The sequence below is a fragment of the Vibrio sp. UCD-FRSSP16_30 genome, assembly GCF_001676025.1.
Lineage (GTDB): Bacteria > Pseudomonadota > Gammaproteobacteria > Enterobacterales > Vibrionaceae > Vibrio.
The window spans coordinates 173015-230467 of the sequence record NZ_LZFW01000013.1; the positions used below are offsets into that span (position 1 = coordinate 173015).

Annotated in this window: 43 protein-coding genes, 5 tRNA genes, 1 other RNA gene and 1 pseudogene (1 of these 50 running past the window's edge); 27 read left to right on the top strand and 23 right to left on the bottom strand. The window is 41.7% G+C overall.

Annotation, left to right across the window (positions count from 1 at the left end; genetic code table 11):
* From A9260_RS08010 to A9260_RS17025, 3 genes are all read right to left on the bottom strand, one after another.
* Positions 1–885: the 5' portion of an acyltransferase gene (locus A9260_RS08010; protein ID WP_068697847.1), read on the bottom strand. The gene continues 12 nt to the left of window position 1, outside the view; the window shows 885 of its 897 coding nt (coding positions 1–885); the start codon lies at positions 883–885; the stop codon falls past the left edge of the window.
* A gap of 217 nt (positions 886–1102) precedes the next feature.
* A complete protein-coding gene (locus tag A9260_RS08015) occupies positions 1103–1993 on the bottom strand; it encodes a LysR substrate-binding domain-containing protein (RefSeq protein WP_068697849.1) in 891 nt (296 codons plus the stop codon).
* A 168-nt stretch (positions 1994–2161) separates the two neighbouring features.
* On the bottom strand, positions 2162–2314 hold the full coding sequence (locus tag A9260_RS17025; protein WP_197485227.1) for a hypothetical protein: 153 nt from the start codon (positions 2312–2314) through the stop codon (positions 2162–2164).
* Positions 2315–2770: 456 nt separating this feature from the next.
* Here A9260_RS17025 and A9260_RS08020 point away from each other — a divergent pair, with 456 nt between their 5' ends.
* The 3 genes from A9260_RS08020 to A9260_RS08030 are packed head-to-tail and all read left to right on the top strand — an operon-like array spanning position 2771 to position 5316.
* On the top strand, positions 2771–3256 hold the full coding sequence (locus tag A9260_RS08020) for a TadE/TadG family type IV pilus assembly protein (protein WP_231892549.1): 486 nt from the start codon (positions 2771–2773) through the stop codon (positions 3254–3256).
* Positions 3257–3270: 14 nt separating this feature from the next.
* Positions 3271–3885 (top strand): TadE/TadG family type IV pilus assembly protein, encoded by a 615-nt coding sequence (locus A9260_RS08025; RefSeq protein ID WP_082957020.1) that lies wholly within the window; start codon positions 3271–3273, stop codon positions 3883–3885.
* A gap of 9 nt (positions 3886–3894) precedes the next feature.
* Entirely contained in the window at positions 3895–5316 is a 1422-nt protein-coding gene (locus A9260_RS08030; protein ID WP_068697853.1) for a TadE/TadG family type IV pilus assembly protein, read from the top strand.
* Positions 5317–5359: 43 nt separating this feature from the next.
* On the opposite strand, the gene A9260_RS08035 is transcribed toward A9260_RS08030, so the two are convergent.
* Both A9260_RS08035 and A9260_RS08040 read right to left on the bottom strand, forming a co-directional pair.
* Positions 5360–6064 carry a DUF3047 domain-containing protein gene (locus A9260_RS08035; RefSeq protein ID WP_231892550.1) on the bottom strand — a complete coding sequence of 235 codons (705 nt, stop codon included), beginning with the start codon at positions 6062–6064 and terminating at the stop codon, positions 5360–5362.
* An 11-nt stretch (positions 6065–6075) separates the two neighbouring features.
* On the bottom strand, positions 6076–6606 hold the full coding sequence (locus tag A9260_RS08040; protein ID WP_068697855.1) for a YgjV family protein: 531 nt from the start codon (positions 6604–6606) through the stop codon (positions 6076–6078).
* Positions 6607–6811: 205 nt separating this feature from the next.
* Here A9260_RS08040 and kdgR point away from each other — a divergent pair, with 205 nt between their 5' ends.
* Positions 6812–7609 (top strand): DNA-binding transcriptional regulator KdgR, encoded by a 798-nt coding sequence (gene kdgR, locus A9260_RS08045; protein WP_068697857.1) that lies wholly within the window; start codon positions 6812–6814, stop codon positions 7607–7609.
* Positions 7610–7671: 62 nt separating this feature from the next.
* On the opposite strand, the gene fdhF is transcribed toward kdgR, so the two are convergent.
* From fdhF to A9260_RS08060, 3 genes are all read right to left on the bottom strand, one after another.
* The gene (fdhF, locus tag A9260_RS08050; RefSeq protein ID WP_068697859.1) at positions 7672–11931 is read right to left on the bottom strand and encodes a formate dehydrogenase subunit alpha; all 4260 of its coding nucleotides are present in this window, start codon (positions 11929–11931) and stop codon (positions 7672–7674) included.
* 191 nt (positions 11932–12122) lie between these two features.
* On the bottom strand, positions 12123–14405 hold the full coding sequence (gene metE / locus A9260_RS08055; RefSeq protein WP_197485234.1) for a 5-methyltetrahydropteroyltriglutamate--homocysteine S-methyltransferase: 2283 nt from the start codon (positions 14403–14405) through the stop codon (positions 12123–12125).
* A 218-nt stretch (positions 14406–14623) separates the two neighbouring features.
* Positions 14624–15757: a Gfo/Idh/MocA family protein gene (locus A9260_RS08060; RefSeq protein ID WP_068697948.1), complete on the bottom strand. Its 1134-nt coding sequence runs from the start codon at positions 15755–15757 to the stop codon at positions 14624–14626.
* Between the two features lie 194 nt (positions 15758–15951).
* On the opposite strand from A9260_RS08060, the gene A9260_RS08065 reads away from it, so the two are divergent.
* The 3 genes from A9260_RS08065 to yjeH all read left to right on the top strand — a co-directional run bounded on the left by A9260_RS08065 (position 15952) and on the right by yjeH (position 18636).
* Positions 15952–16971 (top strand): LacI family DNA-binding transcriptional regulator, encoded by a 1020-nt coding sequence (locus tag A9260_RS08065; RefSeq protein WP_068697863.1) that lies wholly within the window; start codon positions 15952–15954, stop codon positions 16969–16971.
* A gap of 91 nt (positions 16972–17062) precedes the next feature.
* Complete coding sequence (locus tag A9260_RS08070) at positions 17063–17314, top strand: hypothetical protein (protein ID WP_068697865.1); 252 nt, start codon at positions 17063–17065, stop codon at positions 17312–17314.
* A gap of 71 nt (positions 17315–17385) precedes the next feature.
* The gene (yjeH, locus tag A9260_RS08075; protein ID WP_068697867.1) at positions 17386–18636 is read left to right on the top strand and encodes an L-methionine/branched-chain amino acid transporter; all 1251 of its coding nucleotides are present in this window, start codon (positions 17386–17388) and stop codon (positions 18634–18636) included.
* Between the two features lie 108 nt (positions 18637–18744).
* Here yjeH and A9260_RS08080 read toward each other — a convergent pair whose 3' ends face one another.
* Together A9260_RS08080 and A9260_RS08085 are read right to left on the bottom strand one after the other, a co-directional pair.
* Positions 18745–19434 (bottom strand): LrgB family protein, encoded by a 690-nt coding sequence (locus tag A9260_RS08080; protein ID WP_068697869.1) that lies wholly within the window; start codon positions 19432–19434, stop codon positions 18745–18747.
* On the bottom strand, positions 19434–19835 hold the full coding sequence (locus A9260_RS08085; RefSeq protein WP_068697870.1) for a CidA/LrgA family protein: 402 nt from the start codon (positions 19833–19835) through the stop codon (positions 19434–19436). Before A9260_RS08085 ends, A9260_RS08080 begins: the two co-directional genes overlap by 1 nt.
* Before the next feature lie 105 nt (positions 19836–19940).
* Between A9260_RS08085 and A9260_RS08090 the strand changes: the two genes are divergently transcribed.
* On the top strand, positions 19941–20816 hold the full coding sequence (locus A9260_RS08090; RefSeq protein WP_068697876.1) for a LysR family transcriptional regulator: 876 nt from the start codon (positions 19941–19943) through the stop codon (positions 20814–20816).
* A 72-nt stretch (positions 20817–20888) separates the two neighbouring features.
* Here the strand turns inward: A9260_RS08090 and A9260_RS08095 are convergent, their stop codons facing one another.
* On the bottom strand, positions 20889–21362 hold the full coding sequence (locus A9260_RS08095; RefSeq protein WP_068697877.1) for a Fur family transcriptional regulator: 474 nt from the start codon (positions 21360–21362) through the stop codon (positions 20889–20891).
* A 739-nt stretch (positions 21363–22101) separates the two neighbouring features.
* Between A9260_RS08095 and A9260_RS08100 the strand changes: the two genes are divergently transcribed.
* Both A9260_RS08100 and A9260_RS08105 read left to right on the top strand, forming a co-directional pair.
* A complete protein-coding gene (locus A9260_RS08100; protein WP_082957021.1) occupies positions 22102–25728 on the top strand; it encodes a glycosyl hydrolase family 18 protein in 3627 nt (1208 codons plus the stop codon).
* A 588-nt stretch (positions 25729–26316) separates the two neighbouring features.
* Positions 26317–28575 carry a nitric-oxide reductase large subunit gene (locus A9260_RS08105; protein ID WP_068697881.1) on the top strand — a complete coding sequence of 753 codons (2259 nt, stop codon included), beginning with the start codon at positions 26317–26319 and terminating at the stop codon, positions 28573–28575.
* 350 nt (positions 28576–28925) lie between these two features.
* On the opposite strand, the gene A9260_RS08110 is transcribed toward A9260_RS08105, so the two are convergent.
* On the bottom strand, positions 28926–29903 hold the full coding sequence (locus tag A9260_RS08110) for a transposase (RefSeq protein ID WP_068697883.1): 978 nt from the start codon (positions 29901–29903) through the stop codon (positions 28926–28928).
* 191 nt (positions 29904–30094) lie between these two features.
* Here A9260_RS08110 and A9260_RS08115 point away from each other — a divergent pair, with 191 nt between their 5' ends.
* On the top strand, positions 30095–30793 hold the full coding sequence (locus A9260_RS08115) for a metal-dependent hydrolase (RefSeq protein ID WP_068697885.1): 699 nt from the start codon (positions 30095–30097) through the stop codon (positions 30791–30793).
* Between the two features lie 10 nt (positions 30794–30803).
* Here A9260_RS08115 and A9260_RS16675 read toward each other — a convergent pair whose 3' ends face one another.
* Positions 30804–31736 (bottom strand): metallophosphoesterase family protein, encoded by a 933-nt coding sequence (locus A9260_RS16675; RefSeq protein ID WP_197485228.1) that lies wholly within the window; start codon positions 31734–31736, stop codon positions 30804–30806.
* A 257-nt stretch (positions 31737–31993) separates the two neighbouring features.
* Between A9260_RS16675 and A9260_RS08125 the strand changes: the two genes are divergently transcribed.
* From A9260_RS08125 to A9260_RS08140, 4 genes are all read left to right on the top strand, one after another.
* Positions 31994–33538, top strand: a complete 1545-nt coding sequence (locus tag A9260_RS08125) for a YiiX/YebB-like N1pC/P60 family cysteine hydrolase (RefSeq protein WP_231892551.1) — start codon at positions 31994–31996, stop codon at positions 33536–33538.
* Positions 33539–33679: 141 nt separating this feature from the next.
* Positions 33680–34567 (top strand): PA4780 family RIO1-like protein kinase, encoded by an 888-nt coding sequence (locus A9260_RS08130; RefSeq protein ID WP_197485229.1) that lies wholly within the window; start codon positions 33680–33682, stop codon positions 34565–34567.
* A gap of 321 nt (positions 34568–34888) precedes the next feature.
* Positions 34889–35398: an ankyrin repeat domain-containing protein gene (locus tag A9260_RS08135; protein WP_068697887.1), complete on the top strand. Its 510-nt coding sequence runs from the start codon at positions 34889–34891 to the stop codon at positions 35396–35398.
* 83 nt (positions 35399–35481) lie between these two features.
* Positions 35482–36105 (top strand): SGNH/GDSL hydrolase family protein, encoded by a 624-nt coding sequence (locus A9260_RS08140; protein ID WP_068697889.1) that lies wholly within the window; start codon positions 35482–35484, stop codon positions 36103–36105.
* 272 nt (positions 36106–36377) lie between these two features.
* Here A9260_RS08140 and A9260_RS08145 read toward each other — a convergent pair whose 3' ends face one another.
* The 3 genes from A9260_RS08145 to A9260_RS08155 form a co-directional block, all read right to left on the bottom strand.
* Positions 36378–37145: a hypothetical protein gene (locus tag A9260_RS08145; RefSeq protein ID WP_231892552.1), complete on the bottom strand. Its 768-nt coding sequence runs from the start codon at positions 37143–37145 to the stop codon at positions 36378–36380.
* 524 nt (positions 37146–37669) lie between these two features.
* Positions 37670–37766, bottom strand: an RNA gene (gene ffs / locus A9260_RS08150) — signal recognition particle sRNA small type.
* 111 nt (positions 37767–37877) lie between these two features.
* A complete protein-coding gene (locus A9260_RS08155) occupies positions 37878–38612 on the bottom strand; it encodes a hypothetical protein (protein ID WP_068697893.1) in 735 nt (244 codons plus the stop codon).
* Between the two features lie 58 nt (positions 38613–38670).
* Between A9260_RS08155 and A9260_RS08160 the strand changes: the two genes are divergently transcribed.
* Together A9260_RS08160 and tesB are read left to right on the top strand one after the other, a co-directional pair.
* Positions 38671–38988, top strand: coding sequence for an MGMT family protein (locus A9260_RS08160; RefSeq protein ID WP_068697894.1), 318 nt, complete (start codon positions 38671–38673; stop codon positions 38986–38988).
* 195 nt (positions 38989–39183) lie between these two features.
* Complete coding sequence (gene tesB / locus A9260_RS08165; RefSeq protein ID WP_068697896.1) at positions 39184–40041, top strand: acyl-CoA thioesterase II; 858 nt, start codon at positions 39184–39186, stop codon at positions 40039–40041.
* A 12-nt stretch (positions 40042–40053) separates the two neighbouring features.
* Here the strand turns inward: tesB and A9260_RS08170 are convergent, their stop codons facing one another.
* Entirely contained in the window at positions 40054–41079 is a 1026-nt protein-coding gene (locus A9260_RS08170; RefSeq protein WP_197485230.1) for a YHYH protein, read from the bottom strand.
* 263 nt (positions 41080–41342) lie between these two features.
* On the opposite strand from A9260_RS08170, the gene putP reads away from it, so the two are divergent.
* The gene (gene putP / locus A9260_RS08175; RefSeq protein ID WP_068697899.1) at positions 41343–42779 is read left to right on the top strand and encodes a sodium/proline symporter PutP; all 1437 of its coding nucleotides are present in this window, start codon (positions 41343–41345) and stop codon (positions 42777–42779) included.
* 89 nt (positions 42780–42868) lie between these two features.
* On the opposite strand, the gene A9260_RS08180 is transcribed toward putP, so the two are convergent.
* The gene (locus A9260_RS08180; RefSeq protein ID WP_068697902.1) at positions 42869–43336 is read right to left on the bottom strand and encodes an Lrp/AsnC family transcriptional regulator; all 468 of its coding nucleotides are present in this window, start codon (positions 43334–43336) and stop codon (positions 42869–42871) included.
* A gap of 129 nt (positions 43337–43465) precedes the next feature.
* On the opposite strand from A9260_RS08180, the gene A9260_RS08185 reads away from it, so the two are divergent.
* Both A9260_RS08185 and A9260_RS08190 read left to right on the top strand, forming a co-directional pair.
* Entirely contained in the window at positions 43466–44527 is a 1062-nt protein-coding gene (locus A9260_RS08185; protein WP_068697904.1) for a PLP-dependent cysteine synthase family protein, read from the top strand.
* A gap of 785 nt (positions 44528–45312) precedes the next feature.
* Entirely contained in the window at positions 45313–47991 is a 2679-nt protein-coding gene (locus A9260_RS08190) for a glycosyl hydrolase family 18 protein (protein WP_068697906.1), read from the top strand.
* A 102-nt stretch (positions 47992–48093) separates the two neighbouring features.
* On the opposite strand, the gene A9260_RS08195 is transcribed toward A9260_RS08190, so the two are convergent.
* Positions 48094–48411: a DUF1244 domain-containing protein gene (locus tag A9260_RS08195; protein ID WP_068697908.1), complete on the bottom strand. Its 318-nt coding sequence runs from the start codon at positions 48409–48411 to the stop codon at positions 48094–48096.
* Positions 48412–48577: 166 nt separating this feature from the next.
* On the opposite strand from A9260_RS08195, the gene A9260_RS08200 reads away from it, so the two are divergent.
* Positions 48578–49132: an outer membrane beta-barrel protein gene (locus A9260_RS08200; protein WP_068697910.1), complete on the top strand. Its 555-nt coding sequence runs from the start codon at positions 48578–48580 to the stop codon at positions 49130–49132.
* Positions 49133–49245: 113 nt separating this feature from the next.
* Here the strand turns inward: A9260_RS08200 and A9260_RS08205 are convergent, their stop codons facing one another.
* Positions 49246–52356, bottom strand: a complete 3111-nt coding sequence (locus A9260_RS08205; protein WP_068697912.1) for a multidrug efflux RND transporter permease subunit — start codon at positions 52354–52356, stop codon at positions 49246–49248.
* Positions 52356–53432, bottom strand: coding sequence for an efflux RND transporter periplasmic adaptor subunit (locus tag A9260_RS08210; RefSeq protein WP_068697914.1), 1077 nt, complete (start codon positions 53430–53432; stop codon positions 52356–52358). The genes A9260_RS08205 and A9260_RS08210 overlap by 1 nt, the downstream gene beginning before the upstream one ends.
* Before the next feature lie 312 nt (positions 53433–53744).
* Between A9260_RS08210 and A9260_RS08215 the strand changes: the two genes are divergently transcribed.
* From A9260_RS08215 to A9260_RS08235, 5 genes are all read left to right on the top strand, one after another.
* Positions 53745–53829, top strand: a tRNA-Tyr gene (locus A9260_RS08215).
* Positions 53830–53909: 80 nt separating this feature from the next.
* Positions 53910–53994, top strand: a tRNA-Tyr gene (locus A9260_RS08220).
* Positions 53995–54074: 80 nt separating this feature from the next.
* Positions 54075–54159: transfer RNA gene (locus tag A9260_RS08225), tRNA-Tyr, on the top strand.
* Positions 54160–54239: 80 nt separating this feature from the next.
* Positions 54240–54324, top strand: a tRNA-Tyr gene (locus A9260_RS08230).
* 80 nt (positions 54325–54404) lie between these two features.
* Positions 54405–54489 (top strand) — tRNA-Tyr (locus A9260_RS08235).
* A 60-nt stretch (positions 54490–54549) separates the two neighbouring features.
* Here the strand turns inward: A9260_RS08235 and A9260_RS08240 are convergent.
* Positions 54550–55704 (bottom strand): winged helix-turn-helix domain-containing protein, encoded by a 1155-nt coding sequence (locus A9260_RS08240; protein ID WP_068697916.1) that lies wholly within the window; start codon positions 55702–55704, stop codon positions 54550–54552.
* A gap of 56 nt (positions 55705–55760) precedes the next feature.
* A pseudogene (locus A9260_RS08245) lies at positions 55761–56121 on the bottom strand (MmcQ/YjbR family DNA-binding protein).
* Between the two features lie 287 nt (positions 56122–56408).
* Between A9260_RS08245 and A9260_RS08250 the strand changes: the two are divergent.
* Positions 56409–56648 carry a DUF3622 domain-containing protein gene (locus A9260_RS08250; protein WP_068697918.1) on the top strand — a complete coding sequence of 80 codons (240 nt, stop codon included), beginning with the start codon at positions 56409–56411 and terminating at the stop codon, positions 56646–56648.
* The last annotated feature ends 805 nt before the right edge of the window (positions 56649–57453 follow it).

Consider the following 57453-nt stretch of genomic DNA (forward strand, 5'->3'; position numbering starts at 1 on the left):
CTGATGAGATGAATACAGCTCTTTAAGATATTCATCCTTTTCTTGCCACACTACATTTAACCAGCGATGAAACGCGCGCTTAAAGGTTTTATCATTAAAGTAATCACCATTTAAGTTTTCATCAATCTCATGAACTTTAATGTTCACGACTACTTTGGTTAAGCGCCCTTTTAGTAAGTCACTAAATGGGTCTTCGCGGTTTTCTGGGTAGGCTAAAGTTACATCAACGACACCGTCAAGCAATTCGCTCATCGCATCTAGCGTAAATGCAACACCACCCGTTTTAGGCTTTAACAAGTGCTGATAAGGGGTTTTAGCGGTCGCCATTTTATCTAAACTGGCACGGGTTCCTTCAGCAAAACTGATCATTGTGGTTGGAACGCGTCTAAATTTCTCACAAGCTTTTTTAATGGCATCAAAATCATCATTTCGACGCTCTGGATGACGAACTAAATATTCATGGGAATGACGGCGCATAAACGGCATATCTAGTCCCCAGCACGACAAGCCAACAAACGGGACATACAACAGACTGCGCTTAAGCAAAAACTTACCCATCGGAATTTTGTCTTTCATTACCGAAGATAAAATAACAATGTCAGCCCAGCTTAAATGATTGGAAATCAATAAATACCACTGCTGAGTAGAAAGTCCTTCACCACCCTCTATCTGCCAGTCGATATTATTATTCACATTAAGCAACCACAAATTGAATGTTGCCCACAGCCACATTTGTTTATTTGCCAGTTTACTCATGGCAACTTTGACCCCTGAGAATGGCAATATGAATTTGATGATGGCCAAAATACTGACTACAAATGATGTCAAGGCTGTGTTTAACATGACCAGAAAGACATTCGTGATCATCTGTATGTTTTTAAGCATCTACTGGGTCCCTAGCTTGTGAAGACGTAATCATATATCAGAATCGTAAGTAGATTAATCTCAAAAATGCATTTTCTGTATCGAAAATAACGTATATGCACAGATAACGAACAAACTAACCCTCAAGTCTATCTATAAGGACATATATGGCATAAAGCACTATTGGTGACAGAGAGTATATCCATAGCAACCTGCCCCCTCTTTTAATGCTTTTTTACTACTTTTTACTTACTGCATGTCTGTTTTTGGTCATCTCAACGAATGCTTGAATATGCTCACACTCTTTATCTGTCACTCTTACACAGGCATAAAGGTGTCGACGTATTCCCTTACCTAATGAACGTGTTGTGATCAGCTCTTGATTTTCAAAGGTGCGTACTGCCCACTCAGGAAGAGCCGCCACGCCAAAACCACCCGAGACCATCTGCAATAATGTCGAAGTATTATCGACTTTTTTCCATTTCAGAGGCTCACAGTGGTTGGGTTTTAAAAATAAATTATAAACATCCATGCGCCGCTTATCGACAGGATAAGTCAAGAGTACCGTGGAAGATAAGTCGTTGGCATCAATATGATTTTGTATAGCAAGAGGGTGATCGATACTCATGACTAATTTAAGCTCGTAGCTAAATAACGGCAAAAAGTGTAAGTCACCTCGAGATTCCACATCCGAAGTAATCATCACATCAATTTCACCTGCAAGTAAACGCTCTAAGGGGTGTTGGTGAAAACCCGCTTCAAGATCGACATCCAGAGAAGAAAACGATGCTTGAAACTGTTTAATGGTTGGCAATAACCATTGGAAACAACTATGACAATCAATGGCTAATGTAAAGCGGGAATTAATTTCTGGCTGAGTAAGCTCTTTCTCTGTCGCTGCTATTTGTGGTAGTACGCTATTGGCAAGAGTAATCACCGACTGGCCTTGTGAGGTAAATCGGATTGGCTTAGTTTTTCGATAAAATAACTGCGCACCAATGCGAACTTCTAACTCTTTAAGTTGATGAGAGATAGCAGATTGAGTGATATGTAGGTTCTTTGCACACGCGGCTATAGAGCCAAATTTAGCTAGCCCCTGCATTGTCCTTAAATGTTTTAACTCTAACATCTTGCATCCTTGTTATCTCAACACCGATAACATACCTTTCTCACCTACACATGTAAACGTCTAGATGGCTAAAGTTAGATTTCATAGAAGCTAGATATAGACATAAATTGAACAGGGCTTAACATTTGCATCATGTTAAGCCTTAACATTTATGTCCATCATATTAAATTAATGAGACATTGTTGAATAAACAACAATGGCGCACCAAGCAGAAAAAATGCCATAAAATACTAAAAACTTAGGGATAGTTTTTGCTCTTTCCTGAGCTTGCTTATTACGCTCATCAACACGGTTTACCTTTAAAATCTCTGATAATTGCATACGACTTTTCCTTATCAACAGCAGATTCAAATCAGTATAAATAGAGTACACCACTATGAAACAATGCACATCAAATACCCATTATATTCATGTGAGCATGCTCTAAATTATCGTTATGTATTGGTCGTTATCTCATAAGATGAACAACCCACTAACAACAAACCCCATTTTATTATTAATACTCTAAATTAAATATCCATATCAAAGCCAACGATAACAATATGTTAAGTAACACCCCATAAACCTTGAGCATTAAATCACTACAGATCGTACATTTTTCATACTACGCACCGCAGATCACACTATAATATTACTTGTGTAGGGATAAAAATTAGCAAAAAGACACTGCTATTTAATGATGTAGTGTTCTGTTTTGTATAACACCACAATTTGGTTATCACGCTGTACCGAGGTGCTGGTCTTTATTCATTTTGTGGACTCACATGGAGGATGGCTGTGTTTCATTTTCGAAGAGAGAAAAGGCGATCTAAACAAATCGGCGCTGCATTAATAGAGTTCGCTATTGTGGCAACGCTGCTGTTTGCTTTGCTATTTACTATTGTTGATTTTGCATTGTACGGTTATGTCAAATTAACCATGCAGCACGCCGTTCGCGAAGGTGCCCGTTATGCCATTACTGGCCGAAATGATTTAGACCCTGATGAAGATGAAGACGGTAGCCAAGAACGTGCAAAAGCTATTTTACAAAAGATCAATTTAACGTCAAACGGACTCCTCTCTAAAGTAGCTATTACCGATGGAATCAAAGTCAGCTCAAATGGTAATTATATTACTGATGGTACATTCGGCACATCAGGAGAAGCCATCGTACTTGAAATAGCTTGTGAGTGGCCTACGGTCAGCCCAATTATTTATCCTCTATTAACCGAAGGTAAATACAAGTTCACCGTAAAAACTGCCATGAAAAACGAAGCATTTTGATAAAGGAACTATCAATGAACACTCCAGTTTCTTACCCACAGCACTCTTCTTCAGCTCCCTCTCATTTCGCACCCTCTTATTCAAGAGTTAAAGGTCTTGCCTCTGTTGAGATGACCTTTATCGTGCCGATTTTACTGCTTATTATGATGGGTATTTTCGAGCTTACCCAAGTTATTCAAGCCAACAATATTATTATTAGTATCAGTCGTGAGGGCGCCAACTTAATCTCTCGCAACAGCTCGCAAACCCCTGAACAAGTAATGGATACCATTGCCTCTACCTCAGACCCTCTCAATCTAGATCAAGACGGAATCATCTACATTAACCTCGTCGTTGGCCGAGAAGACGATAGTGGTAACCCTATTGATCCGGTATTAAATCAACAATATCGGTGGGGAGACTTTGGCTACTCAGCACAAAGCTCAACTTGGGATGAATGCACACAATGGGGAGGCTCAGATAATGGCACTTGTGACATAGGTGATACCGACCCTGTATTAACCAACTTCCCACTGCAGTTAGACAGCGGAGAATCAGTGTATGTCGTCGAGGTCATCTATCGTTATTCGCCCATTTCAACTCTAATATTTGATAGTGATTTTACTATCAAAGAATTGACCTATTTATAAGGAGTCATTATGGATAAGACTCAGCAATCTAAAACAGCAAAGCATCAGCGCGGTCTCGCGGTTTTATTAACCGTTGTCGCCATGCCCTTTTTGTTAATCATGGCTGGATTAGCCATAGATTCAGGTAGAGCCTACAGTATGCAGGCTAAGCTATTTGCCGCCGTCGATGCCGCCGGAATTGCCGCCGCGCGCGCCGTTTCAACTGGAGCGAGCAAGACACTGCGTGAAGCCAATGCTACAGCGGCGGCTCAAAAATACTTTGATGTGAATATTTCGGATGCACTAAAAAAAAGTAATCCCTCTTTATCTACCCCTATATTCACCTACGATGATGACGATAATATATTAATTTCTATCAGCGCTACCGCTGATATGCCAACCACCTTTATTCAACTGCTGGGTTTTGATAATTGGCCCATTGGCGTAGAAGCCGAGACCATTCGCAGACCTGTTGATATCTCCCTTGTTGTTGATAATTCTGGATCGCTTAGTGATGTATTTGATGTAGTGCAAATGCGCTCAAAAGAATTTTTAAGCAACTTTAACCCAGACTTTGATAGAGTTTCCGTCACACAGTACGGTATGGGTGCAGAAGCTGTCGTACCATTTAATACAGCACAGCGAAGCTTCAATAGCGGTGATATTGACGACAAAATAGATGCCATGCAATACGAAACCGATGGGGATAACCATTTTACCAATACTGCAGAAGGCTTTTATCAAGGATATGCTGAGTTTGATACTAATGATCCCATTGCGGCTAATTTAAAAGTGATAGTGGTCTTTACCGATGGTGCGCCTAACACCTTTACTTCTAACTTTATCATCGATAACAACGACTCTTACCTTGCATCCATCTCGACAACAAACTCTGAAGCGCGCGGACTGTGGGATCCCACCGTCATAATGCAACGAATTTCTTACACGCTCAGTAATGGTAAAATCGTTAGAGAAAACGGCAGTAATTCTGACAGCTATATTACTGACGGTGATGGTGATGATATTTACAAATACGTCACTATTTCAGCTAATGACAGCTACCAAGGTTTTTCATTAACAGGTGGGCCTCGCGCCGGAAATGACACTTATACCTACTCTGGTAATAGCTCAAATAAAGGCGATTTTAAAACGCTAATAAGAGAGATTTCTCGAGATCTTCCCGAGAAAATGGCCTATCAAGCCAGAGAGGATGGCATTTATGTGTTCACTCTGGGTTTAGGTGATGCTCTGCAAGATAATATGGGACACGGTACGGGTGAGGATATGCTATATCGTATGGCCAATGATCCCGGCATGCTCAATAGAACAAATACAGCGGATGAGTTTGAAGCGGATCAAAAACAAGGTTTGTATTGCTACGCCGAAGATGAAAAGGACTTAGGGCCTTGCTTTGATAAAATGCTTGATGTCATCATCCGATTAACCTTGTAATCAGGGTGAGATCACGAACGTTATTTGAACAAAATCATGTGCATTATCGGGAAGACAATATAATGTCGCCATAATAAGACTCTGCAATACCGCCGCTATTATCGGTATCGGTCATAATCGCGACCATATCAATGTATCGATAACTTTGCAGATTAGCCTTATTACTTCCCTTATCTCCAAAGTATTGTACAAGATCTTGATACACATTTCGTTTCTCAGCATACCAATGCTGAGTATCCGATTTAGCACTTCTCAATGACATCATTTTAACGTTTGAACCCGCAAACGGGCTATCCCATACCTGCCCTTTCGCCTGTGAGCTAGACCATACATAGCTGATGGATTTGGTATTCCAAAACATCATTCCGCCATCAATGACCACATAAACTCGGGCAATAAAGTCATCACCCTGTTTTTCCTGTTCATCAAGATGAGGCAAGGTTTGTTTAGCAAGCCAAGACCAATTCAAATACGGCGTAGCGTGCAGATCAATACGCTTTTTAAGCATTAAACCGGACGCTGAGTTATGGCTCACCGCGTGAATCGCTGGTCTTCCTTGATACTGGGTGACGTGGTAACGCGTGGCGGTTGTAATATCTTTACTTTGCCAGTGCTTGATACCATTGTCGGCAATGTTAGTTAAATTAATCGACGCACTCTCACCATCAAAGCTGACCAATAGCGCAATCAGTAATAGGCATTTTTCTGTCATACACTTTGGCTTAACCTTGATTATTTGAGCTAACATTGCATCCAACCTCATTCATTGATCCTATTGGCAATCACGGGGCTGCGCTCGTCCATTTTCCACATTTTATAAATGGTCACTATATTGGAGCCTATAAGGACAATTTCCAGTAAAGTACCACCAATGGAACCGACAATAATATTGCTAGCAAGCCAGCAAAACGAACCGAGTAGGAATCCTAATCGCATCGGGATGCCTTTTAAAAGAAAAATGCAATATGTGCCAATAGCGCTACCCATAATCGGTAAAACATCATGCCAACTTTCTATCATCGTACAGCCTATGACGACTGATATTAAGATGAATATATAAGCAATCCATTTTGATGAGCTAAATATAGCCGTCGTCGTTCTCAACGCTGACAGTAATGTACTGACGGCTGACATCACAGAGCCTATTAATAAATAATGAAACAGATGGTTGATGTTAAAAATGACCATAATGATCTTTAGCTTTTTATCGTCTTTTTGATAGAAAGCGGCAATACCAATCGCAAAACTGATAAATCCAACTATTTGCCCCCAAAAATGAAGCTCCATCATTATGTTATGCCCACCCAAAACTGATTTATTCACCTATCATATCTGCAAAATGTACGAAACACCTCTGATTTAGAGTCACCTGTGATTGTTTTTGAACTGCTTATCTAGCGTGGTTTTAAAAAACTAAAAAGGGTTTTTAAAACACTGACTCCTTTTTAGTTTGACGGTATACTTTAGCTAAAGTTGAAATCAATAAAGGACGAGAATGGACAAATCGACACAGCCTGAGGCGGTATCATCAGTACTCAAGGTATTTAACATTCTACAAGCACTTGCCAATCAAAAAGAAATCGGGGTATCTGAGCTTTCGCAGCATTTGATGATGTCAAAAGCAACCACCTATCGATTTTTACAAACGATGAAAACACTGGGTTTTGTCTCTCAAGAGGGAGAAACCGATAAATACGCATTAACTTTAAAATTATTCGAATTGGGTGCAAAAGCGTTAGAACACGTTGATCTAATCGATATTTCCGATAAAGAAATGCAAGAAATCTCTCGTCAAACCAACGAAACCGTCCATCTTGGTGCGCTTGACGAAGGGGCGATTATTTATCTACATAAGATTGATTCTAGCTATAACTTACGCATGCATTCACGCGTAGGCAGACGCAACCCGCTATACAGCACTGCCATTGGTAAAGTATTGCTAGCAGGGAAATCTCATCAAGACGCTATCGATATTCTTAAGCCAGTTGAATTTATTCAACACACTGATAAAACACATCAAAACATTGAGCAATTAATGACAGAAGTGGACACAGTGGCAAGCCAGCATTATGGCGAAGATAACGAAGAACAAGAGCCGGGCTTACGCTGTATTGCCGCGCCAATTTATGACCGATTAGGCCATATTATTGCCTCTGTTTCTGTGTCGTTTCCAACTGTGCGCTTTGATATTAATCGCAAACCTTATTATGTCGCGCTTTTACAAAAAGCAGGCAAACGCATTTCAGAACAGCTAGGTTATCACGACTACCCTGTCACCAATCTCGATGATTAATAGCTAAGTTCGAGGGTCTAGGATTGGTATCAGATACCAATCCTAGCAAGCCACTGCTCAGCCTAGTTCGTCATCTCGGTGCATTTCTTCACAACTTTAACTGCCGCGACTTTAAACTCAGGGATCTTAGAGTGTGGATCTTTAGCGGTATTTGTTAAACGGTTAACTGGCGATTCAGCAAAATGGAACGGAATAAACACCACCCCTTTTTGAATGCGCTTAGTGACAAACGCAGCAATCTCTATCTCCCCTCGGCGAGTTGATACTGTCAGCATATCGCTATTTCCAATACCCAACTCTTCCGCATCCGCAACACTGATCATTGCTCTAGGACCGGCTAAGTTGTCCAGCCCCTTCGTTTTTCGCGTCATGGTACCCGTATGGAACTGCTGCAAGATACGGCCAGTGGTGAGAATAAGTGGGTACTCTTCATCAGGCAACTCTGCGGCATATCTAAATGGAATTGCCTCCATCTGCCCTCGCCCGCGAGTAAACTGCTCCTTGTGCATAATGCGCGTGCCTTGAGGATTATTTTTATTACTCGGCCAGTGCTTGCCACTAGCTGGAATCGCATCCCAACCAAGGCCAGCATATTGCGGAGTGACCCGCGTGATTTCGTAAGTAATATCACTCACATCTTGATAGCGCCAACCGCCCCCCATAGCATTCGCAATATCTTGAATGATCACCCAATCTTCTCGCGCCTCACCGGGCGGATTGACCACAGGATTTAATCTTTGAACGCGACGTTCTGTATTGGTGAAATGACCTGATTTCTCAGCAAAGGAGCAAGAAGGAAGTACCACGTCTGCGTATTCAGCGGTTTCGGTTAAGAAAATATCCTGAACCACCAGAAAATCCAGAGCTTCTAGCCCTTCTAATACGTGCCTTTGATCCGGATCGCTTAGCACAGGGTTTTCCCCCATAATATAAAGCCCTCGCACCTCTCGCTTACACGCCGCATCAATAATTTCGGTGAGCGTTAACCCAGCTTCTGTCGGTAAATTTGGCGCATCCCATTCAATAGCAAATTTTTGATGAATCAACGGATTGTAGACTTTTTGATAACCGGGATAATTATTGGGTAATGCCCCCATATCACAAGCGCCCTGCACATTGGATTGACCTCGCAGTGGGTTAATCCCGCCACCTTCAATGCCAATATTTCCGCAAAGCAATTGTAAGTTAGCAATAGAGCGAACATTCTCATGCCCAGTAGTATGCTGAGTAATGCCCATTGCGTAATAAACCGCGGTGCGCTTGGCAGTACCTATGATGCGCGCCATCGCGTACACATCTTCTGCTTTGATACCTGTAACCAACTCCACTTTATCCAGCGCATAGTTAGGTGACATGACCTCTTGTAGCAAGGTATCGAAGCCATCGACACGCTCCTCAATGTATTCCATGTCATACCAACCATTTTTAATGATTTGTTGCATAACACCATTTAGCAGCATCACATCGGTACCCGGTCTTTGCGCCAGATACAGTTCGGCATGATCGGCAAGTTCGATACGTTTCGGGTCAGCAACAATTAATCTTGCGCCGTGATGACGGATTGCTTGCTTAATATGTGAGGCAATAATCGGGTGCGCTGCGGTAGTATCCGAGCCAATCACAAACACCACATCAGAGTGCTTAATGCTTGGAATATCATTGGTCATCGCGCCGCTACCAAGAGAGGCTTCAAGACCTGTCACCGTTGAGGCGTGACAAAGACGCGCGCAGTGATCGACATTATTAGTGCCTAGCTCACGACGCACAAATTTTTGGAAAGCGTAGTTATCTTCGTTGGTCGTTTTAGCCGATGAAAACCCTGCCAGTGCATTGCCACCAAAGGATTGTTTGATGCTGCTAAATTTACTTGCCACCAGCTCAATCGCTTCTTCCCAAGAGGCTGGCTGTAACCAACCGTCTTTACGAATCAGCGGAGTGGTTAAGCGCGCATCGCTCCCGACAAAATCAAATCCAAAACGTCCCTTCACACAAAGCATGCCTTCATTTACTGGCGAGTCACCACCTTTCACATAGCGAATTTCATTGGCCTGTTCGTCCACGTGCATGCTGACTTTACACCCCACACCGCAATAGGTGCAGATTGTATCCACCACTTTAAGTTGTTCGATTCGCCCTTGCGCTTTATCACGGCCGTCCATCATTGCGCCGGTTGGGCACACCTGAATACAAGCTCCGCATTGAACACATGCCGAATCCCCCATCAAGGTCTGATTTTGACCAAAATTAGGACGACATTCAGGGCGAGCTGCGGGACGACCATCTTTATTGGTCATAAAACTGAGTACGCCATGTACTGACTGTTCGCGACATGCTTGCACGCACTGACCACAACTAATGCAGCGGTTGGCATCAAAGATAATGAACTCGGAACTGTCATCTACGGCAAATTTTTGACGAGAATCATTAGCGCGCATAACTTGCCAATCATCATCAGACTTAATATCGACAATACCGCTAAATGACTGTTTTGCATTATATTGCGTAGAATAGTCTCGCAAGTCGCAGTCGGTATTGGCTTGACAGCCACACTCCAAACAACGGGCGGCCTCCGCCATAGCTTGCGCATTATCAAAACCTAATTCAACTTCAGAAAAGCTTTGTTCACGCTGGCTACTGGTTAGCTCAGGCATGATTGAACGAGCCACTTTTTGGATATTTTGAAAGTGCACAGGATCAACCTGCTTTAGGTTTTTACCTTTACGAGAGTTAAACGGGACAACAGGGATATCTTGCATATCACCATCAAAAAAACGGTCAATAGCTTGCGCCACAATACGCCCATCGGCCACCGCTTCTATCGCCGTTGCTGGGCCGCGGCGAAAATCACCAATACTAAAAATATTTCCCGTCCCTGTATGCATGGTATCGGGGTTAACATCGGCTGTATTCCAGCGAGTCAACGGGATCTCAAGTGACTCATCATCCATAAAGCTCAAATCTGGCTTTTGCGATACTGCGGCGATCACCGTATCAAAATCTTCGGTAAAAAACTCACCCGTCGCTTTAGGGCTGCGACGACCTGAAGCATCAGCTAGGCCCAATGCCATTTTTTCTAAACGAATCGCATTAACTCGCCCATCGGCGCCTGCAATATTTTGTGCAGGATTAGTCAGAAAATGAAACTTCACACCTTCATGTTCTGCTTCTTCAATTTCATAATCTTCAGCTGGCATTTCAGCGCGAGTACGGCGATAAATCAAAGTGGTATCAGCGCCATCACGCACCGCCGTTCGTGCGCAATCAATGGCGGTATTGCCACCACCAATCACCGCAACTTTTTTACCCGTTAAGTAGTTCTTATCTGTTACGTAATCTTTTAAGTAATCAACGCCCAAATAACAACCCTCAAGATCGCTACCTGTGTAGTTCATTTCTACGGCCTTGGACGCGCCAACAGCAAGGCATACCGCATCATAATCTTGGCTTAGGGAGGAGAGCGTAAAATCTTGACCCAATTTTTTACCGCATTCGACCGACATGCCATTGCGACACATCAGCTCAATTTCTTTATCTAGGATATCTTTAGGCAAGCGATATTCAGGAATACCGTAACGAAGCCAGCCACCGGCATGGGGCATGGATTCAAATACAGTCACCTCAAAGCCTTCATTAGACAGATAGTAGCCGGCGGTTAATCCACCCGGTCCACCGCCCACAATAGCGATACGTTTATTCTTCGGTTCTTTTTTAGGGGCGATATAGGCTTGTTGCGCCTCAAGATCGGCATCGGCGGCATGACGCTTCAACTGACGAATAGCGATGGAGTCATCCACTAGCCCGCGGCGACATTCTGTTTCACAAAATGCAGGGCAAACTCGGCCAATAGATAGAGGCATAGGTAGGGTGCGTTTAATCACTTCAATGGCTTTTTGATGATCATTTTGTGCGATGTGATAAAGATAAGATTGAATATCAACCCCAGCAGGACACGCCGTTTTACATGGCGCTTCACAATCTGCGTAGTGATCGGTCATGATTCTATCTAACGCTTTTCGGCGATGCTCACTAAGGTCAACAGACTGGGTATTCACGTTCAGACCACTGTAAACCTCAAGCTCACAGGAGCGCTGTATAGCGCTGTGCTCTATTCCCATGCTTTCTATTTCCGGGCTTTCTCTTTCCGCACCGTCTATTGCTGTGTTTTTTACTTCAACAACACACAAATCACAAGGCACTTTCTCGCCACTTTTGTTAGCGCCGCAAAGTGATGGGATCTCGACACCACACACCTTTGCAGCTTCAAGTAGTGTCATTCCTTCTTCGACTACTCGATACTTTCCATCAATGACAATCTGCACCATACCCAACTCCTAGTACTCAGTCCGTTTTACGGATTTTTATTATTAAAATAGGAATAACCACTCATACTGTGTGGCTATACATTAATCTTACTATGAAACTAACGGTATTGGCTAATTGTCATACAAATAATGTAACTGGTTGGAGGATCAAAAAAGGCTAGCAAATGCTAGCCTTTTGTTTTTACTGCCTATTATGCAAGTTTTGCTCGTAGACGTTGGGTGGCTTCAACTAAGTTGTGTAGTGAGGCTTCTGTTTCTTCCCAGTGACGGGTTTTCAATCCACAGTCTGGGTTGACCCACAAACGCTCAACGGGAATACGAGTCGCCGCTTTTTCAATTAGCTGCTCAATCCACTCGACAGAGGGTACGTTAGGTGAATGAATGTCATACACGCCAGGACCAATTTCGTTTGGATAGTTAAACTCTTCAAATGCATTAAGGAGTTCCATGTTAGAGCGCGACGTTTCAATCGTAATGACGTCTGCATCAAGCTCCGCGACCGAATCAATAATTTCGTTAAATTCGCTGTAACACATATGAGTATGAATTTGCGTTTCAGGCGCTGCGCTTGCCGCCGACACTTTAAACGCATTCACCGCCCACTCAAGATAATGAGCATGGTCTTTTGTCTTAAGCGGCAGACCTTCACGTATTGCAGGCTCATCAATTTGAATAATATTGATGCCCGCCGATTGCAGATCCGCAACCTCATCTTGCAGAGCAAACGCCAACTGATTAGTAATGGTTTCGCGAGAAACATCTTCACGAGGGAACGTCCAGCACAAGATAGTCACAGGACCGGTCAACATGCCTTTCATTGGTTTGTCTGTTAATGATTGTGCGTAGCAAGTCCAATCTACGGTCATTGGCTGCTCTCTTTCGATATCTGCAACCACAATAGCAGGCTTAACACAGCGTGAACCGTAGCTTTGTACCCAACCAAATTGAGTGGTTTGAAAGCCTGATAGATTCTCCGCAAAATACTCAACCATATCGTTACGTTCAGCTTCACCGTGCACCAACACATCAAGGCCAATCGCTTCTTGTCGCTCAACCGTATCCTTGATAAACCCTTGAATGGTTTCTACATATTGTTGCTGGTTGATCTCTTGGCGCTTAAATGCGGCGCGAGTTTTTCGTACGTCACTGGTTTGCGGAAACGACCCAATGGTAGTCGTTGGCAACAAAGGCAGTTTTAGTACTTCTTTTTGATGATGAGCACGTTCAGGATAAGCCGCGCTGCGCAGTGCATCTTTCGCTGTTAGATTGGCAATTCGTTTTTGTACCGCCGCTTTATTAACCGATGTAGATTGCTGGCGAGCAATAATCGGTTGGCTGTATTGCTGACAAAAATCAATCGCTTCAGCATCACCATCTAGGGCTTTAGATAGCCAGTTTACTTCGGCTACTTTTTGCTTAGCAAAGGCAAACCACTGTTTCGTTTCTTGTGCTAGTTTTGTCTCTTGCTCCAAATCAACTGGGCTATGCAGCAGCGAACAAGAGGTGGCAACCCATAATCGCTCACCCAACTTTTGTTTCGCTTCTTTTAACAACTCGAGTTTTTCTACAAGATTGGCTCGCCATACATTTCGGCCATTAATGGCACCGGCAGAAAGTACCCAATGGTTGGGTAGCGCATCAACAACAGCCGATAGTTGCTCAGGTGAAGCAGCTAAATCGACGTGCAAGCCATCAACATCAAGCTCGGTAATGGTTGGTAAAACATCTGCAATTGAATCAAAGTAAGTGGTCAGTAGCAGTTTTACATCGCTTTTTATTGCTTGATAAGCAGGTTTGAAGCTCTCTAGCCATTTGCTTTCAAGCTCTAAGCTGAGAATAGGCTCATCAATTTGCACCCACTCCACATTAAGCTGTTGTAATTTGGCGAAAATAGCTTGATATGCGGTGAGAAGTTTAGGCAATAGTGTCAGCCTATCAAAGCTCTCTTCTACTTCTTTACCAAGATATAAATAACTAATTGGACCGAGTAACACAGGCTTAACCTTGTGACCTAACTTTTGAGCTTGCTCGATTTCATCAAACAGCTGTGTCCAAGTCACTTCAAATGTATCGGCAGATGAAAATTCAGGAACAATATAGTGATAGTTAGTGTTAAACCATTTAGTCATATCTGAAGCGGCTTGACCTGAGCAGTCACAGCTAGAATGAGATTGACCACGACCGATACGAAATAGAGTATCAATATCGGTAGTGCCATTTTGATGACGCTTTGGCACATGACCTAGCAGCAAGCTAGTACCTAGCACGTGATCGTACCATGCAAAATCACCGGCAGTAGCAAACGAAAGTTGATTGTCTTGCTGCAGTTGCCAGTTGTTGCTACGAATCTCTGAAGCGACCTCACGTAGCGCACTCACGTCCGTCTTGCCGTTCCAATATTGTTCTAGTGCAAATTTTAATTCACGTTTTGCGCCAACTCGTGGATACCCAAGAATATGTGTTGTTGTCATGATGCTATTCCCTATTAAGATGTCTGGACGTCTAAAATATCTCTTAATCCAAGTAGGGATACAACATCGAATGATTCATATGGATGATGAATAAATTTCAATATAATTAATCACGCTAGTTACGTAGATTAATACGCATAAAAAACGCACAGCTCATCAATGGCTGTGCGTTATCATTTAAACTATTCGCTTAAATATTTATGTTTTTCAGTGCTTTATCATTACAGAAGATGAGTCACATCAACCCAGCGATCATTTTTACGAATAAGATCAATGATTAACTGATAACGACATCCATCTTCAAATGTTTGATAAGGTTCTACCTTAATTCCGCTAACATCTTTCACTAACTGTGTTGCTAAGTGAGTCCAACTACGTTGGGTTTCACACTCTATATTAGGCAGCTCGGCGGTGATCTGCTGTGGCAATGCTTGCTCTTGCCATTGACCCTCTTTCCACAAATACAAAGGTCCACTGCCATAGTGCCCCTTGATGTAAATAGAGCCTTTAGTGCCATGAAAAACAATATGATCGTCATCAAAACGAGGCGTTAGGCCGCCATGTTTAAATAGCACTGAGACTGGATTGGCGGCTGGAATACGGCTTTTAATTTGCGCCAGTACCGTATAAGACCACTCAACATCACAATCACGCCACTGTAAGTTTGGATCGTCAATATCTTTAGGAATGAAGTTGCGACGCTCGGTAAAATTATGCACCCCTTCCACAACTGGCGCTTTTGGCATGTCATTGCGCACTTCACCACTAATGGACAAAATATCCTCGCCTACAACTGAGGTCACAATCGACAATAGGTGAGTAAAGTTATTGTTGAGTCGTCCCCCACCAGCTTCTGCTTTATGTGACCAACCAAAAGGAATGTTACGGTCTAAATTAAAGTGAGAAATACACTCAACTTCTGTTGGCTCACCGATGAGGCCTTCCGCGACCAATTGTTTGGCATGCATAATTTCTGGCATATAACGAAAGCTCGAAGCAAACGCGGTTTTAACGCCTTTTTCTTTGGCCAAGAGATAGATTTCAAGCGCCGTTTCGCCACTTTCCGTTAAAGGTTTATCGCAAAAGACATGACAGCCAAAGCCAATGGCTTGTTTAATCGCCTCAACATGAGCGCCGCCTGGTGTGGCGATAGAAACGATACCGGGTTTACAATCCTCTAAAGCCTGCACCCAGTTCGTGCCAGAGTAAGGAATGGCGAGATCTTGCGCGACTTGCGTGACCACATGTTCAGTACGCCCCACAATACCGACCACTTGAGCTCCGGCATCTGTAAATGCTTTTGCATGTCCTTGACCTGCAAATCCGGTACCGAAAACTAATACTTTTTGATTCATTTTTTCTCCCGTCATTTCTTCCTCACCTACATCGCACTATTTAAGCTTTGACAAGGCCACATATAAATCTTCTTTGACTTATAATAAACCTTGAACCAAACCGATTTAGTAAAACCATTTACTTGTCATATTCTACATCTCAGAATAAAATGTCAATGGTCTAATTTGATAGGGTTAACAGTTTAAAATCTAATATGAAAAAAACACGAATCATCGATGTTGCAACCCATGCAGGCGTCTCTAAAAGTACCGTATCTCAGTTCTTAAATGGACGCTTTGGTCATATGTCTGCGCAGACAAAAATCAAAATTGAAGCGGCGGTTAAAGAACTCAATTACGTGCCTAACCCGATTGCTCGCAGCTTAAAAGTGGTCAAAACCAAAACCATTGGGGTTGTCGTGCGTGATATAACCGGCTTTTATACCAGTCGCGTCATGCGCGGTATTGACGATTACTGTAAGCAGCACAACTACAACGTCATGATTTATAACAGTGACTTTGATGCTGAATCAGAAAAGCAGGCATTGCTATCGCTACAGCAAATGTGTGTGGATGGCATTATCATTGCGTCTTCGGGTTTAAACTCAGAACTGATCAATCAATTTGTGGCTAACGGGACGCCCGTTGTACAATTCCAATTAGAATATCCAAACTGTCAAAGCAGTATTGTCTTATCGGACTATCAACAAGCGGCTTTTCAGGCAACTGAACATTTGATAGAAATGGGCCACCAGCGCATTTGCTTTGTGGCACAAAAATCCTTTAATAGTGACTCTCGTAAAGCCCGTTACGAGGGCTATGTGCAAGCACTGAATAAACACGGCATGACTGAAAATGCGGATTTGATTTTGTATTGGGATAGAGAAAAAGGCTTTGAGCAAGATCCGGCTCAGTTACTACAGCAAAGTGTTGCCCCGACTGCATTTTTTAGTCAACATCTCGCCATTACCATCGAGCTACTGCAAACGTTTAATCGCGTCAATATCGAAATTCCCGAGCAAGCTTCTGTTTTAGGCTTTGATGAAATTCCCATGGTCGAGTTGTTTAAAGTGCCTATCACGGTATTGCGCCAAGACGCTCATAAGATTGGCAGTGAAAGCGCCAAGCTTGCAATTGAATTTATCGAAGGTAAACATGAGACTATGCAGCGCACGATTGTTCCGTGTCAGTTAATTAAACGAGATTCTGTGCGTGATATCAATCGTAGTAATTAACTGATCATCTCAATCGATTATCTTCACCACTCTACCTACTTATTTTAATCACGTAGATTTAAATTGCGCAGAAAGGCGCAAAGGAACTGACATGTATCTAGTTTTGTATTGCCACAATATTGGAATGACTGATTTTTCATTCTTTGAAACCGATGATTTTGATAAAGATGAGGGCTATATCGTGCGCGGTAAATGGCCCAATGAACGGGCTTTTAAAGATCATTTAACTAAAGAGTTTTCTGATCTGACACAGTTTACGGTTATCGATCTTATCGCAGAGGGGGCTTCAGCCGAGCTTTACACACAAAATGAGTTATTGGACAAAGCCAAAGCCTGTCAATGAGACCATAATAACAATCTACATAATCTACACAACCCACACAATCCAATATAAATACGGTCTTTAGGAACTCTATGTCCGAGCTAAAAAGAGACATCACCCTAATCGGTGGAATAGGTCAAATGTCGACAACTCTGCTCGGCACTGGCCTATTTATGGTGCCGGCTATCGCAGCCAGTATTGCAGGTGAAAATATCCTATGGGCATGGTGGCTACTCATTATTGCCGTGTGCCCTATTGCATTCACCTTCGCAGCATTAGGTAAACGCTACCCTAACGCCGGAGGCGCGTCTTACTTTGTCAAATTGGCCTATGGCTCAAGGCTGGAAAAAGTCATCGCCCTGCTGTTCATTAGCGTCATTCCTGTTGGCGTTCCTGCCGCCATTGCGATTGCAGGTGGATTTGCCCAGCAATTTCTACCACAAAGTTTATCTCAACCCATAACCGCACAATTGATCGTGGTTGCTCTACTGATGGTGGTTAATTTTTCCGGCAGTAAAGTATCCAGTCAATTTCAAACGGGCATTGCGATTGGTGTCGTGGTATTAGTAGGGCTATTTGTCTATTTGGGCGATATTACCGTCTCTGACACTCTGCCTCAGAGCATACCTAGTCATGACTTAGCGCCCATTGGTCAGGCCATTGCGGTTATGTTTTGGTGCTTTGTCGGCATTGAAGCGTTTGCGCATATGGGAGAGGAATTTAAACGACCTGAGCGTGACTACCCGATTGCCATATTAGTGGGCTGTCTGATTGCGGGTGCCATCTATTATCTATTTTCTACGGTAATTTTAAAGCACCACGCTTATGGCACCCAGCAACTTAACACCACCTCAGTGCCCTATCTTTCAAACTTACTGCTAGGTTCTAATGTCAGTTGGCTCATCAATCTGACTGGTTTTTTGGCTTGTTTTGCCACCATCAATCTTTATACACAAAGTCTATCTCGAATGATTTGGTCTTTAGCGCGAGAATATCGCCCTGATAGCGCCATCACTCGTTTATCAAGAAAAGGGGTGCCAATCAAAGCCACTGCCATTGTTGGGATCACCCTAGCGTTATCTTGCCTGTTTGGCGCGTTATCCGGCATTGAAATCGATCTATTTTTAACGCTAGCGAACGGTATCTTTGTGATGATTTATCTGTTTGCCATGCTCAGTGCATTAAAGCTCTTAAATGGTGGTGGGCGCTATCTTGCAGGGTTATCCATTGTACTTTGTGTATTGGTTCTATTCTCTATCGGCCTTGCGGCGCTGTATGCCATTGGCTTATTTGTCTTCTTGTGGTTTTGCATCCCTATGTTTAATACCAAACGTAGTCAGTAACTGATCAGCCAAGCAAGTTGAAGCTCTGAAAATAAAAAAGGCGCTGACTCTAATTACAGATTAGAAGCAGCGCCTTTCTTTTTGATCGTTTATTCGGCAGTCGTTACATCACGCGACTAATGCGATCATAGGTGCGATTAATACCGTAGCCACACCCGAGAATAACATAATCAAACTCGCGATTGTTCCCGCTTTAGTATGAATACTATAGGCGATAGCAGTACCAGAACCGTGCGCACAAGCGCCTAAACCTGCACCAATACCGTGGCGAGAACGTACACGGAATATACGCAACATGGTTTCACCCACCACAATGCCGACAATCCCAGTCATTACCACAAATATTGCGGTTAAGTCAGGTTTACCACCAATGGTTTTAGAAGCCACTACTGCAAACGGCGTTGTGATAGAACGAACCGCTAAACTTTTTTGCAAGATATCGGATAAATGTAACGCTTTACTCAATAATATGGTGCTAAATAATGCAGCAATAACTGCAACCACAACCCCGACAGAAATCGATAACCAGTGATTTCTAATGACCTTTCTGTTTTCATAAACAGGAATTGCAAAGGCAACGGTTGCAGGACCTAACATCCATACTAACCAATGAGACTCTTGAATATAGTCTTTATAACTAATATCAAGTAGCAGCAGCATCGCAACGATCAGAACAGGAACCGATGCCAACGGGATAAGCCAAATTTGCTTAAAGCGGCCATACATTGCTTTAGTGCAATAATAGCCACCTAAAGTGAACAAAAAACAAAATATAGCGATATAAGTATGAGTGTTCATTAGCGATTACTTCTTATTTTTTTAAGCTCATATCGATACACAGTATCAACAACGACCGCAGTGACAGTAAGAACAAAAATAGTACTCACCACAATCACGATGCCAATTTTGAGTCCTTGATGTTCAAACAACGGACCATAGTTAACAATCGCAATGACTGCAGGGATAAAAAACAGAAGCATTTCAGCAATCAGCCAGTTTGAACCCGCCTTTAACCACTTCACTTTTACTGTGTTGCTAAATAGCAGTGCTAATAACAAAAACATTCCGAAAACATTAGACGGTAGAGGAATATGGAATGCGCTAACCACCCAATCGGAGAGTAGCCAGATAAGACACAATACAAAAACTTGTAGTAGTGTTGTACCGATGTATTTGAGCTTTAACTTCTGTCTGTTCATAAAAATTGCCAATAAAATATTTCATGCGGATTATCAAACATTGATAATGTGAACTCAAATGAATAATATAGGCACAAAGTATTCCAAAAAGGAATGTAAAGTACGATGAAAGCCCTCCATTACTTTGTGACACTGATCAACACCGGAAGCTTTACCAAGGCATCTGAGCTGTTGTTTGTCACGCAACCGACTATCAGTAAAGCATTAAAGTCTTTAGAAGCGACTTATGCACAAGCCTTAATTTATCGAAATGGCAGAGATATTGCGTTAACCGAAGCGGGCAAAATTGTCTTTCAATACGCGGAGTCCATGCTATTTCAGCAAAAAGAAATGGAAGTTCGTCTCAGTGATCTACAGCAACTTAAGTCCGGTAAGATAACACTGGGCATTCCACCTATGGTTGGGCACCTCTACACTCACCTTATCCAAGAATTTTCTCATTTATACCCAGATATTGAAGTGTCGATTGTGGAAAGTGGTAGTCGGAAACTGGAAAGTGATGTTGTTAAAGGCAAAATCGATATTTCTATTACCATGCTCACTCAGGCTGATTCTCATTTTAACACTTGGCCTATGGGCACTCATCGCATTCTCGCGGTACTGCCTAAAACACCTCAATGGCAAAATATAGAAACGATCGACATTGTCGATTTAAAAGATCTGCCTTTCTATTTGTATAACTCCGAATTTGTCATCTCAGAAGTCATTTCACAAATGTGTTTAGAACACGGCTTTACACCAAATATTGGAGTAAGAAGCAGCCAGTGGGACTTTTTGGCGGCAATGGTCAAAAGTGGAATGGGAGTTAGCTTTATGCCTGAACCTATCTGCCAAAGGCTCAATAGCAATGACTATTACTTCATACCCATGAAACAAAACATTCGCTGGGAATTAGCCGCTATCTGGAGCAAAGACCATTACATCTCTAAAGCCAGTGAAGCAATGTTGGATCTAATACGAAGTAATCAGCCTCACGAATAAAATAGCGAAAGCCACATTGATATCAAAGAAAGAGAGTATCTAGAAGATAATTGGTATCAATGTGCGCTTCTTCTAAAGGTCTTTACATTCCTCACACAAACAATTCACCTCAAGCTGCTCACTGGCAAAAACAAAACCCGCTTTAGCTACATTTTGTTTTAGCTCCTCAATCACCGCAGAATCGATGCTGACCTCTTTTACTTTGAAACACTTAGAGCAGATCAGAAATTGGGCTGTGGCATGATTGTGTTCACAGGTAATGTGCATACAAGAAATGTATTTATTGGCAATCTGCAATCGGTGTACCAATCCTTGCTCCTGCAAGAAATCTAAAATGCGATATACCGACATTGCTGACATATTCTCGCTAAACATCTCTTTATATAGATCGATAACTTCATAGGCAGAGAGTGCCTTTTCTGAACTGGTTAAGCACAACAGTACTTGCTTACGCTTAACAGTTAGTTGACCACCATTTTTCTTACATTTTGCCGTGGCGTGTTCAACAATTAATTCAGTGTTAGAGTATTGATCGATGTCTGGCATGGGTACCTTTACAGTATGAACTTAAGAAAAATAACAAGTAATTCTACTTCAAATAGTATCATTTTAGCTACAGTTTACTCAAAAATGTATCCTTTATGTGTTCAGCATTGTGCGAGTCTCTGTCAATTGAAGCTATCCTTGATCACTTATAATCAAAATAACCACTGAAACAAACCGTATGTGATACTATTTACATTCAGTTATAATAATACAATCATTAACGATAGATCAGCGGATTACACTATATATCCTCTATTAAAAAGACAATTAATTGATTATTACCTATCATTAACAATTAAGGCGGAAATTTAAGAGAAATCAGCATTATAATATTTCACTTAGTTAATTAAATTAATAATACACTGCTATATATCTATACGATAAAAAGTGACAAATCAATCTAAGAAAAAATAGAAATCTAAGATAAGCCACCTAAAATCAATAACTTACAACCAACATGACTCCTACCTCTTCTTGGCGCAATTTTATTACTTTATATTTAAATTTGAATTCCTGCTATAACAAATAATATCAACTTATATTGAAAACAAGTTCTCTATCTTGTTTTTTTATTAAAATCAACATCAAACAATTAAACTATAAAGTAACCCACAAACATAATTCAATTAGAAAAATAAGTATTTACTGATATTTAATGGCTACTTACACTGATTTCCGATTTCGGTTCTTGAAATTTTAATGAGAATTTTCTCAAATTTGAAATTTTATTAAGGATATTATGAGTAATATACGGTTAGCCAGTGTTTCCTCAGCTCTAATAGCAGGGCTGTGTTTGAACACAATTACTATCGCAATGGCCCATGCCAGCGAAGTAAACAGCATCGACATTGATACCTCCGCAACAGAAAGTCAGTGGTGGAGTACTTATAAAATTGATGTACAAAACGCCAGTGATACCGCCATTGATCTACGAGGGGCAACGTTAGAGTTTGTTCTTCCAACCAGTGTCAGTAGTTTTCAATTTGCAGGTACTGAACTGACATACCCAACTTGGGATATTGCCCGAGAGGTCACACCTGCAGGCGTATTGCATCGCGTCACCTTTATTTTTGATGATGGTGCTTGGATTAAAGACCAACTCACAGCCAATAACTCTTTTTCTTTCTCTTTTGGCTATGACGGAAAACTAGAAAGCATCAGCGACTTTGAACGCTCAATTGTATTTAACAACAACTCAACTGAACAACCACCTGTTATCACTGAGCCAGAACTCACTGTTTCTGGCCTGAAAGGACAATACGCTTTAACCGACAATGCAGTGGATATTGCATTTAACGTGACCAGTACTGGCGAGATTGATACTTACGCCAAGCTTGTACAAAACGGCCAAGTATTTGCAGAACTGACTCAAGTAGTCAATGGCTCACTTGCGTTTGTTCTTCAAGGACAAAACTTAAATCAGGGTGATTATCAGATTCTGGTCGGCGGCACTTACGACGATGATGGTCAGCTGATTTCTATTGCTGAGCAAAGCTTCTCGGTCAATTTAACCCAAGCAGATGAAGAAACGCCAGATATTGACCCAATAATTACCATCAGTGGTCTGCAATCTGAATACGAACTCGTTGACTCCGCCGTTACTATTCCCCTAGTACTTGAAACAAATACTGAGATTTTAGTCGATGCTAAATTGGTACAAGGCGCTCAGGTGTTTGCCAACGTACAACAAAGTATTGACGGTACTTTTGCCGCTTCCTTAGAAGGCGAAAACTTAGCTGAAGGTCAGTATGAAGTTCTTGTAAGCGGTACTTATAACGATGGTGAAAATACTGTCACCGTTGCCGAGCAACGCTTTGCTCTTACGCTACAAAATAAAGACGAAGTTGCTTTAGCGCCGCAGGTTCAATTTACCTCTCCAAGCCAAGGCAGTATTGCAAAGCTCAATCAACCAGTACAAATCAGTGTTGATGCCAGTGCAGAGCACGATGACCTAGCCTCTGTTACCATCACCGCTAATGACAGCACAATCTGTGAGTTTAATGCGGTATCTGGTAATGATTTTGCTTGTGAATGGACGCCTGTTACCTCAGGAAGCGTTAAACTGACCGCTATCGCGACAGATGAAGAAGCACTGACTTCTAGCACCAATATCAATGTTACTGTCATCGATGACAATAATCTTGGTAACCTGTCTTGTGATATTTCACAGGTTTACTACACAGATAGCCAAGGCGATGTGCGTGAGTGTATGGGTGATGATCACCCTCGCCGAGTGGTGGGTTACTTTACCTCTTGGAGAAACGGCAGTAACGGTCTACCTACTTATCTAGTTAAAGATATCCCATGGGAAAAAATCACCCATATTAACTATGCGTTTGCTGGTTTAGATGCAGATACTATCGAGTTTACCCTTGATGAAAGTGCGACCGAAATGGAATGGCCTGGCGTTGCTGGCGCAGAAATGGATCCATCTCTGCCTTACAAAGGTCACTTCAACCTACTAAACAAATATAAGAAAATTTACCCTGATGTGAAAACTATCCTAGCCGTTGGCGGATGGGCTGAAACAGGCGGATTCTATTCAGGGACAACTAATCCTAACTGTACCGTGAACCACGAAGGTATCGATAAGATTGCAACACAATCTGTTGAATACATTCGTAAATATGGTTTTGATGGTATCGATTACGATTACGAATACCCAACATCAATGAATGATGCGGGTAACCCTATCGATTGGCCAATGTCTAATCAATGTCGTGGTCAGTTGTTTGGCAACTACGTTGAATTGATGAAAGTCACTCGTGAAAAGCTAGACCAAGCGGGTGAAGAAGATGGTCGTAAATACGTATTCACGATTGCTTCTCCATCATCGGCCTACCTATTGCGCGGCATGGAAAACTTCCAGGTCACTGACTATTTAGACTTCATCAACTTGATGACTTACGATTTCCACGGCACTTGGAACCACTACGTTGGGCACAATGCCGCTTTGTTTGATAATCGTAATGACATTGAACTAGAGATGGGTGGCATCTATGGCGCGGAACAATACCGTGGTATTGGCTACTTGAACGCCGCTTGGGCTGGTCAATATTTCCGTGGCGCAGTAGACCCAGGTAAACTGAACATTGGCGTACCTTTCTATACTCGTGGTTGGAAAGACATCGAAGGTGGCGTTAACGGTTACAACGGACAAGCTCCCCTACCTCAGCAATCTGATTGCCCAGCAGGTACCGGTCTTAATGATCCATGTGGTAACGGCGCAGAAGGTATTGATAACCTTTGGCATGACGTTGATGACAATGGCGTAGAAGTTGCCGCTGGTGTCGTGCCAATGTGGCACGCTAAGAACCTTGAGTTTGCTCAAAGCCTTGGTTTATCAGGCACAATCCCTAGCTACGGTAAAGATTGGGGGCTTGATGAAAACAACCCTAAACACGTAATCTCTGGTACTTATACTCGTCATTTTGATGAAAAAGCAAAAGTACCTTGGCTATGGAACAGCTCGAAACAAGTCTTCTTATCCACTGAAGATGAAGAGTCAATGGCACATAAGATTGAGTACATCAAAGACCGCGGTCTTGGTGGCATCATGATTTGGGAGCTCGCTGGCGATTACGATTTCAACGAAGAAACTAACGAATACTACATGGGTGAAACCCTTGTGACGCAAATGTATGAAGGCTTCAAAGGCGCAGCACCTTATAGTGTTGAGCACAATGACATCCTTGATACTCCAACATCACAAGTGGATATCGACATTGCCGTTGAATTCCCAGTAGGTGATAACAACTACCCGTTCAATCCTAAATTCACATTAACCAACAACAGTAATGTGGAGCTTGCGGGCGGAACGACCATTCAATTCCTACTGCCTACATCAACCTCAGATGTATTGACAGACTGGTCAGGAATGGGCGCAACACTGACCCATAGCGCAGGAAACGACAACGTGCAGGGCGAGCGTGAAAATCATCTAGTAGAAGATTTCCACGTTGTTGAGTTAGTACTACCGACATGGCAATCTCTAGCGCCTGGTGGCGAGACAACACTTGATTTAGTGTTCTACCTCCCTGCAACAATTGGCACTCAAGGGATTCGTTTCTTAATTGATGACCAAGTTATCGGCATTAAGTCAGCCTTCCCAGAGTTACCAGAATACAACCCTGGAAACAGCACTGAACCTGAAAACCCAGGCACAGATCCAGAGCCTGAAATTCCAGGAACAGACCCTGAAGTAACACCAGGCGATGTTGTGGATTGGGTTGGCGGTCAAACCAATGTCAGCAATGGCGATATGGTTAAATACCAAGGTGAATGTTTTATCGCCAAAAACAACCCTGGCGTATGGGAAACACCAAAAGCAGGAAGCTGGTTCTGGGACGCAGCAACTTGCCCATAACCCTCTAACTATCAACCAACAAAAATAAACCACAGGGTCAGTCTGGTATCTTCCAAACTGACCCTGATATTTTCATCCGCTTTCTTTTATATGGACACCCATCTTAATTATCATCCCTTTTGGGTATGCACCTTTATCTCCCTTATGCATGTGCGGCTACCTATAAGTTAAAGACTTCCTTGCTATTTGATTGAGCATTCAATGCTTTCTTTTAAGTGGACACCCATAGTTATTGACAGTCGTAATAGCCCGAACCAAAGACAATAACAGAAGGTACGAATCACCCATAAGTTGCTTATGTTGTTAAAATTCACATACCTTAAACTTCACACACAAATAGTGAATCGATGAATACAGCACAAAAACAATGCAATTAAACCTAAATTAAAATAGGTAAATAATCTCCATTCAAGACGCCAAGTCAATTATAAAACCAGTAAGGCATTGGTATATATGACCTATTTTCTGTTCAAACTATTATCCTGACCTCAAACATCATTATTTTACAAAGCAGCAATTATGTATAAATAATGAACTTTAATGAAACTGGTCTACTGTTACATAATGATCTAGCCATAGGATTCAATCATGGAACGAAGAACCAAGTGGGCCCTTTCCGCACTTATCTGTATCAGTGTGTTTTCATTTACTGTTTTATTATTGGTTGGTAAAGATATTTACAGGCAATCGCCTCCGATGCCGCAACAAATTGTGGATACTCAAGGCAATGTCATTTTAACCTACCAAGACCTCGATACAGGCCAATTGGCTTGGCGTTCTATGGGTGGACACCAACTCGGTAGTATTTGGGGGCATGGTGCATATATTGCTCCAGATTGGACCGCTGATTGGATTCATAAAGAACAAGGTATTTGGCTGAATTTACAAGCCAATAGCGAGTTTCAAACAGGGTTTGATGCGCTGACAATCGTTCAGCAAGATGCGTTGTTATCCAAATATAAGCGTGAAATCCGTGAAAATACGTACAATCCAGACAGTGACACCATTGTCATCTCTCCCACTCGAGCAAAAGCAATTCAATCGCTAACTGACTATTACGTTTCTTTATTTGGTGATGGTGCCGAAACCGCTAAAGAAAGAAATGACTATGCGATGAAAGACAACACCTTAATTAACGCAGAAAGAAGAGAGGCCTTTGCCGCTTTCGTCTTTTGGTCTGCTTGGGCTGCAGTAACTGAACGCCCAGGAGAAACGTATACCTACACTAATAATTGGCCCTATGACCCAAGTATTGGCAATACAATCACAGGCGACTCCGTGTTTTGGTCCGTCATTAGTATCGTATTACTACTAGGTGCGGTAGCGGCATTGGTTTGGTATCACGCAGCATTGAAAGAAGAAGAGATCGTAGGGCCTGCGACTGATCCATTAATGGAACGAGGGGCTCTTCCATCGCAAAAAGCAACCTACAAATACTTTTATACCGCAATCGCTTTGTTCGTTGTGCAAATATTCTTAGGAGGCTTAACCGCCCACTACGGTGTTGAAGGACAGGAGTTTTATGGTCTGCCAATTGCGGAGATTTTCCCTTATTCCCTTACTCGAACTTGGCATACGCAAATTGCCGTATTTTGGATTGCCACTATCTGGCTTGGTACGGGCTTATTCGTAGCAACCGCACTGTCTAAATACGAAGCACCTTACCAAAAACTAGGTATTAACGTACTTTGGGTTGCGCTGCTTATTGTTGTAGTTGGTTCAATGGCTGGCGAATACCTTGCTATTCAACAAAACTTCTTTGATTTAGATACAAACTTTTACTTCGGTCACCAAGGACAAGAATACGTTGACCTTGGTAGATTCTGGCAAATATTACTGTTCATCGGCCTATTACTTTGGGTATTCCTAGTCACTATGGCAGTTAAGCCAATATTGACTCGCAAAGATGAACAAAGACCAATATTCTTACTTCTTTACATCTCAATTGTGTGTATTGGTTTCTTCTATGCTGCTGCATTTATGGTAGGTAAACATGAAAACCTAGCCATTAATGAGTACTGGCGCTGGTGGGTTGTACACCTTTGGGTTGAAGGGTTCTTTGAGACCTTTGCAACAGCCATATTAGCGTTAATTTTTGTACGATTAGGATTAATTCGAGGTAAATCAGCAAGTTTCGCCGTCCTATTTACTACCGCTATATTTTTAACAGGTGGTATTTTAGGAACGCTACATCACCTCTACTTCACCGGAACACCAACCTCAGTCATTGCTTGGGGTGCGACATTCTCCGCCCTAGAAGTAGTACCATTAACATTGATTGGTTTTGAAGCTTATGAAACCTACTCGATGCGAAATAGAGCTCCGTGGATGGCGCGCTACAAATGGGCCATCATGTTCTTTGTTGCATCAGCATTCTGGAATTTATTTGGTGCAGGTGTTCTTGGATTCCTAATCAATCCACCAATTTCGCTATACTTTATTCAGGGATTAAACACCACTGCTACACACGCACATGGGGCATTTATGGGCGTATATGGCATGTTAGGTATTGGCTTAATGCTCATCTGTCTACGTCACCACTTCGACCTAGACGGTATTACAGACCGTATATTGAAATACTCATTCTGGTCATTAAATATCGGTTTAGCCGCAATGCTATTGATGTCCCTACTGCCAATTGGTCTTATTCAATTTAAAGCGGTACTTGAAAAAGGATATTGGTATGCACGAAGTAGCGAAGTCATTCATAGCCCTGAGGTAACCAACTTTGTATGGGCAAGAATGGTCGGTGATGTCCTCTTTATTATCGGTGGCTGTTTAATGGCTTTATTTGTCCTAAGACTCATGCTGAAAAGCACCAAGCACGATGACAATGTAGAAAGCTAACCAACAAACTCACCACTAAAACCCCAAGGGCATGTTAATACTAATTAACATGCCCTTCTTCATTCTCCATATCTAAAATACTCTCTTCTTTCTTTTTTACTAAGCCCCCCATCAGTTTTTACCATTTTTACTAAGCCACCCATTATAAAACAAGCTCTTACAGCATCAATTCAGGAAACCACTACCACCATTTTAGTTATTGCGGATTATGAAGAAAAAAAGGAACAATGAAGAACAATAAGCAAAGAAATTACTCAGTTTCATTAAAAATGCATAAAATTCAGACAAGCTTGTTCAGCCAAAAATAAATGGAAAGAATTAATAGGTGAATCAGTTTATAAAGGGAGGAGCTAACCTACTTTAAAGTGCCGGCAACAAGAAGAGAAATGTCGTCGGCGTTTTTCTAAATGCTCACAGTAACAAGTCAATTCTTCAATCGTACCCACGGGGCCGTGAAATAGTCTGCCAAAATCAACAATAAGCTTGAGCCAATTATCATGAGAAATATTCATTGTGGTCAGTAACCTAGCACTGTCTTCACTAATAACCCCACGTTTATCCTCACGAATAATACGCCCAGTATCATCAACTAATTCCAAATAATCTTTAAGTGAAAAGGCGATGCCTTTAGGTTGATTTTCTCGTTCATGCCCAATGAAAGGCAGAAGAGTTTTAGGCTGCTCATTGTTATATACAGCTCGAATACGAAGTTGAATACTAGTATGATCTGACTGCTCTGGGGTTTTCGCCATCTTTGCTCTGATCGGGTTTAAATCAATATAAGCCATACATGTCAAAAGTGCAGTATCGTCCAATAATGCTTGTGACTTAAAACGCCCCTCCCAGAAACGACCAGTACAGCTATCTTCTTGATTTGCTTGCCTTGCAATCGGTTCATTAAGACAGCGCATAAACCAACTGATATCACACAATCGGCTACGGTAAATCGCAATAGAGTGTTTTAATTTCGCAATCTCATAAGCTTCAATTGAATTACCACGCACAAACTTCTGAGTTAAATGATCCCCTTTAAATAGTTTATGCCATTGCTCAACAACCTCTCTATCACTCCAATTATTTGCCGTGTCTACATCCACTCTCAATATGACATGTAGATGATTGGACATAATGGCAAAGGCTGCTAAATTTATAGCAAAAACAGCTTCAAGCTTGGTCAGCATTGACTCAATCCAACTGCGCCTATGGTCATAATTTCGACCTGAGTACGGATCATCTCCACACAGAAATGCTCGGCGGACAACACGGCTACAACAGTGGTAGTAAGGGGTATCTTCAATACTTATCTGAGTTCTGCGAGGGCGTGGCATAATATTATTCCAGCATCGTTAACTCATCTTAGTTTAGCTGATGGTGAAAAAATGTGCTATTTAACATGGGTGGCCACTTTAAAAGAAGCTTGAAGTGCGGAAATGACAATTATCTTACTTGCCTGTTACACAACTTTGTATGGGGTTATGTATATTTCGGGGAGACTGGATTATCGATAGTGAACAAATAGATGGCAAACTTTGCTACTCACCTTAAAGCTGGCGTTGCTGTTACTGGCATTGCTTCTGCCACTCTTTTATCAAAAGGCGATATCACAATTCAAACCGCTTTGTGGCTATGGTTTGTTGGCACCATTGGTAGTCTTTATCCTGATATCGATTCTGATAATTCTACCTCCCTTGAGGTTATCTACGGATCACTCTCCATCGCCCTTTGCTTTGGCGCCATGCACTACGTCATTGGTGATGCGCATACGCCAACATCCCTACTTCGCCTATTACTCATCCCTCTGGGGATCTACCTTTTTCTTCATCAAGTACTGCTGCGTATTTTTAAGAAAATCACCGCACACCGCGGCGCATGCCACTCTATTATATTTGGGGTAGCCAATACGATATTATTGGTCAATTTAACCTTCTATTTAGCCGCGCATATCATCGTCAAACCGGCACTCACCGCCTGGTTGACAGGGTTTTTCTTTATAATCGGCTTTCTACTGCACCTGTTAATGGATGAAATTAATAGTATTGAGTTACCACGCTTTAAGCTAAAAAACTCATTTGGCACAGCATTAAAGCTACTGCCTGACAACCATATTCTATTAAGCGTATGCCTTATTGCGATCTGTCTAGTAGGATATTTTTATTCACCTAGCCTAACCGATACCTTGAGGGTATTGAGCGATTGGAGTCACTTTTCTTTATATTAAAAACAACCACTTACTTCTGCTGATAAATGTCCTCACCATATTTATCGACTAAACCATCGAGCCTAATGTTGATAAAACTAGGTTCTTTATCAGCAAAAGAAACCCAAAGGATATGATCCATATGAACACCTCGGTCTGCAGGTGTAAAATCACCGCCAGTAGTTCCAAGTTGGATATGATCGCGACCATGCTTTTCTTCATAGTAATAAGTATGTTCATGACCATTTAAAACGGTATAGTCAAATTGACTTAAAGCAGGCTCCAATAATGAAAACCCTGAAGAATCATCACTCCACAATGGCTTATGCATTAAAACAAACACCCAACTGGCATCCTCATTATCGCTCAATACTTTCAAAAAATAGTCGAGTTGTTGCGGGCTAATTCTTCCATATTTCCGTTCATTCAAACTTGCATATTCTGTGTTTAAAAAAGCCTCTTTTCCTCTCGATTTATACAGCTCTACAGCTTCATTACGCAGTGTTTTAATTTCACTAAATCGATGAGCAGTAAAGTCCTCTGAATCTAGCATCAAAAACAACATTTCTTTATAACGAAAGTGGTAATAGCGTGGCCCAATATTGGATTCCCACCATTGCCTCATCTGAATATTTGAAATGTCGTGATTACCTACCACGGGATAAAATGGCAACTCACTTTTTGCAGTAATAGTGGTAAAGCTATCCCATTGTGAATTCATCGTCGGAAGATCTTCGGTGCCTCCTTCGATTAAATCACCAATAGACAGAATGAATTCCGGTTTAAGTAGTGATATTGCATCAACAGCATTTTCATAAACACCTGCACGCTCACCGCCAGTCAGATCGCCAATAACGGCAAAATGTACCGTAGTATCCGCTCCCTTAGGTGCATCAAACGTAATATTACTCTTAGAATAGACAGCCTGTGATAACAAGCACATAAGCAAAAGCGACGTTTTCATTGATACTCCCATTCATTAATCCAGTAGCAAGTAACCATAAACAATCACGTATAAACTCCGTTAACATATTGATAATGTTAGCTCATATCTTTACACTAATTTTAATCATTCAGATAAATAAGCCTACAGTCATAAGCTTAGTCTTTATCTGCTTCATTATGACAATACAGAGGTAAGGATTACCTCTAGTGGCCTTAGCTTGTATATCAAATGAGATATTAAGCAAAAAGCGGGCGAAACAAGGAACGATATTCAATTTGTCTAGTTTTACGAGTTATTTACAGCTATCTAAACGCATAATCTTCAGACTCAGCATTACTTTATTAGTCATACTCAGTGTCGGCTGCTCCTCGTCAAAATACGCCACAGTAAAGGAAGCTAAAGAGCACCCTCTTTGCGCCGATCCTACTTATAGTTGGAACAAAAATCTTTCCCCAGCGCAGATAAAAGCTAACCCTGCTATTAAAAAAGCAGTCACAGACTACATCAGGCTAAATGAACAGATGTTATCTCATCGCGAACAAGTATTTATGGGCTTAGAGTCGGTAAAGACCGAATACTCCCAAGACAATCCTATTCCTTCTAAACTGTTAAATAGACTGAATAAAAAACTAGTCACAAGCGTTAATCTGGCTTATCAATATGAAGACGTATTACAAGATAATTACTGTTGGTACGATAACTTAAAAGCGGAAAAACAAGATTACTCTTCCTTTATCGGCTTCATGTTAGAACTCTCAAGCGCGCTGACTCTTTACGATACTTATATGCAAGTTTTCAGTGTCACCCATGAAAATCAGCGTCTAAGTCGCTTTTTAAATCAAGGGGATGATGGATATAAAAAACCGGCTAATTCTCTTTTTCTATACACTCAAAATATTCAAGATCTGGCCAACATCAAACGCCTAGAAGAACAAGTGCTGTTCTATCAACAAAATATCAAGCACTACGACTTACTAACCCAATATCCACGACTGTGGTATCTCAAACTCAACATAGAACAAAGCCCAACATTTCAACGCATTCCTGAAATGGAGTTTAGCAATGTCATCTCCAAGAGATTCAGTAACAATGTAGATTACGTCACTTACGATTTAGAAGAACTCAACCGCTCAGCCATTAATGGCATCAGCAGTTTCTTTGGTAATGTCACCGGGTTATTTGAAGCCAGAACGGGGTATTTATATGACTCACCAGAAGTTCTAGCCAATGTCACCTCCCACCTTCAAGCCGGTGATATCCTTCTTGAGAAGACGCCATTTCGTCTTACCGATAAGGTCATTCCGGGTTATTGGGGGCACGCTGCCGTCTGGATTGGAAATGAGCAAGAATTAAAGGCATTAGGTATTTGGGACCATCCTATCGTCAGTAAATACCACCAGCAGATCAAAGAGGGTCGATTAGTTGCAGAAGCACTTCGCACAGGGGTGCAGCTCAGTCCTCTTGAACATTTTATGAATATTGATGATTTAGCCCTCATTCGAGTTAAAAACCAAACCAAAGAGCGTAAACAACAAGTCATCATCGATTCTTTACGCCAAATAGGTAAAGAATACGACTTCAATTACGACATCGAAACCACAGACAGAATCGTCTGTTCACAGCTTGTTTATATTGCCTATGACGACATTAACTGGTCAACAGACAAGGTGATGGGACGCTACACCATCAGTCCCGATGCAATAGCAAAGCAAGCTCTGCACAATTCAAATATCAATATTGAACTACTTTATATCAACAGCAACAAAGTTGAATCAGAGCTATCAACAAAGATGCATCAAGTACTTCAATCTGAGCAATAAAAATACGTCTATCCTTAAAACGTCCTTTCAGCTAGATATTCACAACCACAATTTGAACAACTTAAGAAAAATTTTCGACCGTAAGCCTATATTCCTTTGTTTGATATTTCATCAATACGCTAACTAAGGTATAAAGGCGCTATGAAAATACCTAAAAGAATACAGCCTTTAGTTGACGATGGTTTAGTTGACGAGGTGCAAAGCCAACTTATGAGTGGCAAAGAAGCATCAGTGTATATAGTACGCTGTGGTGAGACGATCCGTTGTGCCAAGGTGTACAAGGAAATAAGCCAGCGCAGTTTTAAAAAAGCCACTGCATATCGAGAAGGCCGAAAAGTACGTAATAGCCGCCGAGCTAGAGCGATGGAAAAAGGCTCTGGATTTGGTCGAGAGCAACAAGAAAAAATCTGGCAAAATGCTGAAGTAGACGCATTGTATAAGCTTGCCGCCGCAGGAGTCAGAGTGCCCCAGCCTTTTGGTTGCTTTGATGGTGTGTTACTTATGGAGCTGGTCACTGATGATGACGGCTATGTTGCGCCTAGACTCAATGACGTGGTAATGCCTGCCGAACAAGCCATTGAAGATCATCAAGTTATGATGGAATACGTGGTTAAAATGCTCTGCGTGGGTTTAATTCATGGCGACTTGTCTGAATTTAACGTGCTTGTTGATGAATATGGCCCTGTTATCATCGATTTACCACAAGCGGTAGATGCTGCGGCAAATAACAATGCAGAATGGATGTTAGCTCGTGATATTAACAATATCCGCGACTACTATGCTCAGTTTGCACCAGAGCTAGCAAATACCGAATACGCAAAAGAAATTTGGTCTATCTATGAAAAAGGCGATTTAAAGCCCGATACTAAATTGACTGGTGAGTATACAGAAACTGAAGATCTCGCTGACCTTAACGCGATAATGGAAGAAATTGACGCGGCCCGAATCGAAGAACAAAAACGCCGAGAGCGTGTTAAGGAAATGAACGAAGGTATAGACGAAAGCAAATTTAATTGGTCTGACTCTTAATTTCTTCAGCTTTGTTTATTGATTGCATTGTACATTTGTTTCTAAGAAATGGCCCCTTACATAGGGCCATAAGTTAAATAACCTTTTTATTCTCATGGTTATCGAATCGCCCCTAGTATTATGTGATAATGCAGCATATGATCTTGGGGCTCATCTGTTTGTTATATAAAGTATTTATATGATACCAATCTCTGTTAAATACATATTTATAGCATAACTTTCTAGCAAACCACCTCATATAAAATCACCCTTAGATAAAGCCCAATTAGCCCTACAGGGACGCAATCTCAATATCCCTTTTCAAACCAAGTAGTATAAGAAATGACAGCAAAAACGTGGAAGTCTTACAAGAAAACCTATCGTGATGAACCCGATATTTTTGATTTTGCCAGAACAGGGGATTTGCGCGGTCTAGCCAATATTTTAACCTCTCAATCCGAGTTTGATTTTGATGCCAAGAACCACAAAGGCTACTCAGCATTGATGCTAGCGGTCTACAATGGGCAGCAAGACTTTTGTGAAGCACTGCTTCGCTGCGGCGCAGATGTAAACTCCACAGATTCCGTAGGCAATACCCTGTTAATGAGCGCCGCCTTCAAAGGAAACCTCCCCATATTTGAGCTTCTTCTCACGTATGGCGCAGGTACCGAGTATAAAAACAAAAGTAATATGACAGTAAAAGATTGGGCCGTTATGTTCAAAAGAACAGTCATTATTGACTATTTAAATGCTCACTATCCTGATGAAAAATCATCTTCTAAACTGAGTAACATAGCGAAGTTTATTAAGCTCTCATTTTTGCTCGTTCTAAAAAAAGTAATGAAAAAATAATCGGTTAAAGTAAGTGTCGGTGCTGGCAAGTCATGCGTAAAATCAAACGCTTATTCACAACAAAATACGAGGCAATAAAGTAAATGAAACAGATATTATGTTTTGGTGATTCAAATACTTGGGGATACTCCCCTGATTTACTTCGTCGCTACAACGAGAATGAACGTTGGACAATGCTGCTACAATCTCGCCTTGCCGACCGCTACCGTATCATAGAGGAAGGTCAAAATAGTCGAACGACTGTACTAGAAGACCCTTATGAGCCAGGTAAAAAAGGACTCGACTACCTTCTTCCTTGCTTGGAAAGTCATCATCCAGATTTAGTACTCATTATGCTGGGAACCAATGATCTTAAAACTCGATTTCATGTATCAGCAAGTGATATCTCTAAAGGCGCAGCGCGACTGGTGCAAGTTGTACAAAACTTTAAGCACAGCTACATGTCAAAAGCACCAGAAGTGTTATTAATATCCCCTGCGCACGTCTACGAATCCGACCCAAATAAAGAAGGGTTTGCTGGAGCTGAAGAAAAATCTAAGCAGTTTGCACATTTCTATCAATTAAGAGCAAAAGAGCTAGGCTGTCACTTTTTAGATGCCGCCGAATTAATTGCTCCGTGCGAAAAAGAAGGTGTACATTGGCATGCAGATCAGCATGTAATACTTGCTGACAAGTTAGCAGAACTGCTGCCAGAACTACTCTCTTAATCGTATCTAAGGATGTGCAAGCCGTAGAGAAGCGATAGGTATCTGCTCATATTTACGGCTTTTTGATATTTAAGGAGGCGAATAACAGAGACAGAAACCAAGTAAAATATATTTTTTATCAATAAAAAATCAGTGATGCTTACAATGACTGTGCTTGCAAACATCAAGTGAGTAGGCGGAATTAACTGGCACCGTTATAATCTCATCAATTAGGTAAGAGCGTGTGCGCTTTTGTCACTCTCCAAGCTTGATAAGGTTTAATTCAAATCTGATCAGTTAAAGAAATTAGCTAAACCATTTTCAACGACAGGTGTAATGTTAAAACCAATCATAAAGTCTGGTCGCACTTTCTCATCTTTTTCTATGTAGTAGTTTGCTTCAATACCAATTTTCCAGGGTCTTCCTGCTATCACTGTCGTCTTCGTAACCGTGATATTGAGCGGTATCTCAGCTTGATCCTTTTCCCAATCATATGTAAATGTTGGTGATGAACCCACGGTCCAACCTCCTTTAAGTAGCTCAACATAAAAAATTTGAGCAGAAGTCTTATTGATCCTACTTTCACCATCCGATACATCAGAAACACCGATTAGATGATTTGGAAACGCTCCAAAAACGCGATCTTTAGTTACTTTTCCAACTAGAAGCTCAGGACCAATCGCAAGTTGACCTGAACTCAATTCATCACTGCCTGTTGGAAGTGATACGATTAAACCAACAGCACCGATATGACCAGCAGACAACTTAGGTGCGTATGCTAGATCAAAAGAAATGTCAGACATTCCCGATGAATCAATTTTACTTCCACCGGAATTAAAATCATTGTCTACATACGAGATGGCAGGACGAAAGATTATTTTATCACCACCATCCAAAGGGAATGGGAGTGTTGGTTGGAATACGGTAGTCATATTACTCCCACCCTCGCGGTAGCCACCATTGTATTGAAGTTTAAAATTTAAGCTGGCGTACGCAGTATTCGGATTGGCAAGCTCCTTTGCCGCTTCTTCAGCAAGTTGCTTATTGTCAGTTTCTGCCATGACAGGCCTTGAAACGGCGCAAAAAAGTAGACTAGAAACTAGAGCTCTTGAAAACATGAAAACCTCATTGATGCAGCATATGGTGTCGATGTGGCAATAATAGATGAGTCGAACGACTAAAAATTGCCATTAGGTGACAGCAAAAATAAAGCTTATCTCGTAAGGGGAATTGTTGGGAAACCGTCCCATTGAATGTATCTTTGAAGCTTAAAAACAGAATGGGTCTCCGTCAGCAACTATCGTAGTTTAGCGGACGCGCAGGAGTAATCAAAAGCCAATCGATGAACCGCTTTATATTCGGTAGAACATTGATGCCCGCATTCACATGCCACCATAAATCAAATTAATTGAAAGAAGAATGTGATTAAGCCAAGGGAACAGAAAGTATGGCTGACCCGTTAATTGTCATTAAGACGGAACAATTCTAGGAATTTGATTTACTTGAACTTTTGAGACGATTAATAACAGGGGAAATGGTTTAGCAATAAGATGTGATATAGATAGTAACGACAAGAAAGTTGGGTGGGGGCCAGCCACATCCCGGCACACAAGTCATTCGCTGCGGCTGCTTCCTTCCGGATCTGACCGAGTTCACGAACTATTGTTGCGGGAGGACCAACCCCCATAGAGCATCTTTAACAATTAGCTTTGCTAAAGAAGTGCTTGGATTATTCATCATCCACTGCTTTTATACAAGTGCTTTTTATTGCTTTAGTGCTAAGCGTTGAAAGTTTAATCGCCTACCTCTTCATTTACGCGCAGGATGTAATCAGTCATCCAGATTGCCGCTAAGATAAGCAGCCATACTAGCAATACGATGCCTTGTACATTTCCGGACGGCATTGCCACTAGAGATGCGAATGCGGCGGTGGGTAGTGTCCAGCATTGCAGTTTTAATAATTTAACGTTGGTTTTGGACATACTTTCTAGTGAAAGCATAATGCCCACTATGGTCAGTGATATGAGCGCGGCGTGAGTCATGCCTGCGGCAATGAGTGGCAAAACCAGTAATAATGCCCACCAGCCGTGCTTAGAGGATGTTTTCCATGAAACGGCTGCAAACCAGATCATTGCGACACTAGAAATTTGCAACAGTGTAAAAATGGGTTCGCCACTGAGTATGCCTTCCATCTGCGAATAAATAATGCCCGATTGTAGAAACAGAAAGAAACTGAATACACCGATACGAGCACCATTCGTGCATCGCTTAGAAAATGCTACCATTAACAACGGAAACAGTATCCAGGTTGAGACAGAGAGCGCACTAGGTTGGTAGGATAATGTGAATCCATAGAGGCACAGTCCTATTAACAAAAATAGACCTGATGCTCGAGAGCGACAAATAATCCAAAGTGCAGGAATTGCGAGCGCTAACACGGGTACATTACCCTGAGTCACCTCAATTGATTGTGCACAGATGATAGCCAACAACGTGGTAGTAAAGAACTGAATAGCAGAAAACACCATATTCGCCTCCTTGCGATTGTTGTTTTATTCCTTAATTTATTTAACAGTCATAACAATTATGCATCAATTGAAAGATAAAGTCTTTGTTTTAGTTCACCAAATTCCCCTAGGCATGGTCAGTACCTACGGAGATATAGCTAAATTTTCGGGCTATCCAGGTTATGCGAGGCAGGTAGGCGCTATTTTAAGCAATTTACCTGAAGGTTCTGCCCTGCCTTGGCATAGAGTGATTAATAGTAAAGGTGAGATCTCTTTAAAGGGAGATGATCTGCAACGTCAGCAATTACGGTTACTTGAAGAAGGTATTGTGTTTGGTGCAACAGGAAAAGTTAAGCTGAAACAGTTTCGCTGGCAACCGGGCGTGAAAGGCGCTTGAATATCAAGCTTACGCCAATGTTATCAAGTAGTTAATTATTAAAGCAAAATTATGACATCCACATATATCCTTACTCTGTTAATTAGCAAACTCATACCACTACTTAATCTAAATAGCTTTCGAGTCCATCACAATTAGCGCTTGTCTAAACCTGTATTAGCAGGTATTTTTTATCCATATTGCGTAGGAGGTCAGATGAGTCAACCACTTAGTAAACTATTAACACTATTACAGCTAGAACGATTAGAACTTGGTTTATTCCGTGGTGAGAGTGAACATTTAGGATTACCGCAGGTTTACGGAGGGCAAGTGCTTGGACAAGCGCTGTCTGCTTCACGATATACTGTTCCTGCCGACCGAAGCGTGCATTCCTTCCACAGCTATTTTTTGCGCCCTGGCGATCCTGAAAAAGCCATTATCTATGATGTTGAGCATTTACGTGACGGCAGAACATTTAGTACGCGACGTGTAAAAGCCATTCAAAATGGACGACCAATCTTCTATTTGACGGCTTCCTATCATGGTGAACAGCCAGGTTTTGAGCATCAAAATACCATGCCATCTATCCCCGGCCCTGAGAATTTTGCGTCTGAAACAGAACTTGCTCAGCAAATTGCTCAATTTTTGCCTGACAATATTCAAAAAATCTTCTGTGGTGAAAAACCGATTGAAGTGCGCCCTGTTAAAGTCGTTAACCCAATCAAACCGCATAAAGAAGAGCCTAAACAATATTTATGGATCAGAGCTAACGGGCAATTACCCGATGAACAATTGATTCATCAGTATATTTTGGCTTATGCATCAGATTGGGGATTTTTGATTACGGCTCTTCATCCGCATAAAGTCAGTTTATTGACACCAAAATTCCAGGTGGCAACGATTGATCACTCAATGTGGTTCCATCGCCCATTTAAAATGGATGATTGGCTGTTGTATGTGATTGAAAGTCCCACCGCGAGTAACTCTAGAGGGTTAGTACGCGGTGAGATCTATAATCGTTCAGGTCAGCTTGTGGCAAGTGCTGTTCAAGAAGGCGTTATGCGTCAAACCTAAACAATCGGTTATTTATAAATGTGAATGGGAACGTGAACCGTTAGTGCCGGAAAAACTAGCGTTTGGCGTTCCTGCAAAGCAATTGAGCACCCACGGAAAACTATCCGTGACATAGTAACCATACTGCCCATCCACCGTCATGCCATTACATTCATCCAAATCACCTTGCCCTGCGCTGTATTCATAGTCACCACGAAATTGACCATCATAACGATCACTGACAACCAAACCTGCACCGCCTATCGGCGCACTGTAACCATTGCTATCAACGCGATTTCCTGACTTTAACTGATAACTGGATAAGGCCGCGCGAATCTCGCCTGTCGTGGCATCTGCAAAACAGCGTCCATAAATAGGAAATCCATCAGCGGCAAAACCAATCACAGGCGATGCTTCGCCCCCTTCACAAGATTGGTAAAATAAAGCCATAGGGTTGCCATGATAATGGTACTCACCGGTTGGTTGAACATGCGCATGATGCTCATCGGTGCCAAACTGATTTAGAGATGACATAGGATCATATCGCCAAGGATTGTCAATTTGATCCTCACCACAGCCTACCCTTTCATCAGCAACGTTGTAGCAAGCGGCAGCTAATAAATCGATTTTAACGCCATTAAGCATCACCGCCTCTGACATCACCAAGCTTAATGCACTTGGTGTATCAGCTTTGCTTGGAAAAATATCAAAGAGGTATTCCTTGCTCTGCTCGGCAACATCGGTCGCAAAGGATGCTGATTGATCGTTAAAATCATGATTTGGAATTGCATTTGCTTTTAGTGAACACTCACTACCGTTTGAGGTAATCGTTACATCGCCAGCAAACAGCAGGTTTCTCTGAATATCATTCACCGAAGAGACATATTGCCCAACGTAATCCTCACAGTGTCCTGATTGGTTTGTTAATCTTACATCCGTAATATCAGTTGCGTTTGATGGTACGTCACTTTCTTCGCTTGTCGTATCGTCATTATCTGAAGAGCTATTACATGCTTGTAGTAATCCTAATACCGTCCCTATGATTAAAATCCTTTTCATTACCATCTCCCTTTTGTTAGACAAACAACAGTATTAGCGCTAATTGAAATACATTCCTTTTTCTTTTCATAAATTTACATTTGTGATTTAAATCACTTTCCGTAAAATATTCCGCAAATGAAACAATAATTAACACTTAATTCTGTGATGAACAGTTACTTAGTTGATTAAGTTAATTAACAAGTAACAACCATAATGTAACATTGCAGTATCAGTTAATATTCATTAGCTCACCCTTCAAACCACGGACGTAAAGGTAGTACATGATTTATTTACAATTTGGTCTTTATCTAGCGGTAATGCTCGGTATCGGCTACTACTCCATGAGAAAAACACATGATAATCAAGATTTTATCATTGGTGGTCGAACACTAGGACCGGTTACTTCTGCTGTTAGTGCAGGCGCTTCAGATATGAGTGGTTGGCTACTACTTGGACTGCCAGGCGCGGTATTTGCAAGCGGATTAGTTGAAGGTGTTTGGATTGGTGTTGGCCTTACTTTAGGTGCCTACCTAAACTGGCTTATCGTCGCTCCGCGTCTGCGCGTTGCCACCGAGGCAAGTAACACCGTTACATTGCCAAGCTTTCTATCCAAGCGATTTGAAGATAATTCAGGGCTAATCAAGACAGTGTCTACCCTAGTCATTCTCTTCTTCTTTACATTGTATGTGGCATCAGGCCTTAAAGGCGGCACTCTGTTGTTTGCTCATAGCTTTGGCACAACCGAAGAAGTCGCGCTATATGTCACCGCTTTTGTGGTAGTTTCTTATACCTTCCTTGGCGGATACATGGCCGTTTGTTGGACTGACCTTATTCAGGGCATTCTAATGCTGGCAGCTCTGTTCTTCTGTATGCTGCTCGGTTACATGGCAATATCTGATTCCAGTGTTGTGATCAGCGAAGTCAAACCTGAAGCCTTTAAATTCTCCACCAGCTTTATTACTGGCGCTTCTTTACTTGCATGGGGTCTTGGCTATTTTGGACAACCACATATCCTAGCGCGCTTTGTTGGTATTGATAAAGTTGAAAACATTGCTAAAGCACGTCGCATTGGCATCTCTTGGATGGTTCTCACTTTAGTACTGTCTATTTCAATTGCACTTATCGGTATCGGCTATGATGCAATCCATCCTCTTGCGACAGTCTCAGGGGATGGTGGTAACAAAGAACGTATTTTCCTTGCGTTAACTGATGCACTATTCCACCCAGTATTTGCAGGCTTTATTTTGGCCGCAGTATTGGCGGCCGTTATGTCGACGGCAGATTCCCAGTTGTTAGTGCTTACTTCATCTCTGACCGAAGATATTGGCTTTATTAGCAAAATGGATGAAACCAAAAAAGCATGGATAAGCCGTATGGGCGTGGTTGGCTTTGCTATTTTAGCTCTGGTTATTGCCGCTAATGATGACGGTTCTATTCTTGCTATGGTTGGCTATGCGTGGGGCGGATTTGGCGCTGCATTTGGGCCACTGATGATTTTGGCTCTATGTTGGAAAGGCACAACGAAAGCGGGTGCTGTAACCGGCATGATTGTGGGTGCGGTCAGTATCTTTGTTGTTAAGAATTACATCTCTATTGAAGGTGAATATTTCTATGAACTATTACCGGCGTTTATTCTTTCCTTCGTTTCAATTGTTATCGTAAGTCTTGTAACAAAAGCGCCAACAGACAAGACACTGAAACAATTACAAATTAACTAGGTTGCTTCCGTTACTAGTTGCTTAGTAAGCATCTGATAGCCAAAACTTAAATACAGAGCGAGGTCATTAAGGCCTCGCTTTTTTATGCATTACACATTACCTAACGGAAGTTCGGTGGTGTACTTAATCGACTCCATAGCAAAAGTCGACGTCACATTAGAAATACCCGGCACAGCATTCACCAATGTTTTGTAAAAGGCATCAAAGCTTTGCATATCTTTAACGAGCACTTTCAACATATAGTCGTAGTCCCCTGCCATACGATAAAACTCCATCACTTGTGCAAAATCTGATACCACATCAACAAATTGTTGATACCACTCATGGGAGTGATCGCTGGTTTTGATAAACACAAAGGCGGTAAAAGATAACCCCAATTTTTCCGGGTCGATAAGTGCTACGCGACTTTGAATTACCCCTTCCTCCTCTAATCGCTTTAAACGCTTCCAACAAGGCGTAGTGGTTAAATTCACCGCTTCGGCTAATTCCGTCAAAGGCAAAGTGGCATCGTTTTGTAGCATAGACAGCAGTTTCTTATCTGTTTTATCAAGATTCATTTCTTCAAAATCTCTTTTTATAGAAAATTTTTCTACATTTTAGATTAAATGGATGGTTTTTGGGTAAGTTTTTCTCTCAATCAAAGGGTAAATTATCTAAAACTTGTTAACGATTTCAGGACAGACCTTATGAACGAAGCAACTTGCACCCATAGTTGGATCAATCGAGCGATTCAGATTATTGAATCTGATTATCAGCGCTCTGCCGACACTCACCTTATTAAGCTTGATGTTGAGGCTTTTCCTGGGATCGATATCTATCTAAAAGATGAAAGCACGCACCCAACAGGGTCGTTAAAGCATCGTTTAGCTCGTTCATTATTTTTATATGCCCTATGTAATGGTTGGATTGGACCAAAAACGCCAATTATAGAAGCATCTTCTGGTAGCACTGCGGTCTCTGAAGCCTACTTTGCTCGTCTATTAGGTCTGCCGTTTATTGCGGTTATGCCTAAATCCACTGCCAAAACAAAAATTGAGCAAATTGAGTTTTATGGCGGTAAGGCGCATCTAGTTGAGCGTTCAGATGAAATCTATGCTGAGTCACATCGTTTAGCCGAGGAGCTAGGTGGACATTATATGGATCAGTTTACCTACGCAGAACGTGCAACAGACTGGCGTGGTAATAACAACATTGCCAACTCTATCTTTGGTCAGATGAAACTAGAATGTCACCCTATTCCAACGTGGATTGTAATGAGCCCGGGCACTGGCGGCACATCAGCGACTATCGGGCGCTTTATTCGCTATCAGCAATGCGAGACTAAACTGTGCGTTGTTGACCCACAACATTCAGTATTTTATGACTATTACCTGACTCGAGACACTAAGCTTACTTTAGATCGTGGCAGTAATATTGAAGGTATAGGCCGCCCAAGAGTTGAACCAAGCTTTATTCCGGGAGTGGTTGATGAAATGATTAAAGTTGCTGATGCACACACCATAGTCACCATGCAATGGTTACACAAGCAACTAGGTCGTAAAGTAGGTCCTTCTACAGGGACTAACTTATACGGTGTATTCCAGTTAGCAAAACAGATGAAAGAGAAAGGCGAAACAGGATCAATTGTCACATTACTATGTGATAGTGGAGAGCGATATTTAGACAGTTACTACAACCCACAGTGGGTTGAAAATACTATCGGTGACATTAGCCAAAGCCGCGATCATCTGCAAAGTTTATTCAACTAATTAAAAACTGACCATTTACACAGTGCCGAAATAAAAGGCACTGTGTGAATAAAACACTGCATGCAACAAAATATAAAAGATTAATAATCAGATCACACTTTAACAGAGTGACAGATGAGATTAGAAAAAAGAACATAATATAATACAAGACTACAAATCACCCAGTATAGATAAAACCCACCTCTGTTATATTAATACAATCCAAGATAATAAGATAAATTAGAATGGCTAATCATTACAACCTCAATTGAACATCATGCTTTAATTTAATTAATTTATCACAACCACATATTAACCTTACTAATTCGTCATTATTAAAAACAACAAAACCGTCATATAAGAATCTAACTCCAATCATAGCAAAAGATAAATCCCACAATAAAATCACAATTAATATCAATGAGTTAAACATAACCTGCAAAGAAAAATACCGCACGACACCCCCTATACTCAAAGCGTCGACTACCACTAATTAATATTAAATCAAAACAAATTCATGATATTTGTGAAAAGGTATGGCTCTTATTATTTTAAGTTGTGCTGTCCGTTGCATATATAGATATTAATAATATTAATCCATTTAAACATTCACTCAATAAATACATACTGAGGTGGTTATTCGGATAATACACCATCATCATAACTATCAAGTTATCCTATTGATCCCAACATGATATGCGGTATAAATATTTAACTTCAAAAAAGAACATAATCTACTTAAGTTAAATACCGAATAACCTTCATAAATGGAACAAGTGCTTTTATTCTTATTAAGGTTAGCAATTATGTTTAACAAATCATTTTTATCTTTATCCATTATAGGCTCTATTTTAGCTGCGCCAGCGTTTGCAGCAGCCCCTGGTGAACCTACCATAGGTTGGGGAGATCATACTTATGCGATGGTTGAACTTGACGCAGAAAAGATCCCATACGAACAACTGGTTATCGCTGTTCATGAGTCAATTGACATTGAAGTGACATGGGACGTATGGGCTGGCGATCCAGCCGATACTGCTCGCGTACTTTTAGACGGCAACGTAGTGTGGGAAGGTGACCCTTCGGCTAACAAAGCGGTGTTTAAGATGAGCCAAGGTGGCTTATATAACATGGCAATTGAACTTGAAAATGCCGATGGTATTAGCCGTTCAAAAGAAACACTTCTAACGATCGCTGATACTGACGGTAGCCACTTAGCACCACTAGAAACCATTTGGACAGAAAACCACAAACCTTACGACAATACCTCTGGCAAAATCGTCGGCAGTTACTTTGTTGAGTGGGGTGTTTATGGTCGTGACTACCCGATTGATAAAGTACCAACAGCCAACTTAAACCGTTTAATTTATGGTTTTGTCCCTATGTGTGGCGGCGATGGCATCAATGACTCACTTAAAACTATCCCTGGCTCTTTTGAGGCACTACAAAGAGCCTGTACTGGTCGTGAAGACTTTAAAGTTGCCATCCATGACCCTTGGGCTGCAATTCAAAAACCACAATTAGGCGTTGAAGCGTTTTCTGCACCTTATAAAGGTAACTTTGGTCAGATGATGGCGGCTAAAAAAGCTAACCCTGATCTGAAGATCCTACCTTCTATTGGTGGTTGGACACTGTCTGACCCATTCTTCTTTATGGGTGACGAAGCTATCCGTCATACTTTTGTTGAATCTGTACGTGAATATTTAGAAACATGGAAATTCTTTGACGGCGTAGATATCGACTTTGAATTCCCTGGTGGCGGCGGTGCAAACCCTGGCCTAGGCGATAAAGAAAAAGATGGTGAAATTTACGTTGTTCTAATGAAAGAACTGCGCGCAATGCTTGATGAACTTGGTGAGAAGAATGGTCGTCACTATGAGCTAGCATCAGCAATCAACATCGGTCACGATAAACTTGCCGTGGTTGATTATGGTGAAGCATCTAAGTACTTAGACCACATCTTCTTAATGTCTTATGACTACTATGGTGCATGGGATAATAACATTCTTAATCACCAAGCAGCGCTGCATAAATCAAGCATGAACACCGTCGCTGATGAGTCTGAATACTACACGTCTATCGGGGTTGAATTGCTTCTAGCGCAAGGCGTTCCTGCTGAGAAGATGGTTATTGGCGGCGCAGCTTATGGCCGTGGCTGGACAGGCATTCACGGAATGACTGATGGCAATCCATTCACAGGTACAGCAACGGGACCTGTGAAAGGGACTTGGGAAGATGGCGTACTTGATTACCGTGATATTGCGGATAATCACACCGAAGCTCAAGGCTTCCAATACGGTTACGATGAAGCAGCCGAAGCGCCGTATCTATACAATTCAAGCACAGGTACGCTAATCACTTATGATGATAGCCGTTCGACAAAAGCTAAAGCGCAATATGCATTAGCGCAAGGACTGGGCGGTATCTTCCATTGGGAAATTGATGGCGATAACGGCGACCTTGTTAATGCAATGCACGAAGGTTTAGGTCACGGTGATTCCGTCGTCGATCCTGAGCAACCTAACCGCGCGCCAATCGCTCGTGCTGGCGCTGATAAATCAGTGACCGGTCCTGCATCTGTGTTGTTAGATGGTTCTCTTTCTTCAGATCCTGAAGGTGAAGCGTTAACCTTTAACTGGCAGCAAACATCAGGTAACGCAGTGACTATCATCAATAACACACAAGCTAAACCAGCTGTGGATGTGCCGTATACGGATGCTGATGTCACTTATACTTTCACTCTAACTGTTGCAGATCCTGACGGCTTATCTTCATCTGATAGCGTTGTTATTACCAACAAAGCGGAAGTAACAAACCAACCACCAACGGTGAGCATTTCTCCTGCAACTTATGTTAATGAAAATGCTCAGTTTACTCTTATTGCTAACGCCGCTGACGCTGATGGTGATGCACTAGAGTATTCTTGGAATGTACCTGCTGACTTTATCGTTATGGATGGTGGCAACGGCCACAGCATCACGCTAACCGCACCAGAAGTTGCGCAAGATACGCAATTTAATATTGTTGTCGATGTTAACGATAGCGAAGAGTCTGCATCTGCAACCACAGTAGTTTATGTGGCGAACATCGAAGAAGATAACGGTGGGGATGAAGGTGATGGAGACAGTGGCGACGGCGATACTGGTGGTGGCGACAGCGATGGTGGAAACCAATGTGACGCAAACGATCCAACAGCGCCAGACCACCCTGCATGGGATGCTTCTGCAACTTACACTAATGAAACCGTTAGTCATAAAGGTTTAGTGTACAAAGCGAAATGGTGGACTCAATCTGAGCCAACACCAACGGCTGAAGAGTGGGAACTGGTTTCTAACATTGAAATGCCATGGGCTGCTGACATTGCTTACTCAGGTACAGAGCAAACCAACCATAACGGCTCTCGCTGGCAGGCAAAATGGTGGACTAAAGGTGAAGAACCTGGCGTTGCACCAGTATGGGTTAACTTAGGCTCATCAACTTGTAACTAGTCTTTGATGATTACCAAACCCTAATTCAATCCCCCAGTTATCTGGGGGATTTTTTTATTAGGCAAAAATAGAATATTGAACGGTTATTTTACTTCTTATATTCTACTTCTTATTTTTTGCTTCAAAAGCGGCAAGTTGTTCTGCTGTTGCAGGAAGCTGATGATTTTGTTTCCACTCATCATATGTCATGCCATACACACGCAGTCTTGCATCATCAATATCCAGTTCTAAGCCGTTTTCTTGCGCCTCAGCGGTGTACCACTTGCTAAAGCAATTGCGACAAAATCCAGCTTGAATCATCAAATCAATATTTTGCACATCTTTATTATTGTCTAAGTGAGCCAGCAAACGGCGAAATACGGCCGCATCCAATTTATCTTGCTCTTGTTGAGATAGTTGTAGGTGTTTAGCTTCAGTCAATGTCCCTCTCCTTTTGATACAGCATCATCTAACATTTTTAATAATAATCGAAAACCAGTTGTAATATAACTGTTAAGCTTGTGATGTAACTAATCTTTAAGGCTATTTCATTTTCTCTTAAAGTTAGTCACAAAACATTAATACTAACATGCACTCAAGGAAGACTATGAACAAGCTTGGCCTTTTTAGCATCGCCTCAGTCGCACTGCTGTCCTTTTCTAGTGTCGCTAGCAACAATTCATTTTATATGGGCGTCGGGGATGTGGGATTTTCTCCAGATAACGACACAACCGATACCTTTGAAAGCCCAAGCTTTATCATTGGTGGCGGGCAGTCTTTTAATGAGCATCTTAGTATGGAGGGGTTCTTTCGTTATTCTGAATCTTCCGATGATGCTAAAACCTACGAAATCAATTACTACGAGTTAGGATTATCTTTGCTTGTTTCTACTGGTGAGCTGGGCAATACACCGTTAGAGATTTTTGGCCGCACTAGCGCAATTGCGACCCATATCAAAGGTCACGATACCAGCAATGGAGCAAGAGATGATATTGGCAATACCACTGGTGGAATCTTTACCATTGGCGCAGGTTTGCAGTGGAACATCAACAGTGATTATTGGCTAAGAGGTGAATACCTATATGGCTACGCCACCACAGGTGTTGGCCAATACGATACCGATTATGATGGATTGCAAATTAGTATCGGGCTCGACTTTTAAAGCGACCTAGCAAAACATTGATAGTAATTACAGTCACTAAAAATAACTAAGCCAGAGCTTTCATGCTCTGGCTTAGTTTGTTCTGAGGATGGTATTAAGGCTAATTCAATCGATTAATGACTGACTCGCCCTTTCGTGTCCTGTTCAATTTCTAGTTTAAGCACCTCTTCAACATGACCTGGCGACTTAGTGTTAAATGATAACAAGCGATACATTGCCGGAATCACAAACAAAGTAACGAAAGTCGCAAATGCCATACCAAAGAAGATCACCGTACCAACCGCAACACGGCTTTCATAACCGGCGCCAGTTGAGAAAATCAATGGAATTGAACCTGCCAGCGTAGTAAAGGCAGTCATTAGTATTGGTCTTAAACGGCGCGCTGATGCATCAATAATCGCCTGCTCAAACTCAACACCTTTGTCTCTAAGCTGGTTGGCAAACTCTACAATCAAAATACCGTTTTTGGTTACCATACCTATTAGCATGATCATCCCTATCTGGCTGTAGACATTCAGGCCTTGCGACATAATCACTAAGCCAAGGAAGCCACCAAAGACCCCCATTGGCACGGTAAACATCACCACTAACGGGTTAATAAAGCTCTCAAATTGAGCGGCTAATACTAAGTAGGCCACCAGCAATGCCAGTGCAAACACAACCAAAATAGAGGACTGATTTTCTTTAAAGTCTTTTGATTCACCAGAGTAGTGAATCGAAATGTCACTTGGCAAAATATCAATGGCTTTTTGATCAAGGAAATCCAATGCCGAACCTAAAGTTGCCCCTTCGGTTAAGTTGGCTTTTACTGTAATCGATTTTTGCTTGTTGTAGTGAGATAGGCGTATAGCCGATGCCACTTCATTCACTTTACTCACTGAATCAAGGGTGACCAAATCACCGTTGGCAGTTCGCATATAAATTTGGCTTAAATCTGAGATATTGTTAAAGCTGTTCTCATCACCACGCAAATACACATCGTATTCTTCACCGCGTTCAACATAGGTCGTCTCTGTTTTACCACCAAGCATAATCTCAAGGGTATCTGAGATATCACTTTGTTTAATGCCCAATTCTGCAGCGCGTTCTTTATCAATAGAGATCACAAGCTCAGGAGTTTTCTCAGAATAATCGGTACTCGCACCATTCATAAATGGGCTCGCATCGGCTTCATTTTTAAGAATATCCGCCCACTTTTCTAACTCTTTATAATCAGAGCCGCCCAAAACATATTGCACAGGCTCACTTGAACGCCCTCTAAAACCTGGGAGCATAGGGAAAACACGTACATCAGGAATATCGCCAAGTACTTTGCGAATGACGCCTAACGCCTCATTGGCAGACTTGTCACGAACCGCCCAGTCTTCCAAAATCATAATAACAAAGCCAGTTTGATCCCCAGCGTTGCCACCAAATGCCGGTGATTGAATGGAGAAAGACTTAAGCAAACCTTGACCCAATAACGGCTTTAATCGCGACTCGATAACATCCATATTGGCCGCCATGCGGTTATAACTGGTTGCGTCCGCACCTCTAGCAAAAGCAAATATAACGCCGCGATCTTCTTGTGGGGTTAACTGAGAGGGGACTGAACTCATCAAATAATAAGTCCCGCCCATACAAGCTACAATCACGATCGGCGCTAGCCATTTAAGCTTTAATGCCACCACGATTGCGCGGCGATAGCCGTTTTCTAACTTGCCAAATAGACGCTCGATCGCCTTATTAAAACGGTTAGGTTTGACATTGGCTGATAAAATTTTACTGCCAAGCACTGGCGTTAATGTTAGAGCTATTAATGACGAAAACAGTACCGACATTGCCAGTAACACTGAGAACTCAGTAAATAGCAAACCAACCATGCCATCCATAAAGGAAATAGGAAGGAACACCATCACCAACACTAAGGTTGTCGCAATAACCGCAAAACCCACTTCTCGTGTGCCTTTATAGGCTGCCAAAAGTGGGGATTCTCCACGCTCAATATGGTGGAAAATATTTTCCACCACCACAATGGCATCATCCACCACCAAACCAATGGACAAAATTAACGCCATTAGGGTGATGAGGTTGATACTAAAGCCAAAATAGTACGCGGCAATAAATGAAGAGATAAGTGAAACAGGCACCGTTACTGCCGGTATCAATGTCGCTCTGGCCTGCCCTATAAAGATATACAGCACCAAGATCACCAGTCCACCAGTAATAAATAAGGTGTTATAGACCTCGGAGATAGAGCGGTCTATGAAGATCGTCGAGTCATAATCGATAGCAAGACGTGTCCCCTTAGGCAGGAACTTTTGAATATCATCCACTTGTTTATGTACGGCCGTTGCCACATCCAATGGGTTAGCATCAGACTGAGGCACAATACCCAAACTCACGTTAACCACACCATCACTTCTAAAGGTGGAGTCTTCGTTTTTTGCGCCGAGATAAACCTCTGCCACATCTTTTAGATAAATTGGCGAACCGTCTGCTGCGCGGCGCACAACTAGGTAATCAAAGTCTTTTTCTGAATTATAAGTACGGTCTGTTCGCACCGACATCACAATGGCATCGTTACGCACTTCCCCGCCGGGGCTTTCGATATTTTCTGAGCGCAATGCATCGGTAATATCTGCGGTGGTTACCGCTCTACCCGCCATCAAGGTCGGTTTGAGCTTAACGTACATCACTTTATACAAGCCGCCGGACACATCCACCGAGCTCACACCAGAAATAAGGCTAAATCTATCCAACAAAACCCGATCAACATAATCAGTCAGCTCTGTTCTATCTAAAAGATCAGAGCTTAGGTTGATATAGATAGAGGCTTCACCACTGCCGTTGTTTTTAACCACCGTAGAGGCATCGGCTTCATCAGGTAGCTGATTTTGCGCTCTTGCTACCGCATCACGCACATCACTTACGCCAGTATTAAGATCGTAGCCAAGATTAAAGGTAACCGTAATACGAGAAATACTATTACGAGTGGTTGAAGTAATTTCATCAACCCCACTAATGCCCGAGAGCTGATCTTCAATCACTGAGGTGATTTGATTTTCAATGATGGTGGCTGAGGCCCCATCATAGCGAGTGGAAATGGATACCACCGAACTTTCAATATCGGGCATCTCACGCACAGAAAGCTTGGAAAATGACACAATACCAAAAACACAAAGCAATAAGCTTAATACGACGGCCGCCACAGGGCGTTTAACAGAAACATCAGATAACAGCATTACTTAGCAACCTCACTGCCCTTTTCTTGACCAATGGTTTTGACTTGAATGCCATCTCGCATGTTAACAACACCTTGTACAACAATGATTTCACCAACATCGAGGCCTTTTTCAATCACTACTTCGTTACCTACGCGCGTACCAAGGAAAATCTCTCGACGCTCAACGTGTTTATCTTCACCCACGACATACACAAAACGCTTAGTCCCTAAGTATTGCAATGCTTGTACTGGAATAATTGGCGCTTCAATGGCAGGGAACGCCATCGTCGCTTTAACCAGCATTCCAGGCTTTAATTTTTGTGAGGTATTGGCAATATCGATACGAACGCGCAAATTTAATGTGTCGGGATTTACTCTAGAGTCGATGCCTTTTAGCGCCCCTTTAAACTCAAGATCGCCCCAAGCATTAGACACGGCATAGATAGGCATACCTGTTTCTAACATAGGTAGGTAACGCTCAGGAATTTGTAAATCCAACTCCATGTTTGACAGGTTATCTAATGTTAATAGCTCAGTACCGGCGCTTACCAGTTTACCTAAACTAAAATCAACAAAACCAATCTGTCCAGAAAACGGCGCTTTTAATGTACGCTCATTAAGGTCAGCTTTTGCCGAGCTTAGTCTTGCCTTAGCAATATTAACGCTCGCTCTTTGCCCTTCAATCTCGGTTAAGGTAATTGCCGCGCTTTTTCTTAAACGCTCAAATTCATTTAACTTACGCTGCTCATCATTTAAATAAGCTTGCGCCTCAACAACAGCAGCTTTTGCTTTGTCGTTACTTAGCTCGACAAGCACTTGTCCTACTCGCACGTTTTGATTGGTTTTTACCGCAATACGTTCAATCGTGCCGCTCACCTCAGGGGCAATAATGACCGACTGTGATGCCTTGAGCTTTCCAACCAAAGCAAGGCTTTGAGAAATTTGATGAATACCCACTTCTTGAGTGGTAACTGCAACCGCAGCGCCTTTGCCAGGACCACCTCGAGCAAAAGAGGGAGAAGAAAGCAGAACGCTAAATAAAAGGGCACTGACAACAGAAAATGATGACGTAGATTTGTGGATGATAGTTTTCATTCTAATAATGTGAGTTAAGAAGGCTGGCGTGATTTTATCATTTTCTAACGGAAATTATGTCAATCAATGTAAAGTATTGACCTTAAATAGTCCCTCTGTCTTGTTTTTTATGATCAGAAAATAAGCAACAAGTGGGCTATAAGCGAAGAATAAAATCAAGAAAGTGACGCTTTTTAGCCATTCCGAGCAAAATTCCGACATATGAACTGATTTTTAAAGAAAGTCCTTTACAGAAAATCCTCGTCTGGATATTATTCGCACCGAACTTGAGGAGAGGATTGGGAAAACTATTCTTAAGTATAAAAATACCCTGGTGGGGTTCCCGAGCGGCCAAAGGGATCAGACTGTAAATCTGACGGCACTGCCTTCGATGGTTCGAATCCATCTCCCACCACCACATTCTTTTAATTGATTCGTCAGTTAAATAAACTTGATTAAGCGGGTTGGGAAACCATTAGTTAAGTATAAAAATACCCTGGTGGGGTTCCCGAGCGGCCAAAGGGATCAGACTGTAAATCTGACGGCACTGCCTTCGATGGTTCGAATCCATCTCCCACCACCACATTCTTTTAACTGATTCGTCAGTTAAAAAAACTTGATTAAACGGGTTGGGAAACCATTAATTAAGTATAAAAATACCCTGGTGGGGTTCCCGAGCGGCCAAAGGGATCAGACTGTAAATCTGACGGCACTGCCTTCGATGGTTCGAATCCATCTCCCACCACCACATTCTTTTAACTGATTCGTCAGTTAAGAAAACTTGATTAAGCGAGTTGGGAAACCATTAATTAAGTATAAAAATACCCTGGTGGGGTTCCCGAGCGGCCAAAGGGATCAGACTGTAAATCTGACGGCACTGCCTTCGATGGTTCGAATCCATCTCCCACCACCACATTCTTTTAATTGATTCGTCAGTTAAGAAAACTTGATTAAACGGGTTGGGAAACCATTAATTAAGTATAAAAATGCCCTGGTGGGGTTCCCGAGCGGCCAAAGGGATCAGACTGTAAATCTGACGGCACTGCCTTCGATGGTTCGAATCCATCTCCCACCACCACTTTAAAAAAAGACCTGCTCATGAGCAGGTCTTTTTTTTGCGTTAAATTTACCTCAACGGTTATTTGAATGATTTGATGGTGTAGTTTGATACTGTATCCACCTGATTAAAGCGGGCAAATTGTGCCACAGCAAAATCCAACTCAAACAAAACTTCTTCGGTCTCTTTAAGGGACGGGTCAATATATAATTTAATCACTTCAAGATACGAACGACTTCTGTGTACCTTGCAATCCATCATACCAACAGCCCTTCCATCCCATAAAATAGGCAGGCAAAAATAACCGTACTGTCGTTTTGTAGCTGGGGTATAGCATTCCAATAAATAATCGAATTTAAAAAGACGCTTACTTCTGGCTCTTTGAATCAAAAGATTATCAAAAGGCGATAAAATGTTTACCTGCTTACGCTTTAATCGCTTATTCAACAAGGTTAAACAATGAGTTACGGTATAGTATTGCTCCCCTTCCACCATGATTTTAATAATAAGACCTTCTTCGCACATCTCACTTAACGCTGTTTTCACTTCAGATTTAACGCCTTTTAATAGGTAGATCATCTCATTAAGTTGACCAACACCATGCGCGGTAAGATAGCGCAGTACTATAAATCGAGCATTTTCTTGAGCAGTAGGAAGTGAAGTATCAATCCCCTTAGGCAAGACCCTTTCTGTTAGGTCATAAACTTTATGAAAATTTTTACGCTCGCTAATCATCAGGTCACCCTGCATATACAAGTTTTCTAATGCTTGTTTGCTTGGCTTACTTCCCCACCCCGTTTTTTTGGTTACCTCAGATGAGAAATCTTTTGCCATCAAAGGTCCTTCCGCTCTAATTCTCTGTAGCACTGACGCCATTAATTTTAAATCTTGAGCAAACCAATGCTTCTGCTGACCCGATTTAAAAGCCAATTTACGCGGTAATGAAAATCGAAAGTCCTTCATCGACAGATAAGAGGCCGCATGAGACCAATACTCATAGACTAATTTTTGTTTGACCATTTGCTCTAAATGCTCAGTTTGATAGTCAGGATTGCGGTTCCATAAAGTATGGTGATGAGCACGTTGCACCACAGAGATGGTATCTATTTGAACATAGCCAAGCCTGTCCATGGCCTTAACGGTGCTTTGATAGGCACTTCCTGTTTGCTTTGGTCCGAGTAATCCTTGCGACAATAAGGCTATTTTCTGAGCTTGCGTTAATGAAAGTGACTGCATTCTGAACTGGTTTTCCTGCACTTATTGACTGATAATGGCTTATTGCATTAATAGAGTCACAACAGCCCCATATCGGCTTGCTTTTTCTTACTAATGCCTGATAAAACAATGCGATAAGATTCCGACAAATAATACTTTAGATCTTCATCTAAGCACCCGCTGGTGTCAGTTTGTTGAATCCACTTCATACCTCGGCTAGCAAAATAAGGGGCAGGGCGATAACCTTCATTTTCATGTAGAAAACTATAATTCTGCGGTGACGTTTTAAATGTATACGCACTATCACCGCTCTTTAAGGTAAAGCCAATAGCAAACACCTTACCCCCCGACTTTCCAAACATGAGATCCACCCCACTGCATCACATAAGTTGCAGTTTTAAATGAATCACAATATTGATTGAAGTCATCATGGTTCATGAGCTACCTCCTTTAAAAAACTTACAGTGATAGAATTATTGTCGCCATCAGCCATGCTTGATCTTGCTCAAACCTACCGCGATCTGAACGCTCAATCCCTGTCAAGGTGATAAATAATTACAATATCACGAGCGACTATGTTTTAATGGCGCCCTATTAATGGATGCAGTTAATGATCAATGCCATCTATCGCTTTTAAACCACTAAAGTTTGTATTATTGATGTGATTTTAGGATTAATATCCTTCATCATAGCTTGTAATACTGCCACTTTTTAGAGAAATACATATGTCTGATAACAAAAAATTTACTGTACGCACCATCGAAAAACGTAATGGCTGGTGCGCTGAAATTGTTCGTCAAATTTCATCTCGCAGAACTACAGTTTCTAAACGTGAAATGGGTTTTGAGAGTGAAGAACAAGCGCAAGCTTGGGGCGAAAAAGAGCTAGAAGTTTTTGTTAAAAACCTAGCTGAGCGTAATAAACGTAAGTCGGCTGAGCGCAATTCACAAGACGACCAAGCTTAAATAGCTAAACTCTGCGCAACACGGCAACTGACCAACAGTACAAATTACCCCAATCACAGCAAGTAAATAGTCAAAAACTTACTACGATTGGCATTAAGCCCCCTACTCTAATAAAATCGATACCGACTATGGTGTAGGGGCTTGACACAGAAAATACGACTCTCCAAGTCACAAGCCCCCAGCTACATGCCATTAAATACCTCTTCCCCAGCTAATTGACCCATACTGCTACTTCTCTCTATTAATCTTATATTCGCCTACACCCTTCGTGATCCAGATCACACCTAAAATGATATCTGACAAAAACATCTTCAAATCAATAAGATAGCCTACACTTAATTTAATGCACCCATCATGATATGACCGTGGATTATAAATGATATAGATATGTGTAACTTGAGTGCATATCTTTGAACGACTAATCTCTAGGCATCGGTTAACACACACTCTATTGATGAATACAAATCGGTAATCAATCCAGATGTATTTTCATTTTGCTTAAATTAAATGCATATTTCGGAGCATTCCGATCACCCATTTCGGGATTATCCGATCACCCATTTCGGTTTAAACCGATCGCTGATTCCGCGATTATCAGATCACTTTTAACCTAACTCCGAAATCGATGATCGGAATAGCGAAAACTGCGATCGTAATGGCCGAAATCCTTCCTTTTTCTCTTTTAAATCAATAGCTCGCTATCCTTTACTTCTAAAACAAGAAGGAAAGGAAGCGATAATGGCCAAAAAGAGAACTCCAATGAATAAAATCAAAGAGGTATTACGCCTTAAATACGACTGCGGTC

Bases quoted from the DNA above. Each gene is read 5' to 3' on its own strand.
- A9260_RS08250 (WP_068697918.1), top strand. From the start codon at position 56,409: ATGTCTGATAACAAAAAATTTACTGTACGCACCATCGAAAAACGTAAT.
- A9260_RS08155 (WP_068697893.1), bottom strand. From the start codon at position 38,612: ATGGTGTTTTCTGCTATTCAGTTCTTTACTACCACGTTGTTGGCTATC.
- A9260_RS08180 (WP_068697902.1), bottom strand. From the start codon at position 43,336: ATGAATCTTGATAAAACAGATAAGAAACTGCTGTCTATGCTACAAAAC.
- tesB (WP_068697896.1), top strand. From the start codon at position 39,184: ATGAGTCAACCACTTAGTAAACTATTAACACTATTACAGCTAGAACGA.
- A9260_RS08135 (WP_068697887.1), top strand. From the start codon at position 34,889: ATGACAGCAAAAACGTGGAAGTCTTACAAGAAAACCTATCGTGATGAA.
- A9260_RS08110 (WP_068697883.1), bottom strand. From the start codon at position 29,903: ATGCCACGCCCTCGCAGAACTCAGATAAGTATTGAAGATACCCCTTAC.
- A9260_RS17025 (WP_197485227.1), bottom strand. From the start codon at position 2,314: ATGCAATTATCAGAGATTTTAAAGGTAAACCGTGTTGATGAGCGTAAT.
- A9260_RS08070 (WP_068697865.1), top strand. From the start codon at position 17,063: ATGTATCTAGTTTTGTATTGCCACAATATTGGAATGACTGATTTTTCA.
- A9260_RS08200 (WP_068697910.1), top strand. From the start codon at position 48,578: ATGAACAAGCTTGGCCTTTTTAGCATCGCCTCAGTCGCACTGCTGTCC.
- yjeH (WP_068697867.1), top strand. From the start codon at position 17,386: ATGTCCGAGCTAAAAAGAGACATCACCCTAATCGGTGGAATAGGTCAA.
- fdhF (WP_068697859.1), bottom strand. From the start codon at position 11,931: ATGGTGCAGATTGTCATTGATGGAAAGTATCGAGTAGTCGAAGAAGGA.
- A9260_RS08090 (WP_068697876.1), top strand. From the start codon at position 19,941: ATGAAAGCCCTCCATTACTTTGTGACACTGATCAACACCGGAAGCTTT.
- A9260_RS08065 (WP_068697863.1), top strand. From the start codon at position 15,952: ATGAAAAAAACACGAATCATCGATGTTGCAACCCATGCAGGCGTCTCT.
- A9260_RS08170 (WP_197485230.1), bottom strand. From the start codon at position 41,079: ATGAAAAGGATTTTAATCATAGGGACGGTATTAGGATTACTACAAGCA.
- A9260_RS08105 (WP_068697881.1), top strand. From the start codon at position 26,317: ATGGAACGAAGAACCAAGTGGGCCCTTTCCGCACTTATCTGTATCAGT.
- A9260_RS16675 (WP_197485228.1), bottom strand. From the start codon at position 31,736: ATGAAAACGTCGCTTTTGCTTATGTGCTTGTTATCACAGGCTGTCTAT.
- A9260_RS08095 (WP_068697877.1), bottom strand. From the start codon at position 21,362: ATGCCAGACATCGATCAATACTCTAACACTGAATTAATTGTTGAACAC.
- A9260_RS08030 (WP_068697853.1), top strand. From the start codon at position 3,895: ATGGATAAGACTCAGCAATCTAAAACAGCAAAGCATCAGCGCGGTCTC.
- A9260_RS08140 (WP_068697889.1), top strand. From the start codon at position 35,482: ATGAAACAGATATTATGTTTTGGTGATTCAAATACTTGGGGATACTCC.
- A9260_RS08100 (WP_082957021.1), top strand. From the start codon at position 22,102: ATGAGTAATATACGGTTAGCCAGTGTTTCCTCAGCTCTAATAGCAGGG.
- A9260_RS08080 (WP_068697869.1), bottom strand. From the start codon at position 19,434: ATGAACACTCATACTTATATCGCTATATTTTGTTTTTTGTTCACTTTA.
- A9260_RS08240 (WP_068697916.1), bottom strand. From the start codon at position 55,704: ATGCAGTCACTTTCATTAACGCAAGCTCAGAAAATAGCCTTATTGTCG.
- A9260_RS08205 (WP_068697912.1), bottom strand. From the start codon at position 52,356: ATGCTGTTATCTGATGTTTCTGTTAAACGCCCTGTGGCGGCCGTCGTA.
- A9260_RS08035 (WP_231892550.1), bottom strand. From the start codon at position 6,064: ATGTTAGCTCAAATAATCAAGGTTAAGCCAAAGTGTATGACAGAAAAA.
- A9260_RS08130 (WP_197485229.1), top strand. From the start codon at position 33,680: ATGAAAATACCTAAAAGAATACAGCCTTTAGTTGACGATGGTTTAGTT.
- A9260_RS08160 (WP_068697894.1), top strand. From the start codon at position 38,671: ATGCATCAATTGAAAGATAAAGTCTTTGTTTTAGTTCACCAAATTCCC.
- A9260_RS08025 (WP_082957020.1), top strand. From the start codon at position 3,271: ATGAACACTCCAGTTTCTTACCCACAGCACTCTTCTTCAGCTCCCTCT.
- A9260_RS08060 (WP_068697948.1), bottom strand. From the start codon at position 15,757: ATGAATCAAAAAGTATTAGTTTTCGGTACCGGATTTGCAGGTCAAGGA.
- A9260_RS08210 (WP_068697914.1), bottom strand. From the start codon at position 53,432: ATGAAAACTATCATCCACAAATCTACGTCATCATTTTCTGTTGTCAGT.
- A9260_RS08085 (WP_068697870.1), bottom strand. From the start codon at position 19,835: ATGAACAGACAGAAGTTAAAGCTCAAATACATCGGTACAACACTACTA.
- kdgR (WP_068697857.1), top strand. From the start codon at position 6,812: ATGGACAAATCGACACAGCCTGAGGCGGTATCATCAGTACTCAAGGTA.
- putP (WP_068697899.1), top strand. From the start codon at position 41,343: ATGATTTATTTACAATTTGGTCTTTATCTAGCGGTAATGCTCGGTATC.
- A9260_RS08115 (WP_068697885.1), top strand. From the start codon at position 30,095: ATGGCAAACTTTGCTACTCACCTTAAAGCTGGCGTTGCTGTTACTGGC.
- A9260_RS08145 (WP_231892552.1), bottom strand. From the start codon at position 37,145: ATGGCAGAAACTGACAATAAGCAACTTGCTGAAGAAGCGGCAAAGGAG.
- A9260_RS08185 (WP_068697904.1), top strand. From the start codon at position 43,466: ATGAACGAAGCAACTTGCACCCATAGTTGGATCAATCGAGCGATTCAG.
- A9260_RS08015 (WP_068697849.1), bottom strand. From the start codon at position 1,993: ATGTTAGAGTTAAAACATTTAAGGACAATGCAGGGGCTAGCTAAATTT.
- A9260_RS08040 (WP_068697855.1), bottom strand. From the start codon at position 6,606: ATGATGGAGCTTCATTTTTGGGGGCAAATAGTTGGATTTATCAGTTTT.
- A9260_RS08190 (WP_068697906.1), top strand. From the start codon at position 45,313: ATGTTTAACAAATCATTTTTATCTTTATCCATTATAGGCTCTATTTTA.